Below are 57671 nucleotides of genomic sequence, written 5' to 3'. Positions count from 1 at the left end.
AGTTTTAAATTTACCAAAGTTATTTCTTGTATTATCAACAATGACACCCATGATAGGATCATTTATTGCATCCCAAATTCGCGCAACAAATAACATTACACCGACAAATGCTGGACTCAAACCAACAATATCAGTAATGTAAAACATTAAAAATACGCCAACAATATTAAATATGGCATCCTTGCCAATAGCACCGAATCCAAATGAAAATTTTTGTATACCGGTCAAATGTCTGTCCATTTTCTTCACCTCTGAATTTATACATTTTAAAGCGCTTTCATTATTGTTAATACTATTTTATCAATAGTTTATGAAAACTATGAATAGCATAATGATGACGATATATGGCAAAATGTTGCATTTTATATTTAAAATGTGTTTATATAAATTAAAGATTATTTATTTTAAGAGGTATGTTGGATGCAAATATTATGGAAAAAATTTCAAAAAAAACATATTGACGCTAATTTAATAGAATGTGGTATTGAAATTGGTGTGCCAAATGTTGGATATAAATATTCAGTAATAAGAGAAGCTGTTTTGCATATTGTAACGCATGGTGAAGGGGTATTTATATATAATGGTAAAACACATATTCTAAAAGAAGGTGACATGTTTTTATTGGAAAAAGGTATGGATGTAGAATATAAACCTTCTTTTTCTAACCCATGGACATATTATTGGATTGGCCTAAGTGGGAAACAGATTTTAGATTATTTACAACGATGCTACATCGTAGATAAACATGTTATTACAGATAAAGAGACATCTAGCATAAGACATATCGTTCAACAAATATGTGACTTTTCAAAATCAATTGAAACAAATAATTCTAAAGATATTTTAATTATGCAGCATTTATATAGCTTAGTTTATCAATTACAAAAGCAATTTCCTAAAACATTTTCAGTCAATGTTGATATTATTAATGAAGATATTCAAAAAGCAGTAGCTTACATCAATTCAAATTACCAAAAAGATATTATGATTGTAGACGTAGCAAATCATGTCAATATGACACGTAGTCATCTATTTAGACTATTTAAGAAAAACTTAAATTGTTCTCCTAAAGCATATTTAACTTATATCAGAATGTATCATGCTTCTCAGTTATTAATCCATAGTAATATTTTAATAAATGAAATAGCACTCCAAGTTGGTTATAAAGACCCGCTTCTATTTTCTAAAACTTTCACAAAACATTTTAAAGTTAGTGCTTCTGAATATCGTAACCAATTTGCTAACAAATAAATTTTAACTCAACGGGAAAGGTGATCAATTGAAAACATGCATTCCAACACAAAACAAAGCTACGTACAGTTAAATAAGTCATCACGTATAATCATCCCATTTTTCAAATTTTAACAATCTCACATAAAAAAAAGCTCTAAAACGATTCATTAAAAACCGTTTTAGAGCAATGATATAACATATCTTCAAAAAATTTCTATACTGGGGTTTTAGGAAGGAATTTCTGTACGTTTTGTACTGTGCTTTCTAATAATAGCTGCAATCAGTGCAGAAACAGCACCGAAAATCATAAATCCGATAAACATCCACATCGTTGTATCTAATTGAATACTTCCATGTAAATATAAAATTTCTCTTAATGAGTTTGCATAATGTGCAAATGGATTCCAATCGACAATATATTTTTGATAAAAATCAGGCAACATTTGTTTTGGCAATGTTACTAATTGCATACTGAAAAACATTAATAAGAAAAAGATTGGTACAGATTTCAAACCTAACCAAGTCATCGTACCTAGAATTAATCCGACAAATCCCATGATTGCTAATGCAATAAATGTAGCTGTTGTATTAGGCGCATTGAAATTAAAATCTAATACTATTTTCATAAAGTACACATATGTGAAAGCTCCTACAAATGCCGTAACAATGGTCATAGCAATTTGCCCTAGTGATGCAATAATGCGGTGTTGTATCGCTATGTTATTACTTGTTCTAAATGCAAAGAATAGTAATACCGAAACAATAATTGATCCCATCCAAACAGGCATAAACATTAAGAACGGACCATTTCCACCTGCTTGATGACTATTTACTTTATTTACTTTTTCATTATCTACTTTAACTGGGTGCGTTAAACTTTGAATATCTGATGGTTTCAAATCAATGTTTTGCTTTTCTAAAATATCCAAGCTTTGTTTGGTAATTTGTTGGTTCATGTTATCACCCATGCCTTTTAAAACTTGAGAAGACATTTGTGAAACTTGTGTTCCTGCACCATCATTGATAAATGTTTTAAAACTTGCTTTTTGAGGCTTTATTTGTTGATTCTCGCCAGATTGTGACATCTTTTCTTGCATCTTTTTGGCTTGTGCTGCTGGTATTTCTCCAGATTGAACTTTATCTTTCATTTCTTCTTTTTTAGCATCCATCACGACTTTTTGTGTTTTGCTTAGCGCATTTTTTGAAAAATCATTTTCTATAACAGCTGCTCCAAAATATTTTTGTTCTTTCATACCTTGTTTTAAATCTTTTTCATTATCAACTTGAATCCATTTAATCGTATTGGAATTACTATCTAGCAATTTATCTTCTAAATTTTTACCTATATTAATCTTGTTACCTTGCATATCAACACCTTTATCGTTGTTAACAATTGCAATTGGAATATCTTTGGGTTTAGGGTTAAATGCTGGATAAAAAGCGACTGAAAATATTACAAATATTAGAATAGCTGCAATCGGTGCAAGCCATAATAACTTATTTTTAAAAATATTCATTTATGATTCCCTCCTATTTAATAAACAAAGTGTTGAATATTTATCACATTGTCCATTATAATAATTACTAAATGATATACAATATGCAATGATGTTCAATACGTTCTTTAATGAACACTTTTGATATAAATGTCTATTAAATACAAAGGAGATTCAACATATGGCGGAAGACAGACGTGTTAGAAAAACACAAAATGCTATTAAACATGCTTTTATACAATTATTAAATGAAAAAGATTTAGATAAAATAACGATTAGTGATATTACACACAAAGCTGATATTAATCGCGGCACTTTTTATCTCCATTACGAAGATAAATATATGTTATTAAATAAAATGGAGAATCATTACATTGAAGAATTGTCTAAAACATTAAACACGAAAGATAAATTTTATGTAGGTATGGATGCAGAAGCGTTTGCACGTATTTTTACTGAAGAAAAGTTAAAAAGAATTATCCTTCATATCAATACAAATTTTGAATTCTATAAAACCATATTTATGTTAGAAAGAAGAAGTCAGTTAGAAACAAAAATAAGCCAGGTAATGTATGAAAATATGAAAAAACATTTAGTCACAAAAGATACAGTTGATGGCATTCCATTAGACTATTTTCATAGTTATGTAGCAGGTGCATCTATTTCTTTCATTAAATATTGGGTGAAAGATAATCGGAAAATTGATCCACAAACTTTAGTAGATAGCCTATTTAAAATTGTTTTTTATGGCCCGTTACGGTTAATAGCAAAAGAACAATACAATATAAGTGAACAATAATAGATATAATCTTGCAGCGTGGATAAGAATAACATTTATCAAACAGTTTAATGTCCACTACTTCAAAATGAGTTGAATGCCTATATTTCATAATATCAAACAAAACGCAGCCGCTTAAAAATAAGAAATATATTCGATTCAACTCTTTTTTTACATATTTCTTTTTTGGTCATAGTATATTAGCACATGAATATTGAACCCTCTTCAAAAAATAGCTGTAATTTAATTCATTTTTATCTAACACCTACAATTATTTATACCTTTCACTTGCCCCCCTCTAAAATCCAACAAATTTATATCATTTTTTTATTTTTAACGATAGTCTCTTCCATAACATATTAGGTAATGCTAATATGTTATATATTAAGTTTTACTAATATGAGGTGTTCAAAATGAATAGTAATGATTTTACATTACAGGCACGTTTTTTACATGGACTTTCTAATAAAGTGAGATTAACTATTTTAGAATTATTAAAGGTATCCGAAATGACTGTTAATGAAATTGTTTCAAGCTCAAAAATGAGCCAATCTAGCATTTCTCAACACTTAGCTTGTTTAAAAGAATGTGGTTTAGTAACCGCTAGACAAGATGGTAAATATATTTATTACCAAATTAAAAATCCATATATTTTAGAATTATTGAGCCTGGTAGATCATATCGTAGAAGAAACAAAAGATGATATTATCACTTGCAAATACCATAATAACTTAAGAATGGATGATGCTAATGAATAAATCGTCTGATGTTTGTTGCACTAACACTTGTCAAAATACGAACAATGAAAAAGTGTCGGAAAATATAACAAACGAATCCGATACATTACAGAAATTTACTTTTCAAGTTAATGGTATCGATTGTAGTTCTTGTGCCACAACGATAGAAAAAGCACTCTTACCATTAGATGATGTTTATAATCCAAAAGTTAACTTCTCTACTGGCAAATTAACAGCAGAAGTGAGTACTACAGATACGACTAACCAAATTGTAAAAACAGTCGAAAAACTAGGTTATGGGATTCAAAACACTCAATCACAATCAACACAAACCACTTTTATTATCAAAGGCATGGACTGTGGGAACTGTGCTAAAACCGTTGAAAAGCATGTGTTGAACCTCCCGTATGTTAAAGATGCACAAGTTAACTTTTCTACAGGAAAACTACAAGCCAGTATGGATGGACAAAATGAAAAAAATATAATAAAAGAAGTAGCGAAAATTGGTTATACTGCAATTTTACAAAATAATAAAAAAGATAATGATCAGAAGTTAAGATTATTTATCAAACCCATCATTTCTGCCGCATTCATTTTACTTGGACTATTAATGTCAATAACATCACTACCAATTGAAATTTCTAATATTTTATATACAGTTGCCATATTGGTTAGCGGACTTAAACCATTTAAAAGTGCATTTTATTCACTAAAATCTAAAAGTTTGGATATGAACGTTTTAATGACTGTCGCAGTTATTGGTGCTATGCTGATAGGTGAATTTTTCGAAGGTGCTATTGTTATTTTCCTATTCACAATTGGTACTTTATTACAAACAATTTCGATAGATAAAACAAGAAACTCCATTCAATCACTCATGGAATTAACACCTAATACTGCCAACTTATATACCCAAAAAGGTATTATCTCTAAAGACTTACATGAGATTCACGTTGGCGATATTATTCTTGTGAAACCTGGAGAACGCATACCATTAGACGGCACCATTACTGAAGGAACGTCTAGCTTAAATCAATCACCTATTACCGGAGAATCTATACCTGTTGATAAAACGACGAATGATGATGTTTATGCTGGTTCTATTAATGAAAATGGTACATTAAAAATTAAAGTTGCTACATTAGTAGAAGATACAACACTTTCAAAAATCATTGAGATGGTAGAAGCAGCACAAGAAAATAAAGCACCTGCACAAGCGTTTATAGACAAGTTTTCAGAAATTTACACACCTGTTGCTTTTGTATTAGCACTATTAGTAATGCTCATACCACCTATGCTTACATTAGGCTCCTGGGGTGAATGGTTCTATAAAGGACTAGAGTTACTCGTCATCGCTTGTCCATGTGCGTTAGTCATTTCAACGCCTGTTGCTATAGTGACGGCAATCGGTAACGCGGCAAAAAATGGTGTACTTATTAAAGGTGGTAATTATTTAGAAGCATTAGGTTCTTTAAATGCAATAGCATTTGATAAAACAGGAACACTCACTGAAGGAAAACCTAAGGTAACAGCTGTTAAACATATGGAAAGTGATGTACAAACATTATTACAGCTTGCACTTAGCTTGGAAGCTTATTCAACACATCCTATCAGTAAAGCTATTGTTGACTACACCTCTAAATTAAATATTACACCAAAACATGTTAGTGATTTTGAAAATATGACTGGCAAAGGTATAAAAGGTAAAATAGATAATCAAACCGTTTACGCCGGAAATCAAAGCTTAATTGAGACTATCAATCCTAAAATCAAAACGCATGCATCAATGTTTAGTGATTATGAAAAACAAGGTTACACCATCATTATCATATCCTCTACGACGACCTTTTATGGTTTGATCACTATAGAAGATCCATTAAGAGAAAACATAAAAGCAACTATTCATCAGTTGCAAAAATACAACATTAAAAATACCGTTATGTTAACTGGTGATAATCAAGAGACCGCAAACAAAATTGCAGCTCTTGCAGGCATTCGCGAAACTTATGCAAAATTAATGCCTAAAGATAAATTATCAGCAATTGAAGATTTACAAAAACGTGGTTATCGAGTTGGTATGGTTGGCGATGGTATCAATGATGCACCTGCACTTGCTCAAAGTGATGTAGGAATTGCTATGGGAGGCGTTGGTTCTGATACCGCAATGCAAACAGCAAATATTGTTTTAATGTCAGATAACTTACAACAACTTCCAAAATCTATCTCAATTAGTAAAAAAGCTAAAACAATTATTAAGCAAAATATTTACTTTTCAGTAATTATCAAATTGATTGCTTTTATATTGGTATTTCCTGGGTTATTAACTTTATGGTTAGCTGTTCTAAGTGACACTGGAGCTGCTATCCTAGTTATTTTAAATTCATTGAGATTATTAAAATTTAAAAAAGATAAGCAAAAAGCGAGCACTTAAACTGTGCTCGCTTTTTATAATTTTTATATTAATACAAACTTTTTTCCTACTAAAATAAAATTTCATAATAAGATTAAAGAATAAATTTTGACTATTGAACACCTTCTCAACTATATTTAATATGTAAGCATTCGAAATCATATAACTAAGGGAATGTTTTATTATGAAAATTACTAAAATATTAAATAATAACGTTGTGCTATCTAAAATTAATGGGAATGAGCGCATCGTCATGGGAAACGGCTTAGCATTTGGTAAGAAAAACGGCCAACAATTAGAACGTGATAAAATTGAAAAAGTGTTTCGCTTAACAAGTCAAGATCAAGAACGCATGTTAACTTTATTAGATGAAATCAATCAAGATGTCCTTTTAGTCAGCGAACAAATCATTAAAGAAGCTAATAAACTTTATGATTCACCTATTTCAGAATCGATATATATCGCATTAACTGACCATATAAATTATGCCATCGAACGCACACATGAAGGTTTTGATATCAAAAATCCATTACTTTATGAAATACGCACGCTTTACCCCAAAGAATATGACGTAGCCCGTGATGGATTACACAAAATCAATCAATATTTCAATGTAACGTTGCCAAAAGATGAAATTGGATTTATTGCTATGCATATTGTGAATGCTAGTTTAGATGAAAATATTGCAAATATTTATGAAATTACTAAAATCACTAAAAGTATTGTTGATATTGTTCGTTATCATTTCAATCTCTCTATCAACGAAGATGAACTCAATTATTCTAGATTTATGACACACCTTAAGTTTTTTAGCCAAAGGCTAATTAATCAACAGTCTTTAAGTGAAGTTACAGATGAAAACTTACTTGATGTTTTAAAACAAAAGTATGCTAAATCCGATGTTTGTGTCGATAAAATAGCAGATTTTTTATTCAAACATTATAACCACAAAATATCTAAAGATGAACGTGTTTATTTAATCTTGCATATCGCAAGACTGTTAAAATAGTAAATGTAAGCGTTGACATTTATTTTTATAGAGACTATACTGTGTTTAAACTTATATATTGTTACTTTTGACGTTGCTATCAACGTTTGGGGTTGTAACTTTAAGTAGGCAAAACCCAGAGTAATGCATTACGAACCTTTTGTGTAGGGACGTATGTGTATTATTCTGGGTTTTTTTATTTTTTAGCTTATTACTTGTTTTCAAACTGCTTTAATTTCATTGAGTGGCCACTCAAAATAACATTCAAAAACATGATGTAGCTAGGAAACTAATTAAAAATTGAGGTGAATGAACCAATGAAATATGAAAATTTAGCACAAGAAATTGTTGGAAAAGTTGGTGGTGAAGAAAACATCAACTCGCTTACACATTGTATTACACGCTTACGCTTCAAACTAAAAGATGAGAGCAAAGCCGATACAGAATTTTTAAAAAATCATGATGAAATTGTAACAGTTATGCAATCTAGCGGACAATACCAGGTTGTGATTGGTAATCATGTTCCTGATGTTTACGATGCAATTACTAAAGTGACTCATCTTGATTCAGCTAGTGATGATCAATCACAAGAGAAAGGATCAGGTAACATATTAAATCGATTTATTGATTTAATCTCAGGTATCTTCCAACCGATTCTTGGTATTCTTGCAGCTGCTGGGATGATTAAAGGTTTTGCTGCATTATTCTTAGCACTTGGCTGGTTAACAGAATCATCTGGAACATATCAAATATTATTTGCATTAGGTGGCGCGTTATTCTATTTCTTCCCAGTATTTTTAGGTTTTACTGCTGCCAAAAAGTTTGGTTCCAATCATTTTATTGGCATGGCTATCGGTGCAGCAATTGTGTATCCAACCTTAGTTTCTGCAATGGAGTTTGGAGCAAAAGGCGCACATACACTTTTCGGTGGAACAATTTTTGAAGTCGAATCAAATTTATCTTTTTTAGGAATTCCAGTAATTTCTATGAATTATACATCTAGTGTTATTCCTATTATAGTAGCTATCTATTTTGCGAGTATTTTGGAAAGAAAATTAAAACGTATTATTCCTGATGTTGTCAAAACATTCTTTGTCCCATTTTTCACCTTGCTAATCATTGTTCCGATAACATTTATCGTAATCGGAACAATATCTTCATGGGTTGCTAATTGGATTGGTTCAGGAGCAATAAACATCTATGGCTTAAGTCCTATATTAGCCGGTTTGCTATTAGGTGCATTTTGGCAAGTCTTTGTCATATTTGGTATTCATTGGGGTCTGGTTGCAATTATGATCAATAATGTTTCTACGTCTGGTTACGATATCATTAACCCCTTAATATTCGCCGCTTCATTTGCTCAAACTGGAATCGTTATTGGGCTTTTCTTAAAAACTAAAAATACTAAACTAAAATCGATATCTTTACCAGCAGCTATATCTGGCATTTTTGGTGTAACAGAGCCTGCAATTTACGGTGTTACTTTACCAAGAAAAAAACTCTTTATTTATAGCTGTATCATTAGTGGATTATTTAGTGGGTTCATAGGTTTCGCAGGTACCAAAATGTATTTTATGGGAGGCCTTGGTATCTTTGGTTATACTACGTTTATTGGAGAAAGTGGATTGAACTTTGCATTCTGGGCAACTATTATCGCTTCATTGTTAGCCGTATTAGTGGGTAGTATCGTTGGGTATCTTGTGCACTCTGATAAAAATGAACAAGAAGTCCAAGCTACTGCACCAGAATCAGAACAACAAAAGGATGATGCCAAAAATAATGCATCAAGCGCTTCAGTTGATGAAGCTATTACTGAACCAAAAGATGATTTTATTGTATCTCCTGTCTCTGGTGAAATGAAAAACCTTGAACTTGTAGATGACCCTGTATTCTCATCTCTTGCAATGGGCAAAGGGATTGCTATTAAACCATCATCTGATACGATTATTGCACCATTTGAGGCAACAGTAGAAAGTTTATTCCCTACTGGTCATGCAATCGGCTTAAAATCCAAAAATGGTACAGAATTGCTTATCCATATCGGCATCGATACCGTGAAACTAGACGGCTTAGGTTTTAAGCCACTCGTAAGCCAAGGAGATACAGTTACAGTCAACCAGCCACTTATACAGTTTGACTCACAAAAAATACAAGAAAATGCATATGATGACACTGTAATGATAGTAGTAACAAACACAAACGCAACCAAAGACGTTGTGATAGAAGAACAACAAACAGTTAAAGAAAGAGATTCATTAATTTCTGTCATTTATTAAATATAAGGAGGCAATATCATGTCAGTATTAGGCAAAGATTTTTTATGGGGTGGCGCTATCGCCGCGAACCAAGTTGAAGGTGCGTACGATAAAAATGGTAAAGGGCTTAGTTTGGTAGACCTACTACCAGCAGGAGAAGCGCGTAAAGAACCACTATTCAACCCAGCTAAAGGACTGAATAACACTTTTGATTTTTATCCTAGTCATCAATCGATCGACTTTTATCACCATTATGAAGAAGATATCAAATTATTCGCCGAAATGGGTTTTAAAGCATTACGCTTTTCAATCTCTTGGCCAAGAATTTTTCCAAATGGTGATGAAACAGAACCAAACCAAAAAGGCTTGGCTTTTTATGATAAAATCTTCGAAACTTTAGAAAAATATGGTATTGAGCCCATTGTTACAATCAATCATTTTGATACACCATATTATTTAGCTAAAAATTATGGTGGATGGTATAACCGTAAAACCGTAGATTTCTTTTTAAATTACGCAACTGTCCTATTTAAGCGATATAGTAACCAAGTTAAGTATTGGATTACGCATAATGAAATTAACATGATTTTACACATTCCTTATATTGGTGGTGGCTTAATTATTCCAGATAATGAAAATAAAAACCAGGTTATGTACCAAGCCGCACATCATCAACTTATCGCATCAAGCTTAGCCACGAAAATCGCTAAAGAAATTGACGATACAAATCAAATAGGTTGTATGTTGGCTGCTGGTGATGTATATCCAAATACGTCTCATCCAAATGATGTGATGGCTGCACTTTCTAAAAATCGAGAACAATATATCTTTATAGATGTTCAAACTCGTGGTGAATACCCTAACTATAGTAAACGTATGTTTGAAGATTTAGATGTTTCCATCGATAAACAAACTGGTGATGATGAAATTTTAAAACAATACACAGTGGACTATATTTCATTTTCTTATTATTCAAGCCGACTTGAAAGCGGTGATGATGAAATCAACCAAAACAAAGAAGCTGGTAATGCTTTTGCTTCTCTTAAAAATCCATACTTAGAAGCATCAAATTGGGGCTGGCAAATTGATCCCGTAGGATTACGCGTGACAATGAATCAAATATATGACCGCTATCAAAAACCTTTATTCATCGTAGAAAATGGCTTAGGTGAAATTGATAGACTTGAAGATGATGGCAGTATTCATGATACTTATAGAATTAAATATTTAAGTGACCACTTAAATCAAATGATCGAAGCGGTAAAAGATGGCGTCCCACTCCTTGGATATACTTCATGGGGTTGTATAGATTTAGTTTCAGCAGGTAGTGGAGAAATGAAAAAACGTTATGGTTTTATTTATGTTGATAGAGACAATCAAGGAAATGGTTCATTAAATAGATACCGTAAAGATTCATTCTATTGGTATCAAAAGGTTATTCAAAGTAATGGCGAAAATTTATCATACTAATTCAAAAAAAGTGAGTGAGGTATTTAACATGGAAAATATTAAAGGTTTTAAAAAGAATTTTTTATGGGGTGGCGCAACCGCAGCTAACCAAATAGAAGGCGCATTTAACATTGATGGTAAAGGTTTGTCGAGTGCTGACTTTTCAGAATATGTTCCTAAAAGTCAACGCACAGGTGATAATCATATGGAAGTAACATCAGATTTCATTGATAAAGTTAAATCAGGTCAGTACCAAGGCCACTTCCCTAAACGTGTTGGTATAGATTTTTATCATAACTATAAAGAAGATATTAAGTTATTTGCTGAAATGGGATTTAAAGCATTTAGAATGTCTATCAATTGGTCACGTATTTTTCCAAAGGGATACGAAAATGAGCCAAACGAAGCGGGGCTTGCATTTTATGATGATGTGTTTAAAACATTAAAATCATATAATATTGAACCTGTTGTAACTTTAAGCCATTATGAGACACCTTTTGGTTTAACTGAAAAATATAATGGTTGGATTAATCGTAAGGTCGTTGATCATTTTGTTCACTATGCCGAAACGGTCTTCAATCGTTATAAAAATGATGTAAAATATTGGATAACATTTAACGAAATCAATGTGATTAATATCTCACCTTTTACAGGAGCCGGTATCATTTCAGATAAATTAGATCATCCTATTGCAGCTTCGTATCAAGCACTTCATCATCAGTTTGTAGCATCAGCGTTAGCTACTCAAAAATTAAAAGAGATTGACCCAAGTGCACAAATGGGTTGTATGATCGCAAGGATGAAACATTATCCATATACTTGTAATCCACAAGATGTATTAAAAGCACAACAAGAAGACCAAATGAATTTAATGTATACTGACGTACAGGTTAGAGGGGAATATCCTAATTTTTACAAACAATTTTTAACAGATAACGGCATTGAATTAGATATTCAAGATAATGATTTAGATATCATTAAACAACATACAGTTGACTATCTATCATTTAGCTATTATATGTCGATGTTGTCATCTGTGGCTCCAGAAGGACAAACAACTCAGGGCAACTTGATGAACAGTTTAAAAAACCCTTACTTAGAAGCTTCTGATTGGGGTTGGCAAATTGATCCAATCGACTTAAGAATTGTTTTAAATGAATTGTGGGATCGCTATAGAGTGCCATTATTTATAGTTGAAAACGGCTTAGGTGCAGTTGATGAAGTTGTTGATAGAAAAATTCACGATGACTATCGCATAGACTATCTAAGTAAACATATGGCTGAAGCAAAAAAAGCTGTCGAAGATGGTGTGGACTTAATAGGCTATCTCTCTTGGGCGCCTATCGATCTGATTTCAATGTCTACAAGCGAGATGTCAAAACGTTATGGCTACATTTATGTTGATCAAGATAACTATGGTAACGGAAGTATGAAACGTATGAAAAAAGATTCTTTTGAATGGTACAAAAATATTATCTCAACGAATGGAGCGTCATTATAGTTTCATAGAATACGCATTTCAATGCAATCAATATGAATACAGATAAAAATGCTGAGACTTCCTATCGTCTCAGCATTTTATCGTATATGATGCAATTACAAGTATTGTTTTGTTTGGCGATCAATATCTAATGCAGTTGTATATTTCGGCTTTTCTTTTCTAAATAGATATTCACCATTACGTATCGAAGCAAGACAGTCAACACGTCGACGTTGCGCTTCAAATACATTTGGTGCATCCAACACGATAAAGTTTGCTGGCTTGCCTTCTGATAAACCGTAAACTTCATCTAAATGCATTAATTTTGCACCGTTATAAGTAATTAAATCGAAATTACGTGGAAAATCTTCTTCTCGCATTAATTGTGTGGCATGCAAGCCATTGTCTAAAATATTCATTAAATTACCTGATCCCGATGGGTACCATAAATCAACAATTGAATCTTGACCAAAAGCCACATTAATAGCATTATCTACAAACTCTTTGACACGTGTTAATCCTCTTCTTTTAGGATAACTATCTTGTCTGCCTTGTAAATATAAATTTTCAGTTGGGCAAGAGACAAAGTTTAAACCTGATTGGCGAAATAGCCCCATCATTCGAAATGCATAAGCATCATCAGCTGAACCAAATGAACAAGTATGTGAAGCTGTCGTAGCATTTCCATAACCTTGTTTCATCACTTCTGCATTTAATATTTCTAAGAAACGCGCTTGTACGTCATCTGTTTCATCACAGTGTACATCAATTAATTTATCATATTGGATAGCGAGTCTAACGATTTCTTTAATTGATTTCGCTCCTGCTTCTGGACTCCATTCATTGTGTGGAATACCACCGACACAATCTGCACCTAATTTTAAGGCTTCTTCAATTAAATCACGGCCTGTTTTACCTTGCTCTTCAAAAGCATACATACCATTTTGAGGAAATGCCACAACCTGAATCGTAATATTATCTTTCAATTCATCCCTTACTTCAAGCGCTGCTTTGATACCTGTTAAATCAGGATCTGTACAATCCGTTTGAGCACGAATATATTGTGTTCCGTAGCTCGCTACGTCGTTGACTGCTTGACGCATACGCGATTTCATTTCTTCTTTTGTAGTGCCTTTTTTATAATCATTCCATAAATCAATAGCCTCAAACAATGTTCCAGATGTGTTTTTAATTTGAGGATTTTGTCCTGTAAAATAATAATCTAGATGAAGATGAGCATCAACATATGGTGGCAAAACTAAAGCACCTTCTAAATCAATCACTTCATCCGCTTCATCAAGATTCTTGCCAAATGCTTTAAACTTACCGTTTTCAACTAAAATTTCTGAAGCTTCATCATACTTATAAATTGATGCATTAATGAATTTTTTACGCATTCATAAAACCTCCTATACCCTTCTACCATAAGTCTTAATACGTTTTTAAGCAATTATTACCCAGTGAATATGGTTGAAATGAACACCAATTTATTAGATTTAGCGGACTTTATGACAAAAAATCTGCTGACACATGCCACAATTAAGTCGTGGTATCAGCAGATAAATTGAATGATTTGTTTATAATTCATAGATTATATTGGGAAATTTTATGCGCATCTTTACTGAACAAATTTTTGAAAAATGCAGTAAATTTATTGTCGTCTTTTTTAACTGTGGCATCTACTTGAGGCGCATGTGTACCTTTAATAAATTGACGCTTATAGGCTACATATACTTTGCCTTCTTTATTCACATTAAACTTTAACTGATCCATTTTTTTAGGAACTACATCATATAAATCTTGCTTAACTTGGTACTTTTTTCCGTTAATTTCGTGTTCTCCTTCACTTAACACTTTTCGATATTCATATTTGTTAAATTGTTTATTCATAATGGCATTAGCAATTTTATGGCGTGCATTTTTAGCTTTCATACTTGGAAATGGTTTCACATTGAGTATCGCTTCATTGAGACGTAAACCATTACGTTTACTTGTTAACGCTAAACTATAACCTTCATCGCTTGTTCCTGTTTTCAATCCATCTGCACCTTTTAATTCAAATCGTTGTCCCTTTAAAGAAATATTTTTTGTTTTTAATTCTGTTCCAAATTGTTTATCTGTTGTTTTAGAACTATATTTTAAAATCTTAGGATGCTCTTTTAATATATTTTGCATTAGAATGGTCATATCATCTGCAGTAGTTTGTGTTTTGCGCTCTTTTTGATATTGCTTTGGAGCATATTGCTGTAAAAGATGATTATCTGCACCTGTAGGATTCACAAAATGCGTATGGTCCATACCGAGTTTTTTCGCTTTATGGTTCATTTCATCTGTGAATTTTGATGTTGAACCACTCACCTTCTCACCCAAAATAAGTGTAGCTGCATTGCTTGATTCTAAAGTGATTTGTCTAAGAAATTGATTAATAGAGTAAGACTTTCCTCTCTCTAAAGGTACACTAGCTAAATCAGGTAATACAGACATATTTGCATAATCTGAAGTGATTTTTATTTTGTCTGTACCTTTTATATCACCGTTTTCTATCGCATCTAATGTCAAATACATCGTCATCATTTTAGTCAAAGAAGCTGGATCAGTTACTTTTCCCGCTTTATCTTGATATAAAATTTGACCTGTTTGAGCTGTCACGCTAACACTTTCTGGTTTGTATTTAACACTTTGCTTAGGACTCGCTGATTTTTCTGTTTCAGCAGTTATTGTAGCTATTGGTGCAATAGCAGTTAACGTAAGCAACCAACTTAGCATCACCACACCTAATTTCTTAAACAATGATGACCATTCCTCTCTAAAAATTTATATTAAATAATCAAGCACACTTCAAGTTTAATCTTATTTTTTTGGATATAGGTTTAAGTACTCTTCTAATGTTTCATTACTTTTATATAATTTTTTAGCTGTATCTTTCCCAACATATCTGATATGCCACGGTTCATATTGGTAACCTGTAATATGCGTTTTATTCTTCGGATATCTGATGATAAAACCGTACTTGTAAGCATTATCTTTGAGCCACTGCCCTTCCTTAGTCTTACCAAAAGAAGTTTTAAAGTTGGTATCTGTGTTCTCAGAAACGATATCGTATGTCAGTCCAGTTTGATGTTCTGAATGGCCTGGCTTCGCACTGTATTTATTGGCTGCTTCTTCTCCATCTCTTTGAACATATTGATCAAATAACTGTTCTTGGCTTTGATAACTTCTGAAACCACTGGCATTTGATAATTGAAATCCTCGATTATTACCATCATTTAAAAGTTTCTGTAATGCATCACGCGCTTCTTTATTTTCTCCAGGATCAAAATGTTCTGGTAACGAAATATCTTTGTTCACAATTAAAATATCATCAATATACGTTACACCATGCTTCACTTCTTTATGATGCTTATTTTCACTATTGTTACTTTGCTGTTTTTCATGATTTTTACTGTCTTTATGCTCAGATTCATTGTCTTGAGCAGAACATCCAACTAAGACTAAACACAACATGATAATCAATAATTTAAATTTATTCATTGTTACTCCTTTTTAAAAAGTATAATCAAAACAAATATTGACGAACAATGAAATAGTTTTAAAAACAATTGCAATTAACATTAATATAACACGCTGTATATAAGAGACAAGTATTTTATTGAATTTATTAATATTTCAAAACACAACTATCAACCTTCAAAATGAAAAACAACATTATAAAAACAGTTACCCTGCTGTGGTTAAGCAATGACAACTGTTTTATCGTACATTCTGTATTTTATAAAATATGCAAGCAGATACGCACTGATTACTAAATATGTTAGAGAGCCACGGGTAAAAATTATATTATTTAGTATGCCCGATGTCTTGAAATAACTTTTTATAATTTTCTACGGCTTTATCATGACTAAGCTCTGATCTCGTCTGTACGCAATTAAATGGTTCATCTATTATTTTAGCCATACAATCAGCAAATGCTTTAATATTATCCGGCTCAACGAGATATCCATTCGTACCATGATTTATAATCTCTGACGGACCATACCTAACATCATAAGCAATGACTGGACAACCGACTTCGATACTCTCCATTACTGTTAAGCCAAATCCTTCAAATTTACTTGTTAAAAGTGAAGCTTTTGATTGTTGAAATTCTTTCAAAGGATTATTCGTAAAATCATTGATGTCTACTTTATCTTGAATACCAAATTGATCAATTAAATCCAACAACACCTTTTTCTGTCCATCTTCATCCATACCAAAAATGGATAATTTCGTATCATACCCATAATCTAAAAATTGTTTATACGCTTTAATTAAATGGTCTACTTTTTTTTGAAGACCTAATCTACCTATAAAAATAAATCGGTCTAATTTATTTTCGTTTGCATGTGATTTATATGTTTTAATCGAATGTGGGATTACTGATAATTGTCTTTCATCTAATGTAACTTGGCTAATAATATCTTCTTTTTGCTTTTCAGTTAATATTAAATATTTTTCTACTTTTTCAGAATGATTTAACGCAAATTTATATGAACCTTTCATTTGTTGTCCATTCAAATGACTATTATGAAAAACCAAAATATTTTTAGTTGCATGTGTTTGATTTAATAATGGTTCATCTAAAAGTCTGGCATCATTAAATACCACATCACCATCACTGAAGCGATGGTCAAAATAATATTTAAATAAGGCTTTTTCACTACTGAAGGATAAATAAGGTCTATCATTTTTATAAAGTTGGATATAATCTAAACTTTCTTGTTCTGTATTAAAAAACTTTTTACAATATATAACGCCTTGTGTATCAAAGTAGAGCTCACATAATTTTGAAAAAGGGTTATGTGTGTAAAAAATCTTTCTATGCAATTGACCAATTTTATTGTATTCCCAACGTTCTAATCGTTTTTTACTAATAGATGACATAAAATCTTCAAATTGAACTATATTACTATTGTTATAATATTTTCTGTACAATACGTAATCACCATTTTTATAATATCTCATGACATTGCCACCATTAAAACTTTTACTTTCCAATCCTTTGAGTTCACGGTTCATCGTTTGATATTTAGGTTGTTTTTTAAATTTAGTCTTCGGTATTTCTAATAGTTTGAAGCCACTTAACCAATCGTATATATTTTCAAATTCTGTATGCTCTGTCACTTTTTCCTCGTTTATAAACTTTTCATAAACAGATGGGTAATTGGCATTATAATTCGTTGTTACAATTTTACTTTTGATCCCTAATTCACTATCTATTAATTTTATTCGACTTAGCAATGCCTTAGTTCTACCTCCATGTACTGGTGGTAATGTGCTTGTTATTGTATATATCATGATTTCCCCTCATTTTCATACCTATAGTGTAGTATTTATATCGTTTGCCTTAATAAATTTAAAAACTAATCATTTATATTGTACATTTCATTTATTATTTACTAGTTATTATAAACTAATATGTATTACACACCTAATATTATTTGTAATTGTAACCTCTTTTTTCTCGTATGAAACTTTTTAATTTATTTATCTAGTATAAAAAGATGTATTAAATTACTAAATTAATTTTATTTTTCGAATACATTCGTTACTATATGATTAAATATAAAAATATTTAGACAACGGAGTTGAGTATAATTGTTAACATTAAAGCATTTAATAGATATGAAACAGCATGCTAATAAAATTTCAATGGTTACAGCTTATGATTACCCTAGTGCAAAACAAGCAGAAACTGCACAAATCGATACTCTTTTAGTTGGAGATTCTTTGGGTATGACGGTGTTAGGTTATGAAAGTACGGTTCAAGTAACGATGTCAGATATGATCCATCATGCGAAAGCAGTGCGTCGCGGTGCCCCTAATACCTTTATGATTGTTGATGTTCCTTTTGGTGCTGTTGGTATTAGTGAACACTTTGATTTAGAAAATGCTATAAATTTATACAAGCAAACAAATGCAAATGCAATTAAAGTCGAGGGCGCACATTTAATTGATTTTATAAACAATTGCCAGAACATCGGTATACCAGTCGTTTCACATTTAGGACTTACCCCACAAAGTGTTGGTATCACTGGATATAAGATGCAAGCCAATACAAAAGAAACCGCACAACAACTCATAAACGATGCTTACGCTGTACAACAAGCTGGCGCTATCATGCTCGTTTTAGAAGCTGTTCCGAGTGATTTAGCTGCACAAATCACCAAAAATTTAGACATCCCAGTGATTGGTATAGGTGCAGGTAAAGATACTGATGGACAAGTATTGGTCTATCATGATGTACTCAATTATGAAGTTCCACATCAAGCCAAATTCGTAAAGCAATATGGAGATTTTTCCAGTGGCATAACTGCTTTAATGCAATATCATAAAGAAGTCAAAAACGAAATATTTCCTGATGTTTCACACACTTATAAAAAACAAATTATGGATGAGGTATCAGAATGACAACATTAATTACATCTATCAAAGAAATGAGTAAAATAAGTACAAATTTAATAAAAAACAATCAGTCCCTCGGCTTTGTTCCAACGATGGGGGCTTTACACGAAGGTCATTTAGAAATGATGTCACAATCAGTAAAGGAAAATGACATTACAATCATCAGTATTTTTGTAAATCCATTACAATTTGGACCAAATGAAGATTTTGATGCGTACCCTAGAAATATAGACCAAGATAAAATTAAGGCAGCGTCTGTTGGTGTAGACTATATCTTTTATCCTACAGTAGAAGAGATGTACCCAGAAAAACCCACGATAACGTTAAATGCTGGTAGACTCGCCACTGTTTTAGAAGGTGCACAACGCCCTGGCCATTTCAATGGTGTCATCACAGTTGTTAACAAATTATTTAATATTATTCGACCACATCGTGCGTATTTCGGCAAAAAAGATGCGCAGCAACTAGCTATCGTTGAAAAAATGGCCGTAGATTTTAATCACCCAATAGATATCATTGGTGTTAATACAGTACGTGAATCAGACGGTCTCGCTAAAAGTTCACGCAATGTTTATTTGGCGCCTACAGAACGACAAGAAGCGCCAGCACTATATAAAAGTTTACAGTTAGCCAATGAACAATACCTTCAAGGAGAACGTAATTGTGCCAAATTAATAGACATAGCCAAAACTTATATTAAACAGCATACATCCGGTAATATAGAAACAGTAGCTATATATAGTTATCCAGAATTAGAAGCAATCACTCACATTAATGGAAAAATTTTCATTTCCCTTGCAGTAAAATTCAGCAAAGCACGTTTAATAGATAATATGATTATCGGAGATTAATTAACTGGATAATAAAACTAATACTCGTATATACACACAAAAACCTCTTAATTGCACTATATTGTGAATTAAGAGGTTTTATATATATTATAATTTAATTAACACTTCTCCTATGTCAACTGCACCGTCATGTGTTGTTTTAATCTCGTGTTCTCCTGAATTAGTTACGATAATAGGCGTAATGTCACTTTTCGCATGCGTTTTAATATAGTCTAAATCTACAGTCATAAGTGATTGACCTTTTACAATCGTCTCTCCAGAATCTACATGTACTGTAAAACCTTCCCCTTGCAATCCAACAGTCTCTAAACCAAAGTGAATTAACACTTCTACACCTGATTCAGATTTTAAACCTATCGCATGTTTGGTAGGGAAGACTAACTCCACTGTGCCATCAAATGGTGCCACAACCTCTCCATTATCTGGATAAATCGCAAGACCATCACCCATTAATTTATCACTAAATACTTGGTCTGGCACTTCATTTAACGGTACTGTACGACCTTTAAGTGGTGCATAAATCGTTTCACTTTCGACTGTAACTGATTCATTCATAGCTTCACTTTCAATCGTTGTCTCCTCTGGTTTTGTAATATTACCAGCGATAATTTGTGCCATATCATGTTTAATTTGATCTGATTTTGGTCCAAAAATTGCCTGCATATTATTCCCTACTTCTAGTACGCCTGAAGCACCTAGCTGTTTCAAACCCTCAACATCTACTTGAGCTTTTTCATTAACTTCTACTCTCAAACGTGTAATACATGCATCAAGGTGTTTAATATTGTCTTTCCCACCCATCGCATCTAAAACTTTAAACGGTAGCTCACTCACTGATACAGAATTATTTTGCATTTCTTTATCTTCTCTACCAGGCGTTTTATAATTTAATTTTTTGATAATAAATCTAAATATAAAGTAATAAAGCACTGCATAAACTAAGCCTACTGGAATAACAAGCCACCAAGCTGTCTTATTAGGTAAGATGTTCAACAGTAAGAAATCAATAAATCCACCTGAGAAGGTATAGCCTAAATGTACATTCAATAAGTACATAATTAAGAAGCCAAATCCATCTAGCACCGCATGAATAAAGAACAAGAGCGGCGCTACAAATAAGAATGAAAATTCCAACGGTTCTGTAATACCCGTAAGGAATGATGTTAAGGCACCTGATAACATCAGACCACCAACCACTTTACGATTTTCTTTCTTCGCTGAATGATAAATTGCTAGAGCAGCAGCAGGTAGTCCAAACATCATTACTGGGAACTCTCCACCCATGAATTTACCAGCTGTCAGTGGTACATTTTCAGTGATTTGAGCAATAAAAATTCGCTGATCTCCATGAATAATTTGTCCAGCCGCATTTTTAAAACTCCCAAACTCAAACCAGAAAGGTGCATGAAAAATATGATGTAAACCAAATGGTATTAACAAACGTTTAATAAAACCAAATAAAAATACTGCTATTCCTGTATTTGATTCTAAGAGACCTTCACTGAATGCATTTAAACCATATTGAATGGTTGGCCAAATCCATGCCATTGGAAATGCAAGAATGAAAGAACACGTTGCCATCATAATCGGCACAAAACGTTTACCAGCAAAAAACCCTAAATAACTTGGCAATGAAATATTATAGAATTTGTTATAACACCATGCAGCAAGTGCACCAATGATAATCCCACCAAACACACCTGTCTGTAAGGTAGGAATGCCTAATACATTTGCATAACCACTAGCAGCATCACTGACATTATCTGCTGTAATACCTAAAAATGCTCCCATGGTTTTATTCATAATCATAAATCCTACAAATGCAGCAATCGCAGCTACACCATCTCCGCCAGCTAAACCAATAGCCACACCTAATGCAAAAATCATTGGTAAATTATCGAAAATGACAACCCCTGCACCTTCCATCATTTGTGCAACATGTTGAAACCCATCTGCTTTAATAAATGGAAGGTAAGATTGTAAAACTTCTCCTTGCAAAACTGTTCCAAAAGCCAACAATAAACCCGCTGCTGGTAAGATGGCCACAGGTAACATTAAAGCCTTACCAATACGTTGAAGCTGACCAAAAAATTTCTTCCACATCATTTAGTATCCTCCATTTTCAAGAAACTATATAACGTTTATGTACAAAAGCATAATACATTATAAGTTCCTATATATTGCGTCAAAACAAGGTTAAAGACACAAAAAAGGGCATGAGTAAATAAACTGAGCTTTTGCTCTGTCTAAGTACTCATGCCTGATCGAATCAGTTACACGTGCTTATTTATTGTTGTGTTAAGTGGCTGATATGTAACGTTAAATAAATAACTTCTGCTTCATATACTGTGACACCTAACTGTTTTTGCATCATTTTCATTATCTTGACAGCAACATTATAGCACAGCGGATAATGCGCTTTCAACATCTTTTCAAATTCGGTTTGCGACTTGATCGTTTCGCCTATGCTCAGTCTTCTAATTAAAAATTGAATATGTCTAATAAATCTCTGATATTGTACAGATGTCGTATCAATAGGTTGATGTAAATCATGCTCCACAATTTGAATACATTTACTGATTAAATCATTAATTTTAGTCATTTCGCTCATTGTTAGTTTTTCCATATTAGATGCAATATGTAGTGCTATAAAACCAACCTCATCTTCTGGAAATTGGAGTGACAATACCGAATTGAGTTTATAGATAACCGAAGCAGCTATTTTATAAGCTTCAGGGTATAGATGTCTCGTTTCGATTGCAAAAGGGTTATTAATGTATTGATTTTGCTTTAATCGTTTATATGCAAATATAATGTGGTCGGTTAATGCTACAATTAAACGATTATCATCAATTTCTAAATCTGTGCTAGTAATCATATTAATTGCCTCAATAATCGCTTGAATGACAGAATCATCAGCTTGTTCAATAAGTGCTTTATAATGTTCTTGTTGCTTTTTCTGTTCTAACGCATAAACTTTTTCTATCATTGTCTCATCATCAACAACCATCCCTGGTTTCTTATTGAACCCAATCCCTTTGCCGATAAGGACCACTTCACGTTTTTGATGCATACAAATAATAACATTATTGTTTAATGGTTTCGTAATTTGATATTGACCCATCATATACACCTTTCTTAGTTATTGCTTAAAATTATATAGTGTATTTTAACAAATTAAAACTAAGAAGATGTATGGGCCTTCAAAATAATCATATTTTATAAAAAGACTTAGTACGTTTCTATAGCGCGATACGAAAGCTTGTTTAAACGTTGTACTTTTTTCTGTCTATATAAACAAACATTCAATAAATTAAGTTTCTGCAAACACTCAATATTTATGATTTCAAATTTTCATAATACGTCTTAGAGTGACTATTGATACTAAGGTTTTCAATTTGTAATGTTGTGTGCTTGATATTGTGTTTATTTTCCAATAATTTAGAAACATTATTTATTACTTCATACGATTCAATCTCTGATTGACTACTCAGTACAACATGGGCACTCAAGGAAAAATGTTCTGTGGTTATGCTCCACAAATGAAATTCATGAACATCATCAATCCCTTTTATACTTTTCATGTCAGCAATCACTTTATCTGTATCGAACTTTTCAGGTACAGCTTCCATTAATACAAGCCAAGCATTTCTAGCAATTTTCCATCCACCGCGTAATATAATTAAGGAAATAACGATACTGATGAGTGGGTCTATCATCTGCCATCCTGTTATGTGAATTAACACAACGGCAACGATAACACCGATTGAGTTTAATAAATCTCCCATGAAATGCCATAATGCGCTTTGAACATTAATATTGTCTTCCTGTTTTAAAGAACGTACAAGAACGATTGTCAAAACGATATTAACGAATAAACCAATCGTGGCTATGATAACCATAACACCACTTTCAATTGGTTGCTGATAAATCATACGTTTAACTGCTTCATACAGGATCCATAATGAAATAATCATTAACGCTAAACCATTTAAAAAAGCAGCTAATATTTCTAGCCTCAGATAGCCAAATGTAAAACGTGACGTAGGTTTTTTCGTTGCAAAATATATCGCAACCATTGACAAACTTAATGCGATAACATCACTTAACATATGAAACGAATCAGATAACAATGCTAAAGAATTTGAAAGTACGCCACCAACAAACTCTACTATGGTAAATATCAGTGTAATAAAGAAAGTTATCCACAGTGTTAACTTAGAGTTTTGTTGCTTTTTCCGATGATCAACATGATGAAAATATTCTCTTCTACTCAATAACTTTAGCCCCCCATTTACTTTAGCTACTCTAAATTATACCCTCTCCCCCAAATAATTTATACTATTATTTTTAATTAAAATATATTTATTATTGAATTGTCTTGGTTTTATATAACCAAATTTTCCATAAACAATAGCTATAGCGCAATTAAACCATTCATTTTACTTATCCATTGAACAAATGTAAGCTAATTATGATATGTAAAAGGGAGGCAAATATATGTTAAAAGACAAAATTACAATCATTTCAGGTGCAGCGAGTGGCATTGGGTTGGAAATTGCTAAGGTGTTTTTAAATGAAGGTGCAAAAGTTGTATTTACCGATATTAATCAAGAAGCATTAAATCATGCAGTTGAATCATTTAAAGCAAATGGCTTTGATTGTATGGGTTTTACTGCTGATGTTTCTAATGAAAAAGATGTAGAAGCATTAGTAGATGAAACCGTAAAACAGTATGGCCAGATTGATATTTTAATTAACAACGCAGGTTTGCAAAACGTGGCAAATATTGAAGACTTTCCAACTGATAAATTCAAACAAATGATAGATATTATGCTAGTTGGTACATTTATTATGACAAAGCATGTACTTCCAATAATGAAGAAACAACAGTATGGACGAATTTTAAATATGTCTTCGATCAACGGCCTCGTTGGTTTTTCTGGCAAATCTGCCTATAACAGTGCCAAACATGGCATCATTGGTCTAACAAAAGTTACAGCTTTAGAGGCAGCTGAAGATGGTGTGACAGTCAATGCAATCTGTCCTGGATATATCGATACACCACTTGTTCGAGGCCAAATGAACGACCTTGCCAAAACAAGAAATGTGAGTGTTGAACAAGTATTAGAAGAAGTATTATTCCCACTCATTCCACAAAAACAACTTGTGAATATTCAAGAAGTTGCTGACTATGCTGTGTTCATCGCTAGTGATAAAGCTCAAAGTGTCACTGGACAATCAATCGTAATTGATGGCGGCTATACAGCACAATAATTTTTAACAATAACAAAGACGATGACTTTACAAATTTTAAGTAAAGTAATCGTCTTTTTATACTATAAATCCAAATCAGTTTTGCAACGGTACAACTATATATTAGAGCATGCGCGCACATTACGCGCAGACAAACCGAAGACTCACCGTATGTGTTAAAGCTTGTGTTATCTATCTCGCCACTGTCAATTTTTATATAGGTTCATGAATTGAATACTGTTTTAACTAATCTAAGGTTACTTGACTCATTTAATTGTCAAAATGAGTCCCAACCATGTCATTATTTATAACCTTGTTACCTATTATATTTGAATCATTAATTAAGACATTTTAATAATAATTCTACCGGCATCGCCATTTGCTAATTGATCAAAACCTTTATTAATCTGATCTAATGAGATGACATCACTGATTAATGGATCAATATTAAGCCTGTTTTGACGATATAAGCTCACAAATCTTGGTATATCACGATCAGGAACACAACTTCCCACATATGAACCTTTAACCGTTCTCTCTTCAGCAGCTAAAGTTACTTGTGGAAATGAAAATTCTGCTTTTGGATCAGGTAAACCTGTGGTCACTGTTGAACCACCACGTTTTGTTATCGCATATGCTACTTGCATCGCAGGTACCACACCTGCTGTTTCAAAAACGTATTCAGCACCACCTGTTACATATGCTTTAACATCATCAATCACATTTTCATCACTTGAGTTAAACACTGCTGTTGCACCTAAAGTTTTAGCAATTTCAAATTTGTCCTCGTTAATGTCTAAAGCAATAATTTCATTAGCACCAGCCAGTCTTGCACCTATTATGGCATTTAGTCCAATGCCTCCAAGCCCCACTACCGCGACGTTACTACCCGGTCTAATCTGAGCTGTATTTATAACAGCACCTATACCTGTAATGACAGCACAACCAAACACTGCTGCTCTTTCATAAGGAATTTCTGGATCTATTTTCACAATTGAATTTTCTGAGACCACAGCATATTCTGAAAATCCAGAAACACCTAAATGATGGTGTATGACATCTTTTTCTTTAGATAAGCGGAATCCACCTTCTATCATTTCACCTTTCTCATTAGAAGCTGCACCATTTTCACATAATGCAGGTCTCCCTTCACGACATGGTATACATTTACCACAGCTAGGGATAAAAGTACAGACAACGTGGTCTCCAATTTCAAAATCACTAACGCCTTCACCTAATTCTATAATTTCACCTGCAGCTTCATGGCCAAGCGCCATAGGCATTGGTCTTGGACGACTCCCATTAATCACTGACAAATCAGAGTGACATAAACCCGCGGCATGAATTTTAATTAGCACTTCATTTTGTTTTGGAGCATCAAGGTTTAAAGTTTCTATTTTTAAAGGCTCCGTTTTTTCATAAGGGCCTTCAACACCCATTTCATATAATACTGCTGCTTTTGTCTTCATTGCTTCACACATCCTTTATTCATAATAGCCATCCGTAGACTTTCTAAAAGATTCAAATTGGTTACCATCATGTCCAAACCAAATTTCAGCATTCTTTTCTTGAGCAAGACGTTTAATATATTCCACAGAATTTGCCCATCCAACTGAATCATAAAGAATACCAGGTGGTTGTAATTTAGGTTCCATACTTTCTTGTGTGTAAATGGCATCAGAAGCTAAGATGAGTGTCCCTAATTCTTCAGTTTCAATTTCCAGACCAATCATTCCCCAGGCATGTCCACTACCAAAGTTGAGTACTTTCACACCATCTACAAGGTTTAGATGTGCTTGATCTCGCGCTATAGTTTGCCAAGTCAAATCACTTTTAATCCAAGCGTCGATATCACTCCAAATGTACGCACCTTCTTGTTGGTTACGCGCATAGCACTTCATCGCACCACTGAATTCATCGTCGTGAACAATAACAGTTGCGTTTGTAAAATATTCTAAACAACCAGCATGATCAAGATGTAAATGGGAAGCTACTACTATATCCACATCTTTAGGATCAACACCTAATTGTTCTAGTCTGTTTGGTAAGTGACATGATTCATCAGAAAAATAAGGGAAAGCTTTTTGTGTTGCATTAATCCATCGTCCTTCCTCTCCCATTGAATTCGGATTACAAGCAGTATCAAATAATATCTTAGCATCAGGATGATCTATAAAAACGGTATAAATCGGAAATTCATGTAGTTCATTTTCTTTATTTGGATTATCTAATGTCGCTTGGTTTGAATTTGCGATCATTAAATTTTTATCCATTTTCATTCGCCCATTATCCAACACATAAATTTTCATACGTTCTTTTTTTATATTCACCATACTAATCACCTCTTAGTATAATATTACACTAAAATGTAAGGGTTTTCCATAAATATACTAATACTTGCACTCAACACTTATATAAAAATGAATTATTACATTTTCACTTGAAATTCAATCAACTTTTAACACTTTTCTACGTATAAATGCGATTTGTCCATATCACACAAAACTAATATCATACTTTGGCACTTTTTACATACCCAAAACACTAAATAATGCTAAACTTAAATTAAATATTGTGAATATTTTCACATAATAGGAGGAGACGATTTTTATGAAGAATATTTTTATCGCAGGTGCTATCCCAGAAGCTGGGCTTAAACAACTTGAACAACATTTTGATGTAGATATGTACACTGGTGAAACCCTAATTTCCGAAGAATTATTAATAGAAAAAATTAAAGACGTTGATGCATTAATCACTTTATTATCTACTAACGTGAGCCGAAAAGTTATTGAAACTGCACCAAAATTAAAAATCATAGCTAACTATGGTGCTGGTTTTAATAATATTGATATTGAAGCTGCGCGTGAACACGATATCAATGTGACAAACACACCCATTGCTTCAACCAATTCAACTGCAGAGTTAACAATGGGTATTTTACTTGCTGTAGCTCGACGTATTCCTGAAGGAGATCAACTTTGCCGTAATGAAGGATTTAACGGTTGGTCACCGTTATTCTTTAGAGGACGTGAAGTATCTGGTAAAACAATTGGTATTATAGGATTAGGTGAAATTGGTACTGCCGTTGCAAGACGTGCTAAAGGTTTTGATATGAATGTCCTTTATTCAGGCCCTAAACGTTATGAAGATAAAGAAGCTGAATTAAATGCAGAATATGTTACACAAGACGAACTTTTAAAACGTTCAGACTTTGTAACTTTAAACTGCGCATATAATGAAAAGTTAAAACACATGATTGACTATAATGCGATCAAAAAAATGAAACCAACTTCATATTTAATCAACGCATCAAGAGGACCAATTGTTTATGAAGAAGAATTAGTAAAAGCACTAGAAGAAGGTATTATTGAAGGTGCAGCACTTGATGTGTTTGAGTTTGAACCACAAATTACTGAAGCACTGAAATCAATGAAAAACGTAGTTATCACACCACATATTGGCAATGCGACATTCGAGGCAAGAGACATGATGGCTGACATTGCAGCATCTAACGTAGTGAAACAACTTAGCGGTGAACAACCAAACTATATTGTAAACTAACAGGAGTGAAAAATATGCCACAAACATCCAATCGTTTTTTTAAAATAAATGAGTTACAACATTTTTCTGACGACGCAGCGAAAAAAACTATATTTTATGAAACACGACATTCAGCTGGTGCGGTTTGGTGTCTTAAACCAGGACAATCATTACCTTGTCACACACATAAAGATGCGGATGATGTTTGGATTGTACTACAAGGCGAAGGTACTTTTTTCACAAATGATAATGAACAAAAACCCATTAAAGCCGGAGATATATTCGTTTCATTCCCAGGAGATGCGCACGGCATGACCAACACTGGTGATGAAGATTTTGTCATGTTAGGTTTTGCTACACCAATGCCATTGGACTTCAATCCTTATGAATGTGCACAATAAGTGCGACATATTTTAATTGTTATACAATCAAAACCACCTGTTTTACGGGTGGTTTTCTTTTGGGCTATAAGTCTGCTTTAGTGGCTAGGACTCTCAAGTGGTATTTAACTTACTTTAATAACCCTTATATGCGCCCTCATATTCTTTAACATGCTTTTTAATCTTATATATTTTTTGTTGTTTCATTTATCCCCTATTTTACTAACATCATTCAACTTGTGGGAAGTAGATGTGCTTACATATTTACCAATGATATAATAATGAAGTCGTCGTTCTACTTCTGTGTTTTAACTAACATGGAAGGAGGTGACACCATGTTAAACACTCTATTTGTAGTACTTATAGCGCCTATTATAGTAGGCACTATAGTCACGTTGTTTTCACATTGGTTAAATAAGCGTGATAAATAATACGACGGCGACATAACCAAATACACCAAAAAGAGCCCGATAACTATGTCCGTAGTTATCGGGCTCGATGTTTACCATGTAAACACTCTATTTGTTAATTACATTATAACATCACAGTGAGTAGGAATGCAAAATGCTTTAAGTGCGATACACTAATTAGGAAACATCAAATTTTTTTATGCCTTTTGGAAATGTTTCTTCAAATTTCCCTTTTTCTTTGTATAAATCATACCAGGCCTCTGCGATAGAATCTGGATCTCCTATTGTTCCATGTTCTATCACTGTTCCTATTGCAAGATGTCTTACGATTATCTCTTTATCTTCCAGCTCATTGTAAAGATTTTCAGCATAGTTACGCAATCCAGCTCCTATAATGCCAGCATTTCCAGCAAAAGGTAAGGGGAATATTGTAGATACACCTGTTGTAAATAGGATTGATCCACTTCCTTTATCTATCATATCTGGTAAAACTTCGTTAACTAACTGAATTGATGGGAATAGATAAGTTTTTGACATTTCTGATATGCTCTCTGGTGTAGTTTCTAATATATTTGTAAAGCTATCTTCTTTTGCATAAGGGCTAAACTCTATGACATCTATAGAACCGAATTCAACTTTAATTGCTTGAATAGCTTGTTTTAATGCTTCCAAGTCTGTGATGTCAGCTGTAAAAGTTTTCGCCTCAATGTTTAAGTTACTCAGGTTTTCTTGAATAACTTCTAATTTTTCAGTATTTCGAGAGATAGCTGCTACTCTAAATCCATCAGAACCAAACTTTTTAGCTAGTGATAGTCCTAAACCAGTACCTGCGCCTACAATAACAAACGTCTTCATTTAAGCAGCTCCTTGTTTGTGATATATTAAAGCAACAAAATGTTGCTATAAATAAAATATACAGTTAGTAAAATAGTTTAACAATCAACAAACTATACTTAATTGTTGCTATAACAACAAAACTTTTAAATCGTTGAGGAAGTGGTTCAAATGGCAGAAAAAGTAAAAAATTTGAGAATGACACATACGAAACAGTCATTAATTAATGCCTTTTTTAGTTTGGTTAATAAAAAAGATTTTGAGAAAATAACAATAGCAGATATCACAAAAGGTGCTCAAGTAAACAGAGCTACGTTTTATGCGCACTTTGAAGATAAATATGATCTAATAGACTATATTATGGAGGATTTTGCTACAGTTTCTATTAAAAACTATATCTCATTTGATATGACTTTTAATCAAGAAAATATAAGCCAACTCATTTTAGCAGTTCATGATTTTTATCAAGAACCTAATATTGAATGCAGAAGCAGCTATGCTGGGTTAGCATTACCTCAAATGAGAGAAAAAATATTAAGAGAATTGAAACTTGTTTTATCAAAGAGCCTGAACGACAATTATGCAGATAGAGAAAAAGCCATATTTGTTCCTATTTTTGCACAAATGATTCATGAAGGTGCATTACAGTTAGTTGATAGTAATAATACGGCAGAGAAGGAAACATTAGCTAAGAAAATTGCATTATTTATAATTGGGAAAGCTTAATCATTTTTAGTTATTGAAAATAAAAAGTCGACAAGCATAAGTGATTCAAGTTGCGAAAAAAGGTATGCATTAAGGACATCCTTTGATTTAACAAATGTTAAAAAAATTATCTTGATTTAATATCTATGAATGCAAATAAATGCTTCTCATAGCGTCTAAACTTTCATAAAATGTAATTGAATTAAAATTTTATCAATTGCACAAGAAAAGAGTGTGGAAATTCACACTCTTTTTATAAAAGGTTTTCTTCTTAGTTTTTCCGTCCATTTTCTTCAACCTTTGTGGTTGCTTGTTTAAAAAACATATCATAAATAAAAGATAAACCAGCTAATATGAAACCTAATGATAACAAGCCATTTAAATTCTTATTTTCATAGATATTTACTAAACCTAAATTTCCAATCTTATTACCGAATTGATTAAGATTAATATTTAAATTCGTATAGTCCAATAATGTTGTTATTAAAAAAATAATTAAAATAATAATAATGGCATCTTTAAGTGCTTTAAAAAGTTTAGTTTTAATCTTTATCACCCTATAATCTCAATTTAACAAAATTGATTTATTCCAATACCTATCACTAACAAATAGATTTTCTCAGAATAAATACCTGCCCTACTTTTTGTTGTAGGAAGGTTTCCAAAATAAAATCACAACCATAAGTTGTAAAATAAATGACTCATATTTTTTCTATAAAGTTAAAGAACTATAACAAGAAAAGTATAAAGGATAATTTATGCTTTCTGCTTATGAAAGCCAATATTTGTTAATATACTGGCTATAAATAAAACTAAGAATAATATGAATCCATATATTTCAGATATATTCAGTTGTTCATTAGATAACTGTTTATTCATTATTAAAAACATCATATCTAATGAAAATATTAATAATAAATGTACATAAATTGTTGTAAATCCTGTTTTGTTTGTTGTGTTTTTATCTGTTGATTTATAGTGATGAACATATATAACAAATAAGCACGTAATAAAGGCGAAACATAATACATATAAAATATTTAAATGGGCTAATTCAATATTTTGTATTAATAAAACTAGACCTTCACCAAATAATAAAATCACTAATAAGCTTAATCGTTCAGTCAAATGGTTAAAAAATATAGGGTTACGATATGAAGTTTTATAAAAGAGTAATGGAAAGACTGCTACGATAAAAATCCCTATAAAATACACGACAAAATTAATCGGTGCCGGCAACATTATAGATATTATAGAAAGAATAATTGTTAATAATAAACCAATCGTATACACTTTAACCAATTTCATATCTATTCGCGTATTGGTAAATTTATAATTAATAAAGTATTGTATAAAAACACTTAGATATACCAAGGCTGACATTAAAACAAATGGAAGAAATGTTTGTTGAAAATCGCTATTTATAACTTTAGACAATATAACGATTAAATACATATCTATAAATACAAAGATGTATTGATACCATTTTTGATTGAAAAACCTATTAACTAAAAGAGTACGGTAAACCCATATAGAGAAAAAGACGAGAAAAAGCATGAAGCTTTTTCCTAGTTCTTCTAAAGACATTAAATTATGTGAAATGCCTTCTGCAGTCTGATTAATCGTAGATAAAATATAAACAAATATTAAATCAAAAAATAATTCTGTCATGCTGACTTCTTTTTTCCACTCCTAAACCTGTTCTTTTAATTATTCAAAAAGAGTTTCCCTCAGTTTATCTGTTTGATTATCTATAATTTATAATTCATTGCCAGTTAATAATTTCTTTTTTTATCATATACAACAAACGATTTTATAAAGTTCTTTGTTATTTTAACATTGAAATTAAAAAAAATTAACTTCTTATTTACGTAATATTGTAACTGTGTATTTTTATTTTAAGGTGTCAGAAATTAACATGAGCAACTCACCTATTTTAGGTACTGTAGTTATATGCCACCTTCATATAATGATTTATCATAATTATAGAATTTACCTCTATCATCAATACTAAGTCTAGCAAACGTTAAAGCAATGGGTACATGACATATTAAAGAAGTGAGGACTTTTTGTTTTGACGAATTGATTTAACAATTCTCCGATTCACTTAATCGTTTTCCAGCAATTTAACTTTTTCTTCTAATGTTTGAAGTCCGTGATCTATAATCTTTTTGTTCAATTAAATTTTTTGATGTTCTAAAAATTAATTTTTCTGCTTCATTTTTGTGCCACTTCCTTGATGATATAACTCCGCAATTTCTTTTAATCAATATTCTCAAGGAGCGTCCTTTTTAGATATTCATCTTGCCAAACACGAAATACAAGTATGCTCACATCATTTTTTGATTATCATCATAAATTCTTTAAATCTAAATAACTATCATATTCACTCTTTCTCATTTTCCATTACTTTATTAATATGTATATCATGTATTATAGAAATAATAGGACGTATCAACATTTGAATACTACCTATTACAAATAATATTGTGCCGTAAAAAGTTGTGCTCTCGTTAAAAAAGAAAAAACTACCAATCAAAAATATGATGCCTAATAAAAGATCATTTAATTGATAGAATAATTTATATATAGCACTGATTTTAATAGTCACATGTCTCATTTGTAAATCTACTTCATGTTGATTGTTAGAGCCTAGTTTTGATATCCGTTTCATAATTCATTACCACCTCATTAATAATTTTCAAAATTTAATTAATAATGTATTTTACATTATTATGACAGTTGTTTGAAACAAGATAAAATAGTTTTACTTAACTACCATGCTTTCGAGAAAAAACTAAAAGAAATTAAAGAAAGTTCGAAACAAGAAGAATCACACATACATTTACGTGCTGAAAACGGTGATATTGAAGGGTATGATTAGTAATTCAGATGATATAATAATGACGTCGCCTATCTCTCAGGCGTCTAATTGACGTAGAGAGGAGGTGTTAATCTATGCTAGAAATCCTTGTTCAGATCACGGTCACAGTCATCAGTGGTTGTATTATCGCGTTATTTACGCGTTGGCTACGCAAGCGCGATGATAAATAGGCGACTAGCCACACCAAAAAATCCCCTCACTATTGCGAGTAGTGAGGGGATTGGTGTATCCATGCTAGTTTCCTTGTTAAGTGTATTATAACATCATAGCGTGGAGGAATGCAAAAGAATGCAAAATGTTAGTTTCATCTAAAAAGAAAGTATTTAACTACTAAATAGCAGTTAAATACTAATATTTTAATTTTTATCAATAACAATATTTATTGATTGAATAATAATACCTAAAACAACTACAGTAAATGCACTATAAATTAATATATAAGTAGAAACCCCTTGCGCAAGTAATAAACCGCCTAATGCAGCACCAATCGCACTACCTAAATAATTTAAAGAACTATTTAAAGCCACAGATGCACTACCATGTTCAGAATGTTTTTTAAATTTTTAATTGTTCAGGTTCCTCTATAAAATCAATAGGTATGTCTATAAATTCATCAAATATATATAATCATCTTAAATAACTTAATGATTCTCTCTTTACTTTCGATAATATAACCTAGTTTTATAAAGAGTAATAATATTTTAATCTGTGTATTAATTAATAATGATAAGATAAAAAAATAAATTAATTAATGTATACTTACATTAATTAGTACCGTATAATATTTTATGAAACTATATATTATATAATGGGAAGAGGTAGCGAATGAAAAGGGATAGAAAACAAAGATTTTCAATTAGAAAATTTTCAATGGGAACAGGTTCAATATTATTAGGTTTCACAATTTTTACAGCAATAACTACTCATGAAGCAAAAGCTAGTGAATTAATAAGTAATAAAAGTACAGAAAAAGATGATGTAGATCACACATCAACCAACTCTCAAGAAGATTTATCAGAAACTACAACACCACAAAAAAAGGACGAGGAAACACAGAAAGATGATGTAGATTACGCATCAACCAACTCTCAAGAAGACTTATCAGAAACTACAGCACCACAGAAAAAGGACGAGGAAATACAGAAAGATGATGTAGATTACGCATCAACCAACTCTCAAGAAGACTTATCAGAAACTACAGCACCACAAAAAAAGGGCGAGGAAATACAGAAAGATGATGTAAATCACACATCAATCACCCCTCAAGAAGATTTATCAGAAACTACAGCACCACAAAAAAAGGACGAGGAAACACAGAAAGATGATGTAGATCACACATCAATCACCCCTCAAGAAGATTTATCAGAAACTACAACACCACAGAAAAAAGACGAGGAAACACAGAAAGATGATGTAGAACACACATCAATCACCCCCCAAGAAGATTTATCAGAAACTACAACACCACAGAAAAAAGACGAGGAAACACAGAAAGATGATGTAGAACACACATCAATCACTCCCCAAGAAGATTTATCAGAAACTACAACACCACAGAAAAAAGACGAGGAAACACAGAAAGATGATGTAAAACACACATCAATCACCCCCCAAGAAGATTTATCAGAAACTACAGCACCACAAAAAAAGGACGAGGAAACACAGAAAGATGATGTAGAACACACATCAATCACCCCCCAAGAAGACTTATCAGAAACTAAATATTCTAAATTAAAAGAGAATCAAACTATTAAAGCCGCACAAGCGGTACCTCCAAATCCTTATCACGGAGTATCTGATAAGTATTATGGTGGTTTTTTGGGTCTATTTGGAAGACCTGGTTTAACAACTGATATTAATCCAGAAAGAAAAACAATTATTAATGGTGAAAAAGCCAAAGCACATGCCGATTTTAGAATACCTGGACTTATAAATTTAGACAATACAAGTTATCAGTGGTATATGTATCGAAATAATCAATGGACTTCAATTAGTGGACAAACTAAAAAAGATTTAGATTATACTTTAACTAATGTAGGAGATTATTATTTCCAACTAGTAGTTAGAAATAAGCCCTTTTTAGGTTCAGCAAAAACATATGGTTCAAATGTTTTCGCAGTGAGTGTGGTTCAGCAACAAGTACAAGCTAATAAAATAACAATTACTAATAACCCTAATACTTTAGTTAATGATTCTTATTGGGGTTTAGGTTATGAAACAAATCCTAAAAACGCTACAGGTACAGTAAATTGGTCAGTAAATGATAATAGTTTAGCAACAATTAACCAATCAGGACTAATAACCATAAATAATAATAATTTGAAAGGAACAGTTATTGTAAAAGCAGTTTTAACAAATTCAGACGGTTCTACTGTAGAAAATTCTATATCAATTAAAGTTGGAGATATAATTTCTGATCAAACTGTTGAAGTAGGTGAAGATGCTACTTTTACTATTTCTCCAAGCTTAATACCAGATAATAATGAACAAAAAGTGACTTACCAATGGTACCGTTGGAATGAAGGTAAACGCCAAGAACTTATTTCGACTAATAAAGATTTAATAATAAATAATGTTGGTGTAAATTTAAATAATAGTCAGTATCAAGTTCTTGTAAATATAGGAGGAAAAGTCCAAGAATCTAATGTAGCTTCTTTAACTGTTAGTACAGCTGCTTCTGAGTCAGCATCACTAAGCGAGAGCGAATCACTAAGCACTTCTGAGTCCATTAGCGAGAGTGAATCGTTAAGTACATCTGAATCCATCAGCGAGAGTGAATCATTAAGTACGTCAGAATCCATCAGCGAAAATGAATCACTAAGCACTTCTGAATCAATTAGTGAAAGTGAATCATTAAGTACTTCAGAATCACTAAGCACATCCGAGTCTATCAGTGAAAGTGAATCGTTAAGTACGTCCGAATCAATCAGTGAGAGCGAGTCATTGAGCGAATCAGAATCAATCAGTGAAAGTGAATCGTTGAGCACGTCTGAATCGATCAGTGAAAGCGAATCAGAATCACTTAGTGAGAGCGAATCATTGAGCACTTCCGAATCTATTAGCGAGAGCGAGTCATTAAGTGAGTCCGTATCACTAAGCGAGAGCGAGTCATTGAGTACATCCGAGTCCATCAGTGAGAGTGAATCATTAAGCACGTCTGAATCCATTAGCGAAAGTGAATCACTAAGCACTTCTGAATCCATTAGCGAAAGCGAGTCGTTGAGTACATCAGAGTCGATCAGTGAGAGCGAATCATTAAGTACTTCCGAGTCAATCAGTGAGAGCGAATCATTAAGTACTTCCGAGTCAATCAGTGAGAGTGAGTCATTAAGCACATCAGAGTCACTAAGCGAGAGCGAGTCATTAAGTGAATCAGAGTCACTAAGCGAAAGTGAATCATTGAGCGAGTCAGAATCAATCAGCGAAAGCGAATCTTTAAGTACGTCCGAATCGATCAGTGAGAGCGAGTCGTTGAGCACATCAGAGTCACTAAGCGAGAGTGAGTCATTAAGCGAATCAGAATCAATCAGTGAAAGTGAGTCATTGAGCACATCCGAATCAATTAGCGAAAGCGAGTCGTTGAGTACGTCCGAATCACTAAGTGAAAGTGAATCGTTAAGCACGTCTGAATCAATCAGTGAGAGCGAATCATTGAGTACATCCGAGTCACTAAGCGAAAGCGAGTCATTAAGTACGTCTGAATCACTAAGTGAAAGTGAATCATTACGCACATCCGAGTCACTAAGTGAAAGTGAATCATTACGCACATCCGAGTCACTAAGTGAAAGTGAATCATTACGCACATCCGAGTCACTAAGTGAAAGTGAGTCATTGAGCGAAGTAGAAAGCGAATCAATGATTTCATCTGATTCAAATAATTCATTTGATTCTACAAACACATTAGAATCATCAAATGATTCAGATTCTGAGAATGAAGCGAACCAAAATGAAAAAGATAAAGATTCAGAGTTACCAAATACAGGGGAGGATAAAACGAAAAACGGATTGTTAGCGGGTATTCTTGGACTAGGTGGTTTGTCACTACTGAGAAGACGTCGTAAAAAAGGAACTGAAAATAATTAATAACATTTGATTTGAATATCAATACAAAATACAGCTGAGGATATTCTCCTTGGCTTATTTTGTTATAATAAGTTAATAAATATTTCTATAGTTATAGGAAGTGTAATAATATGAGTGAAAATATAAATGAAAAAGAAGAATTAGATCAAATAAACAAACAAATTGAAGAAGAATTAAATGAATATGATGCTGAAAAAGATCAACAAAAAGTAAAAAAAGAATTTCTGACACTTAAGTTTTTGGGCACGTTTATTATATTGACCTTTATGATTTTTAGCATAGTGAAATTGTTTGTTTGATAAGTAAAATTATGATTTTAACTTTAGTTATTGAGGTGTAATACATGACGATATATAACATGAACTATGGCATTGGCTGGGCGAGTAGTGGTGTAGAGTATGCGCAACTATACAGAGCTCAAGCTTTAAGAGGAAGAGCAGAAACATTAAAGTTCGTGTTTTTAGAATTTATAAAAACTGAAAACATACAAACCTTAACAAAAAATTTAGGATTTAATGATGATGAAGTGGTATGGTTATACCAATTTTTCACAGATATAAAAATAGCACCTTCAAGTGTTAAATTAGATGAGATTATTCAATCACTCAATGACGACATCACTAAAACAGAAGATGAAGGAAAAATCAAAAAATATTTCTTTAATAAAAACAGTAATTATATCGTGTGTCATTTGAAAAACGAAGATAGCGATATTGTTGATAGAGTAGAATATGTATCAAGAGGGAAGCTACTACGCAAAGATTATTATTCCTATGTACGTGTCTTTTCGGAGTATTACGCCCCTGAAGATAATATAGCTAAATTATATATGAGAGTCTTTTACAATGAAGACGGTTCTACAGCATACAACGAATATGTAAATGGTGATAATAGTATGTTTGTCTTTAAAGATAGAATACTATATTCGAAGCAAAGTTTTATTGCATATTTCATGGAAAAACTTCAGTTGTCACAGGAAGATATGATTTTATTAGATCGCTCAAAAGATATTGGTCAAGTTATGATAGAAAATAAAAATCAAGCTAAATTAGGTGTAGTGATTCATGCAGAACACTATAATGCATCAACAACGAACGACGATTATATACTTTGGAATAATCATTATGAATATGTATTCACTAATGCGCAGGAAATTGATTTCTTTGTCACAGCAACAGAAATCCAAAATAAACTGCTGACAGAGCAATTTGAAAAATATAATAATATCAAGCCTAATATATATACAATTCCTGTAGGCAATTTAAAAAATTTAACACAACCTTCTTTAAACAGAAAGCCGTATTCTATTATTACTGCTTCAAGATTAGCAGCTGAAAAACGTGTGGATTGGTTAGTTAAAGCAGTCGCAATTGCGAAACAACAAAGACCTGAAACAACATTTGATATATATGGAGAAGGAGCTCAAAAACAGGCATTGCTTAATCTTATTCGTGAAAACAACGCAGAAAGTTATATTACATTGCATGGTCATGTAAATTTAAATCAAGTATATAAAAATTATGAATTGTTTCTATCAGGATCAACGAGCGAAGGTTTTGGATTAACATTGATGGAAGCGATTGGCTCAGGATTAGGACTTATTGGTTTTGATGTTAATTATGGAAATCCGACTTTTATTAAGGACAAAGAAAATGGCTATCTCATACCTATTACATTAAAAGAAGAATCAGAGTCTGAAATAGTAGGAAAAATTGCTGAAGCTATAATTCGTTTTTTTGAAAATGATACAAATGATCTCCATGAGGCATCTTATAAAGTTGCTGAACAATTTACACAAGATGCTGTAAAAATCCAATGGAATCATTTAATTGAAGAGGTGCTTTATGATTAATTTATTTGAAGCTTTCGATAAACAAACAATAGTCCTTTATAATTCATTTAAATTTTCTGGTATGAATAGACAAACGATCGTTATTGAAACTGATGGCTTTCTTCCTGCAGATATTAAAACACCATATGAATTCTTTGCGGAAAATGAAAATTTGCCAGTTAAACCATTATTTTTTAACCAAGTTAAAACGCCGAGATTTTGGTTGATTGAAGGCAATAATAACGATGCTGTAATTAAAGATACAGGAGATATTAAAGCGAGAATTATTTATAAAAAGAATTATAAACATAGAATTGTAGAACGTATTGAGTGGTTAAATATACAAGGACATACGCATTACATTGATTATTATAATAAATATGGATACAGTTATGCACAAGTAGTATTGGATCCTAATACCCATAAAAGAATATTAAAACGCTACTTTAACGCTAAAGGCCAAGTATTTATGGTTGAGAACTTCATCACAAATGATGTTATTTTGAATTGGCAAGGCAAAGAATACTTCTTCCATTCGAAAATACAATTTGTTAATTTCTATATTCAAGTTGCAGGGTTAGAATCCGAACAATTTTTAATCAACTCATTTTCAGTGCCTGCTGCAGTGATGAATGGTTTAAGTGAGTCTAGCAATGATTATTTTTATTGGCAAGGTGATATAACGAGCGATATTATTCGTCATATCGAAAATATATTATCTAAAGAACATAGATCATTCAGTATTATTGTGCCGAGCGATGAAGCCTACGAACAACTTAAATCATCCATTAGTGATAAATGGAAAGACAGAATATATAAATCTGGATATGTATATAAATTCCTGAAGTCTAATAATTATTCTAACCAAGTGCTAACACTAACTAATTCAGATCAAATACCTCATTTAGAACAAATTGTACAAGCTCATCCACAATTAGATTTTCATATTGCAGCTATGACTGAAATGTCTAAGGTGTTAATGAACTTAAATAAATATGCCAATGTTAAATTATATCCAAACGCCAAGAAGTCTGAATTTAAAGCACTTTATAAAAAATGCGATATCTATTTAGATGTTAATAAAGGTAACGAAATATTAGATGCAGTTAGGGCAGCCTTTGACTACAAATTATTAATTTTAGGTTATGATGCCACTGCGCACAATAAAGTAATAACAGCACCAACTCATTTATTCGATGTAGCGCATCCTGATACGCTAATCAGTACCTTAGAGGAAATTACGCAACACAAAGATACATTCGATAATTACTTAGAATTACAATTACAACAAGCCAATGCAATTGATAAAACAACGTTTATTGAATCAGTAAATTAATTATTTTTCCTTATATCTCTGATTAACATAACCCATGTTATCAGAAGTTTTAATGATATAAATCAAAACCACTCTTAAAACGAGTGGTTTTCTTTTGAGATATAAAACTGATTTATCGGCTAGATTCTAAAGTGGAAATTGAATAATTTTAATATCCCACAAAAGTTTCTTATATGCTTTAGTCTAATTTGTTTGGTACATTTATTTTTATTGGATTAGAAACGCTGTGCATAGAAAAACACTTTCGTATGATCCATTTAAAATGAATTCAACGAAAGTGCCTTTACTTTAGCCACACTTCTTTGATAATCTTTCTACTAATACTTAAAATATCAAGAAGTCACGCACTATAAAACAAAGATTATGATATCACTTTTAATTCAAATGACTGCCATGGTTTTAATAAATTTAATAAGAAATGTTCTTCTTTTTTGACATGTCCGATAACATTTTTATAACCTTGATTTTCCATATCTTGTAATGCGATTTGCAGCTCCCCTTTGTAGTGACCATATTGTTCATTACAAATCACAATATCACCCTTTTTAATTTGTACTGTATTATTGGGTGGGAATGACTCATTTTTATAGTGGACACGACTCATCGTTGACCTTATAACATAATCTGAAATATCACCCCGATTGAAATGAAATTCCTCTGTCACAATGGTTTCATCTAATTCAGTAATATCGTTATTTAAATAAACATCAAAACTAGGCATTGCTAAATTAATTTCTGAAAGTGATTGTAGCTCAGATTCAGAAGCAAATGCGTTACCAATAATAAAATCATCTACTAAATTCGTCATTAATAAATGCTTAACTTGTACTGCTATAGGTAAATTTCTATGACTTTCTAATGTAGGTAACCCTTCCATAATCATCCAAGGTCCAACTGTTGCCTCTTGTGAAGTAACAAAAGCTGCAGTGTGAACATTATTTCTTTTATAAGCTTCACTCGTATTTACAAAATGTTGATATGATAAACCAGTATAGGTTTGAGGATAAAAATTATGACAACCTACAAGTTTGTCTAAATTAGGTTGATAACTTAACACATCTTCAATAAATGTATCACTTACACTGATGTTTAACTCTACATACATATTCTGTTTGTTATAACTCAGTTGTGCTATTTCTTGAGCTGAAAATCCTGCATCAACGCGTATTCCTGATACACCTAGCGTTTTAAAAAAGGACAAATCATCACGCTTTAAATTCAATGCTTCAAAAACTTTATGGTTAATATCCGCAATCACTGTCATATCATTCTCTTTAGCAACTTTCACCACTGACTTAAATTTATTAAAAACCGCTTCTTCGTCACTTTTAACTGAAAGTAAATTTGTGAAGATGCGCTTAAATCCGAATTTTGCACTCATTTCAATATAGCCACACATTTCTACTAAATCAGATTGTGTCGGATAAACTGAAATTCCTAAATTATGCATATATCTTTACTCCTTATTTGAATGATATATAATGCCACGCATTTGACGATGTTCAATCAATACACGAGATTTTTCAAAAAAGAGGATACTCGTAAATATTAATAAAAGTAATATTATACCCCAGCCAAACAAGTTAATATTTTCAAATATGAATACAGGTATAACAACTATAAATGGTATAGCTATAAGCAACAACCATCTATTAAATTGAAACTTATTGACTATAAAATGGGCTATTTTATAAAAGCAAAATATGAGTAAAAATAATACTATTAAATAAATCAATCGCATCATATTAACACTTCTCTTCTAATTTTTGATATAACTCAATCATTTTTTCAATTAAATTTTTTTCGCTAATCGCTGTCATTAAATGATCTTGTGCATGTATCATCAATAACGAGGTTTGTACTTTGTCACCATTTATTTCAGACTGTATTAACTCTGTTTGTATATTATGTGCCTTACTCATTTCTTGCTTCGACAGTGCCATCAGTTCATTCGCTTCTTCAAAATTAAATGCTGTAGCTGCATCCAAAGCTTCATATGCTAAACTTTTCGCATTACCGCCATGTGAAATAATTTCAAAAATAATTTGCTCGTTTTGTTCAGTCATCAAATCTCCCCATCTCAATTAATCGTCGTTTAAAGCATCATTTGTAGTGCCTTGTTCTTGCTCTAACATTTTACGTTCATACATTTTAAAGAACGGATAGTATATGATTACTGCTACTAAAAGATTAAATACGACTAACACTAGTGCTCTCCAGTCACCATTTGTTGCAAATAATGCCCCCAAAGGCCCCGGTAATGTCCATGGCGCCAGTATCGTAATTTTAGCTATCAAACCTAACTTAAATACAAAATAAGTAATCGTAGTCAGAATTAATGGAATGCCTATAAATGGTAAAGCAAGAATCGGATTCATAACTAATGGCGCACCAAATATAAGTGGTTCATTGATGTTAAATATGCTCGGTATAATGGAAAAACGTCCTACCTTCTTCAAATATTCAGACTTAGAAAATATCATCAATATACACAAACTCAGCGTCGCCCCTGCACCGCCTATCCATACAAACCACTGGAAAAATGGTTCAACAATAATATGTGGTAATGGTTCCCCAGCAGCCTTAGCATCAATATTTTGGTCTAATAAAGAAAACCAAATAGGTTGGAATACTGCACCCATTACTGCCACACCATGTATACCTGCTGACCATAAAAGTACAATGAAAAACACAGGGATTAAAGCGCCTAATAAACTGTCACCAGCAAAATTGCCTAAAGGTTCAAAGATTTTATTAATAATGGCGTTTAAATCTATGTTTAATATCACTCTTACAAACCAAGAAATAACGATAATGACGATTGCAGGTACCAAAGATTCAAACGAACGCGCAACAGAACCCGGAACTTGATCCGGCATTTTAATCGTAAATCCTGACTTCACTACGAGCCGCATCATCTCAACAGCAAATATCATGGAAATGATTGCTACAAACAAGCCGGAACCACCTAAATCCGCCATAGGCAACACATAACCAACAGCGTCACTTTTAGGTAATTTATCATCTAAGTTGAGCGGTAACGTCATCATTAAGAATGTGGCTAGTGAAAGTAACCCTCCTGCTTGGCCATCCATTTTATATGATTTTGCTAAGCTGTAGCCCATTGAAAATGCAGCGTAAACTGCCATCAAGCCCAACGTCATTCTATTAGCGACCATTATCTTCTCAGCATGTGGTTCTACCAATTTTTCTAAAGCTGGTATGGGTGGAGACGCAAATAAAGTAAAGAACGATCCAACAATGATAAGTGGTAGTGTTGCGATAATACCATCACGAATAGAAGTCAAATGTCGTTGTTCAGAAGCTTTGGCCATGGGTGGCATCAATACCTTTTCAATCCATTTCAAAAATTTCTGCATAACATACACCCTCTGTTTACTTATTTAATTTAGTAATTATACATACGTTTTTATTTGCTTTAAAATTTTAGGTGCGCCAATGGGTGTATAGCCCATTGGATCTATGACATCTACAGGTTTATTAACTGCTTCACCGACTTTTTTAAATTTATCTAATCGATGTCTAACTTGAGGCGCTACTAAACCTAAGTCGTAATCAGCAATTTCATTTTCAAATGCTTCGGTTCCAACTGCTACAATTTCCAAATCAAAATTTTCTTTTGCCGCTTCTTTCTTCACAGCATCCACAATCATAGAACTAGACATACCACCTGAACAAACCATTATTACTTTCATAAAACAACACCCTTTCAGTATTTTCTTTTTTTAACTTTAACTGCTTGCCGTGTACGTTCTAATAATTTCGTATGTCTTTCATAATCCCTACTGGCTAATGATACAAATAAAATATCTATGACATTGAGCATGGCTATACGTGAACTCATAGCTGCACTTCTCACTGGCTTTTCTGAAGAGCTATAAAATAAGTTAATATTGGCTAAGTCTGCCACATCATTATTGCTATATTTAGTTATGGAAATAATTTGAGCACCCGCTTTATGCGCTAACGCTAATGACTGCAAAATATCTTCTGTTTGGCCAGTGTTAGAAATAGCAATAACAATATCATCCTTTGTTACATTGGCACTCAATGTTGCTTGTTCATCATAGCTCTTACCAATCTCACACCACTTATCGATGCGTGTAAGCTTTTGCTTTAAATCTTCTGCAATAATTGACGAAGCACCAATACCAAACACACAAATTTTTCTAGCCTGATGTATCATTAAAGCCGCTTGTTCTAACGCTACTGGTGATAAAATTTGAGCTGTATTTCTTATAGATTTAGCATTACTTTGAGAAATACTGTTTATCACGCTTTCATTGGAATCATTAATATTGAGTTCTTCATAATCATATTCAATTTCATTGTTGCTATTTAACGCCATAGCAATTTCCATCTTCAAATCTTGAAAGCCCTTACATTTAATTTTTTTAGATAACCTAACAATCGTCGCTTCGCTGACATTTGTTAGGTGTGCTAAATGTTGTATTGAACTGTTGATCGTTTCATGCGGATAATCGATGATATACTGTGCCACTCTATATTCCGATGGATTCAAAGTCGCTAATGATGATTCCAATAATATTAAAATATTGCGAATAGCTATCACCTCTTTTCAAAATATTGTTTCATCTTAGCTAAAATTTACAAAATATTATTTCGTGTGTCAAATTATATTTTGTTTGTAAAATGACACTTACTGAAATATTGCTTACTGCGCTCTGAAGATTTAATCATTTATTATCACCTTTCTTTTTTCAATATATCGAAAGTTCCAAGAAACCTTGCAAGTTAGATATACTCACTATGCTGAATTTGCTAAAATCAATACTTCATTTTAAAATTGATTTGAATATAATATTGGAAATTTCAACATTTCTTTAAGTGTTAAATATTTTAACGGAGTGATTTCATGAAACGTAACATTGAATTATTAAAAAATATCATTGATACTTCTAATAGCATTACATTTTTCACAGGAGCAGGTATATCTGTTGCAAGTGGTATTCCTGACTTTCGTTCTATTGGTGGTTTATATGAGGAAATTTCAAAAAATGGTTACTCACCTGAGTATTTATTAAGTGAAGCGTATTTCCAAAATGATCCAGAGGGCTTTATTAATTTTTGTCATGATTATTTACTCTTTGCTGACAAAAAGCCAAATATCGTTCATCAGTGGATTGCTCAACTTGAACAGCATCAACAATCATTGGGTGTCATCACTCAAAACATTGACGGCCTACATTCAGATGCCGGGAGTTCACACACAGATGAACTACATGGTACACTAAACCGATTTTATTGTATTAACTGTGAGCAAAAATATTCTAAACAATACGTTATTCATCATAACCTACGCTATTGTGAAACTTGTGGTAGTGCAATCAGACCAGACATCGTACTTTATGGAGAAATGCTAAATCAAGACACGATATTTGATGCTCTACATAAAATCAAATCAGCTGACACCCTAGTTGTTTTAGGTTCTTCACTGGTCGTTCAGCCTGCCGCCGGTCTTATATCAAACTTTGAGGGTCAAAACTTAGTTATTATTAACAGGGACCCTACACCTTATGATAGTGATGCAAATTTAGTAATACACGATGACATGGTTTCAGTCATTAATGAACTGTGTGCAACATCGTAAATTTCCAAATAAATGAGTATGCGCGTATCATTTAAAAAATAAAAAGCGTATCTACATGTATTATGCATGTAGATACGCTTTCTCTTTTTATAATTTCAATATTATTCAATTACTGGTTCTTCAAATTTAGCCAGCGTTGGTTTTGGCATAGAAATACCTTCTTTATTAAGGTAATGTAAAACTTCTTTACGCAATAATCTCTGACCTGGAAAATGCATACCTGGCTTTACATGTACTAATAATTTAATAATCATTTGATTGCCGTCGATACTGTCTAACCCTAATAAATCAGGTGCTGCAACGAACATGTCATATTTATCTTTGAGTGTTGGTAAAAAGTCTAATAATTTTTTCTCAATCATTTCATAATCTTCTGATGGTGAAACGGGTATCATCACAAGTGGTGATACATCTGTTGCAGAGTAGTTTACAATTTCACTTATTGTTCCATTGGGTAAAGTATATATTTCACCTGTATCTGATTGTATGCGTGTTGATCTTAAACCAATTGTTTTAACTGTACCCTCTGCAATCGTCACACCAGACGCATTAATTTGCACATAATCACTCACGTCAAATTGTCCTTCAAATATAATAAAGAAACCGGTTATGATATCTTTGACAATTGTTTGTGCACCGAAGCCGACCGCTAGACCGACCACACCAGCACCGGCTAAAATTGCCGATACGCTTATCCCAAAGCGTGAAAGTATAGATGTGAGTACGATAAACCATACAACATAACTAATTAGATTTTGAACAAGTGTAGATAACGTCTCACTTCGTTTAATTTTATAATGTGTTTTTTTCTTTGCATTTGCTTTGAAAAATTTAGTCACTAATTTCTTCGCAATGGTAATCACAATAATACCTATCAAAATATATGCCACAATAATTAATATATTAACTAAAAGTGATTGATAAAATTCAACCTGTGTTAGTGGTTCAATCAACTTCATAAAAAATTGCTTCAATTGATTCATATTGTATTTCCCCCATTCTTAGCTCGCTATACGATTGCGTTACAATACATCAAATAGTAGTGATTTATTAAGAAATTGCTTTTCCCATTACAAAAGTTATCATACTTTAAATGTTATCTAAACCCTTAAAGGTTTTGAACAACTCACTTTAACTTAAAGTGACACTTTTATTTCAATATGCAGTCTAAAAGCAGGATAGACATCCGCTATCCTGCTTTATTTTGTGTGTATATAAATTATAGAAAACCTTTATTTTTAACATAGTTATAATTTCCATGAAACTTTTCAAAATTTTTATTTTTCAACAAATAAGTGACGCTAAATAGCTTATTAAGAAAGTATCTATCATGTGACACAGTAATGATGGTACCTTCATAATCCAATAAAGCTTCTTCAATTGTTTCTTTTGCATCTATATCTAAATGGTTCGTTGGTTCATCTAAAACTAGTAAATTATAATCACTATTTACTAGTTGCGCCCATCTAAGCCTGATTCTTTCTCCACCACTTAAATCATTAACTTTTTTAAAAACGTCTTTGCCATAAAACATAAAGTTAGCTAACATATGTCTAGCCTGACCTTCTGTTACATCCACCTTTTCTCGAAAAATATTTAATATAGTATCATTTTCAACTTCCTCAAACTCATGCTGAGAAAGATATCCAATTTTTAAATTGTTTGCAGTTTTAATTGAACCTTCATCTACAGAAACTTGTCCTAAAATCATTTTTAAAAGGGTTGATTTACCTGTTCCATTGTCACCAATAATAGCAACATGCTCACCTCTTCTAATCAACATATCCACATTTTCAAATAATAAAGAATCATATGCTTTAGCCACATTTTCCATTTCAATGACTTTGTTTGAAACACGTTTACCTTCTTCGAGCACTATGTTCATTTTTTGTGAATCTATCGTTGGCTTTTCCAAACGCTTGATACGATTTAAGGCTTTTTCCATACTTTTAGCCCGACGGTACATTGCAGCGTTGGGTGGTTTTGCTTGGCTCGCCCATAATTTTAATTGCTTAATGGATTCTTTCATTTTTTTAATTTTCTTTTGTTGTGTTTTATAAGCTTCAAATTCAACTAGTAACCTTTTTTCTCTCTCTTCAACAAAATATGAATAATTGCCATTATAACTATAAAGTTGCTTCTGATCTATTTCTATAATTTGCTGTACTGTTTCATCTAAAAAATATCGATCATGCGAAACAATTACTGTAGCGCCTTCGTAATTCTCAATATAGTTAGCTAACCATTCGATAGAACTAAAATCAAGGTGATTCGTCGGCTCATCTAAAAGTAATAAATCTGTGGGTTTAATCAATATTTGCGCAATACCTACTTTTGTACGTTCTCCACCAGATAAATCTCCCCATTTTGATTCGAGCAAATGTTCTATATTTAAACCATTAGCTACTCTACGTATTTTAGCATCTATTTCATAACCATCATGCGCTTCATAATATGACTGTAATTCGCCATACCGAGACATTAAATTATCTATATTTTCCGTTTCATGACTCATTTTTTCTTCAATCACTTCAAGTTGGTCTGATATACGATTTAAAGTTTGAAACACAGATTGCAAACATTGATAAATGTTTTGATGTGATTCGTATTCAGGTATTTGGTTTAAATAACCAATCTTTAAATTTTTCTTCCAACTGATTACGCCTGATGATGGTTTTTCTATACCAGATAATAAATTCAATAAGGTAGTCTTACCTTCTCCATTTCTACCTACTAAACCAATAGTATCTCCAGCGTTAAGAGTAATTTTAATATCATCGAATAAAGTTTCTTCAATAAATCTTTTAGAAATGTTAGATGCGTTTAATATATTCATTTTACTTCCTCCATATCGTCTATAAGGAAGCAAAATTCAGGTGTCAGTTCCTTATAGACTGTTGATTAATTTCAAAAAAGACAGACTTCACCAATTTTGAAGTTAATCCTGAAAATTTGTTGCGAACGATTTGTAAAAATCTGCAACTTTGCGCTATAAGAAACATTACGACACCTCCTTTTATATAATCAATAAACATTTTACAATATTTTGTTTATTTTTTAAAGATTCATTTATATCACTTATTAATATGAATACTCAATCGTAATAGAAATATCATTAATATTAATCATTTAATTTTAAATTTTCACTATTTTTACTTCTAGATTAAACAAACAGTATGCTATATAATAAATGGATGTGTGTAATTTCAATCTTTTGGGGGGAGTATTTTGAAGTATATTGAAGAAATACCTATTATTAGGTCTATTGCAACGCTATTTATTGTATGTGTTCATCTATCTGTTTCATACATAAATAACGAAAACAGTCTTAGTATGACAATTATTGCAGGGTATCTTAGCCAGATTGGTCGGCTCGGCACTCCTGTTTTTGCAGTTATTAGTGCCTTTTTATTAACACATTCTGTCTTGAAACGCGGTTTTGATTTAAACTATTTTGTAAAATCACGATTTACTAAAATATTTGTACCATACATAATTTGGACAACTGTCTATTTATACTACTTAGGCGTTGTTGAGGTAAACCTAGATAGTAATAAAAACTTTATAGGATATTATTTATTTGGAACTGGAAATTACCATTTATATTTTATATTAACCGTTCTTCAGTTTTATATTTTATTTCCAGTCTTACAAAAAATTAAAAAAGGCTTACCATTACTGCTAACATACGTTTTCTCTACAATACTCACTATATTCTGGCAATTGAACTACGAACAATTTTCAATTGATATACCGGTCATAGGTACTTTTGTTATGAGTAGAGCGTTTATTTTCAATTGGATTTCTTATTTTATTTTAGGGATTGTATTCGCAAGATATTACGAGGAGATAAACATGGGTATTAGAAAATATAAAACCTTATTATTACCTTCTATTGTAGTCGTTTTTATTTCATTTTTAATATTTATTGATTTAGATCATTTCGTAACATCATCCCATCCAATGTTTTTACTATATACACCGTTTTTCTTAGCATTTTTAATTTATTTTTACCTTCTTATCAGAAAAAGTAAATCAATCATGAAAATACTAACTTTAATCGGTAATTACTCTATGGGAATTTATTTAGTACATCCTTTAGTAAAATGGATTGTAATGAAAATACCAATTTTTGATAATAGGGATAGCTTTTTATTATACGGTATTTTATTTATTATTATAGTTACTATATCTGTAATAATCATTAATTTGCTTATTAAAATACCGAATGGAAACTATATCGTTCCAGTGCCTAAAAAGTCCAAAATCGTAAGTAATCAAACTAAATATTTTATTCGTGAGGCAACGCATTAACTTAACTAATTCCAATAATTTTTTATAACAAAGAGGCTACTATAAACCAATACTTTCGGTTATTTAGTAGCCTCTTAAATATATTCATTACTTCAATATTACGATATTACTTCAATAAAATCTTTGTTTGCTGTTAAGTAATTTCCTTCTTGTGTGACTAATCGTGGTGTTGATTTATTAGTATAGGCAATATTAGCTATGTTAATCGTATCTCCAACTTTAAGTGTTTCTAGTGGTTCATTTTTAAATGTTCTAGAGTTATACAACTTACAAACTTTTTTAATTTTAACCTCACTAGGAACCTCTGTAATATATTTGTGATGGTCATCCATGTTAATCTGTGTTACAAAATCTTTATTAGCAGTGATCACACTACCGTCTTCAAGAATTAATCTAGGTGTACCATTCGATGTGAACTGAACGTCTGTCGGCACCACTTTCGTACCTGGATTTAAGCTCACGATTTGTTCTTTAAATTCAATGTCACGATATACATTTGTTTTTTTAAGCGTCATCAATGGTTCTGAAGCCGTTAAGAAATATTTCCCTTTGTATTTTTCTCTCAATTTATTGACGAACTCTAACTTAAAGCTTTGTCGTTTCATTTTATAAATTTCATTATTACTTGGGTAAGAAGCGTAAACCAAGGCGATATCATTCATTTCACCAAATTCGACACCGAGGTTAACATCTATCTCTTTCGCTTGTTTAAATTGTTGCTGATGAATATAAATGTTTTTATCTTTATACATATAATCAACATGATACGCGTTCGCTGAGTTATTAATTTCAACTAATTTTACACCATTGATTTGTATATTTTCCGGTTTCAATACTTTAATCACTTCATATAATTCACCATTTAGCATTTGCGTCCCTTCATACACTGGATAACAACGCACAGGTGTGGGTTCTAAAACATCATAATTACCATCAATTTCCATGTAAATCGCATCTTTATTTATATAATAATGCCAATAACCATAAACAAGTGCTTCTGTAAGGTTTAAAAAGGGTTCTTTATCTTCTTGATGGTATAAAGTATACATAGCTATGAATTTTTTATTATTAATAAATTCCTTCATATGATAACCAGATTCATTTAGTATATGTTCTACTTCGTCAAAAATAGCATAGAAAGTTTGCTTATCATCAGATTTTAAAAACGTTTTTGTATGTAACAACCTTCTAAAAAAGTCTACTTCCACCATTCTAGATAACATCATCTTTTTCAGAGATTCAGATATATCCATATTACAAATGCGCTTGGTTATATTCACATTCAAATAAGCTTTATCTACCACTGAAGTCTCTTTCACAAGTGATTGATTCTCATCGTATCTATTCACATGATAAGCAGGTATCGTAGACATTGTAATATTTTGAATCTTAGAAATAAGATCAATGAAAAATAATTTGTCCTCACCAAATTTCATATGTTCAAATTGAATCTGATTATTAATTACAATATCGCGTTTGAATACTTTGCCCGGTGGCCCTACTGCTCGAAAAATTTTTTCAATATCTTGTGGCATCAGATTTGATGCATCTTTATATGCTGTGAATCTAGCATGATACGTAATGCTTTTATTTGTATGTTTGAAAGTTTGTCCTAAGCCTAACTCTGCATCATCTGCATTTACTTTCTCCATAAACCTAGGAAATCCTTCTGTATCTAACCAGTCATCTGCATCCAATAAGGCGATATATTTACCCTTCGCCTCTTTAATACCTATATTTCTTGGTTCTGAAGGACTACCTGTATTCGTTGGTAGCTGAATTAATTTTATAAAATCATACTGACTAGCATAACTTTCAATCATTGCTACCGAGCGATCTGTAGAACAATCATCGACAAAAATCGCCTCTAATTTTGAGTGTTCCATATTTAAATTGATTAAAGATTCAATGCATTTTTTTAAGAATGGTTCCTTATTATAGACCGATATAATAACCGAGACTAATTTATTCATTCAATTCTCCCCTTTTTAATCTACTAGGTTGTTTTTATAACTTTGATAAAACTTGTCATACTTAACATTCCCGATGCCTCCCACTACATATTTACCTAGTTTGAACTGGTTAAACACATAAGCAATACACATTGAGAACGTAATTGTCAGCGTAAATGTGAATAGTATATTGAATATAGGATGATCGTGCAATGTCCCTAACCTATGAACAATAAAGTAATGAATTAAGTATATTGAAAAAGAATAATTGCTTATTAAGATGAAAAATTTCGGTACATATTTAACGTAAGATGATATTAAAAAGAAGATTAAAATCATCATAGTTACATAAATTGGTGTGTCAATACGCTTAGAATCCACTAGTGTTAGCCAGCCCGATAAATAATTGATTAACGTTATAACTATCACAATTGTAGTTCCTAACACAATGTATTTCGTATATTTTTGTATATTGGACATCAGTGCTTCGTAATAATAACCCATATAAAAACCTAGCAAGAAATAACTAAGCCAACCTATGAAAATCATCCAACCTTCTCGTTGCCATAACCAATTTAAATACCAAACTTCAGGTGCATCGACAAACGTTCTCATAGCCCAAAATAAAGTCGTAACGATTAACGAATATGCGATTAATTTTAATGGGTTAAGTTTTACTAAGTGTTTCGCGAATAGCATATGTAAAGCATAAAATTGAAAAATAATAACAATGAAATACGTTAGCGTGCCACCATGAAACATCATAAATTGAACAGAATCTAGGTATTCCGTTAAATTACTAGGCTGCCCGTAGACATAAGCTAAACCTAGGTTAATGATGATATATGGAATTCCTAATGTCAGCACTTTCTGTTTCACGAAACCTTCTTTAACCTGCGTCTTATACTGTTTGGCTAATAAAAACTCAGAAATAAAAACAAACATTGGTGTTGCGTATAATAATAGTAATTGAAAAGTCCTTAATAAATAGCCATCATTAGGCATTTCAAATTTATAAAATGTTGTAGTAATTGTATGAATCATCACAATACTTAGACAAGCAATTGCTCTCATCCAAAAAATAATTGATGTATATACTTTCATAATTGCGCTCCTCTTTAGATTATCTATGTATATGTAAATTTTCGCAAACTTAAAATACGTTTTTAACATGAAATAACGTGAATTATATTACAATGTTTTTTTGAATTCAAACATTTCTTTGTTTTTGAAATCTATAATAACGCTACATTCTATATCCTTATACAATTTTATAAATATATATTTGATTACAATTAGTGTTTTTCTGCAGAATATCAAAAGATTTAGACTTCCCTTAGACTACTCATCAATGAATCTTACTAAATATACAAAAAACCCCAATACGTATACATACGCATTGAGGTCCTTACCTTATTAAAAGAAATATACTTATTAAAATTAAAAACTTGAAACGTGCTACTTTATCAATTTATTCACTTTCGTATACTTAATTTTCTGGATAGACTTGCTTGATTGCATCATTGAGTGCTTCGGCAAAGTCATACATTGTGGTAGTCCAATTTTCTATTTTTTTACGTGACGCTGTGCTAGCGTCTCCATCTTTGAAAAATGCTTTTCTTAAAGCAGTCGTTAACTCTAATTGAACACCTGTGCTTTCCTCTACTTTATTGATAAAATTGGCATTACTCAGTCCACCAAGGTATTCTGGCGGTATCTTCACTACAAACCCTTTATGTTCAAGTTGACTTTGAATAGCATCTCTAAGGGGTGATTGATAACCACCTAAGTATACGAGCTGTTCTTCTCCTTGAGCACCATGAATTGAAATTGTAGCCGTTCGGTCTTGAATCATGTCATGCAAAGTTGCATCATCATAATTTGTAGATGTGACATGCAATTGTGTATTATTAGATGGACGTATCGCTTCAAATGAAAAATAATCAAAATCACCATTGTTCGCCACTAATTTTGTTAATTCTGAAGTACCTTGTTCAATATTTCCGCCATGTGGTGCCACGATCAACACTGATTTCCCAACATCTCGCGTATCTTTCTTCCAGTCTATACCTTCTTTCGTATCATTATATAATTCTGTCATAGATTTATAGTAATCCTGTTTACGCGTTGCATTTTGTGTATTTGTCCCTGTTTCTGTAGTTGGTTTTACTGTTTCTTGAGACTGCAATGTCATATCTTGAACGTTGGTATTTTCGAGTTTCGGAGTTACTATGCTTTGGAGTTCTTCATTTGTTTTGACTGGTGCTTTGATTATTGTACCCGGTTGCACTGGTGCAGATGTTGTAGGCACTGTCGATGATGCGTTTGGTTTTGTAGACGGCGACATCGATGTACTTGGAGTCTTAATTGGTGTCTGGGTCATCGTTGATTTACTCGGTATCTTTACTGGAGTTGTTTGTGTCTTTGTCGCTGTTTTTGTTGATATTGCCGAGGTCTTTATTGTTGAGCTTGGTTTCTTCACCATTGTTGAGGTAGGTGCTTTTGTTGTTGTGTTGGATTTTTTCACCGCCGTTGAAGTCTGTGCCTTTGTTGTTTTGTTGGATTTCTTTATCGTTGTTGGTGTCGATACCTTTGTCACTGTGCTTGGTTTCTTCATTGTTGGCGTCGCTGGTTTGGACGCAACAGGCGCTTTAATCGTCGTTGTTGAAATAGCTTTGCTGACTGGTTTTTTTACAGGTATTGACTTCTTCGTCACTGGTGCTTTTTGAGCTGTGGGTTTTACTATTGCTTGTGGTTTTTTAGTCGTTACATTTGTAGTAGCTTTAGTCGTCGATGTTTTTACCATTACAGGTTTTACTGTTTTCACCGTTGTAGATGGTTTAGTTGTCGCAGGCACAGGTTTTGTTGTTTTCGTTACCTTTTGTGATTTTACTGTTGAAGTACTTGCATGTGCATTTTCACTCACTAAAGCAATCGTGCTAATCCCAATAGCAGTCGTTACAATCCCTAACACTAACTTCTTACTAGAAAAAGTACGTATATTCGTTTTCATTTTCATTCTTTTCCCCTTAATGTTTTCTATAATTTCAATAATACACAATATTTTTTCAAATACAATAATTAAATTAATGTTTAACTGTTATTTTACAAAGCAAAATAAATACTTGCATATATTTCATTTGTTGTACTATGACATTAAGTTATTAAAATTTAAGAAATTAGAACATTTAATACTGCTCATTAATAAATTGTTAATCTATGTATAATATCAATAATACTAATGTTTCATTAACTCGAAGAAAAAGTTAATATATCTGTACCTTTTATAAAGAAAAAAGCTAGGCAAATTGCCTAGCTTTCATAATACCTCTTAATTTTCTTCTTTTTTATTGCGTCTTCTGAATAATAATAATGATCCTAATCCTGCAAACAATGCTCCAAAGATAGTAGTTTGTTTATTATCAGTTTCCCCAGTTTCAGGTAAAGCTTTATCTTCACTATTACCTTGATTGTTATTATTTTTTGAAGTACTATTATCTCCATTTAATTTTGAAATTTGACTGTTTGATTCTGTTTGATCATTTTTATTATTAGATTCAATATTATTTGAACCAGCAGCTACATTATTATCAGTTAAACCATTTTTATCTTCTTCAACTGAATTATCGCCATCTGATGGATTATTTCCTTCTCCATCTCCTGCATTATTGTCATTTGATGGATTATTTCCTTCTCCATCTCCTGCATTATTGTCATCTGATGGATCATTTCCTTCTCCATCTCCTGCATTATTATCATCTGATGGATTATTTCCTTCTCCATCTCCTGCATTATTATCATCTGATGGATTATCGCAATTTTCTCCTATAACAACATTTGTTGGAGTAGATACTTTACCATCTTTATCTTTTTCAACAGCAGTAATTACATCGCCTTTATTTAAATCTACTTCTTTCGGAATATCAACAGTCCAATTACCATTTTCATCCACTTTTCCTTCTGAAGTGCTACCATCTGGGAATGTAACCACAATTGTATTTCCAGGTGTACCATTTGATCCAGTTACCACAGTATCATTATCATCTACTGGATTAACTGTTGGTGCTGGAATATCAATAACGTCACCTACCGTAACTGTTGTTGACACTTCTTCTGTAGAACCATCAGGATATGTTACTGTTACCGGGATAATTACAGATGTTCCTGGCACTGCATCTTTAGACGGTTTCACAGTCAATTCACCAGTATTATGATCTACAGTTACTTCCCATCCTGAAGGAATCTTTGTAGTATCAATTTCATATTTAGAACCGTCCGGCATTGTATTATCACCTGTTTGTGAAACTTTGATTGTCTCTCCAGGTTTTACCGTAACATTATCATAACCAGGGTTATTTGTATTTGCTTGTGTTTCTTCTCCTACTGTTACAGG

Annotated in this window: 49 protein-coding genes (1 of these 49 only partly in view); 22 read left to right on the top strand and 27 right to left on the bottom strand. The window is 32.2% G+C overall.

Annotation, left to right across the window (positions count from 1 at the left end):
- On the bottom strand, window positions 1–240 hold the start of the coding sequence (melB, locus tag KA873_RS00580) for a melibiose:sodium transporter MelB (protein WP_107383490.1). 1152 nt of this gene lie to the left of the window's left edge; 240 of the gene's 1392 nt are visible here — the first part of the coding sequence; it begins with the start codon at window positions 238–240; the stop codon falls past the left edge of the window.
- Window positions 241–420: 180 nt separating this feature from the next.
- On the opposite strand from melB, the gene KA873_RS00575 reads away from it, so the two are divergent.
- On the top strand, window positions 421–1251 hold the full coding sequence (locus tag KA873_RS00575) for an AraC family transcriptional regulator (RefSeq protein ID WP_107383491.1): 831 nt from the start codon (window positions 421–423) through the stop codon (window positions 1249–1251).
- A 209-nt stretch (window positions 1252–1460) separates the two neighbouring features.
- On the opposite strand, the gene KA873_RS00570 is transcribed toward KA873_RS00575, so the two are convergent.
- A complete protein-coding gene (locus KA873_RS00570; RefSeq protein ID WP_107504717.1) occupies window positions 1461–2750 on the bottom strand; it encodes a YhgE/Pip domain-containing protein in 1290 nt (429 codons plus the stop codon).
- Window positions 2751–2910: 160 nt separating this feature from the next.
- Here KA873_RS00570 and KA873_RS00565 point away from each other — a divergent pair, with 160 nt between their 5' ends.
- The 7 genes from KA873_RS00565 to KA873_RS00535 all read left to right on the top strand — a co-directional run bounded on the left by KA873_RS00565 (window position 2911) and on the right by KA873_RS00535 (window position 12847).
- Window positions 2911–3528, top strand: coding sequence for a TetR/AcrR family transcriptional regulator (locus KA873_RS00565; RefSeq protein WP_210140122.1), 618 nt, complete (start codon window positions 2911–2913; stop codon window positions 3526–3528).
- A gap of 392 nt (window positions 3529–3920) precedes the next feature.
- Window positions 3921–4265, top strand: a complete 345-nt coding sequence (locus KA873_RS00560; protein WP_040030586.1) for an ArsR/SmtB family transcription factor — start codon at window positions 3921–3923, stop codon at window positions 4263–4265.
- Window positions 4258–6675, top strand: a complete 2418-nt coding sequence (locus KA873_RS00555) for a heavy metal translocating P-type ATPase (protein ID WP_210140121.1) — start codon at window positions 4258–4260, stop codon at window positions 6673–6675. Before KA873_RS00560 ends, KA873_RS00555 begins: the two co-directional genes overlap by 8 nt.
- Window positions 6676–6838: 163 nt before the next feature.
- The gene (gene licT, locus KA873_RS00550; protein WP_210140120.1) at window positions 6839–7663 is read left to right on the top strand and encodes a BglG family transcription antiterminator LicT; all 825 of its coding nucleotides are present in this window, start codon (window positions 6839–6841) and stop codon (window positions 7661–7663) included.
- Window positions 7664–7959: 296 nt separating this feature from the next.
- On the top strand, window positions 7960–9918 hold the full coding sequence (locus KA873_RS00545; protein WP_210140119.1) for a beta-glucoside-specific PTS transporter subunit IIABC: 1959 nt from the start codon (window positions 7960–7962) through the stop codon (window positions 9916–9918).
- An 18-nt stretch (window positions 9919–9936) separates the two neighbouring features.
- Entirely contained in the window at window positions 9937–11367 is a 1431-nt protein-coding gene (locus KA873_RS00540; RefSeq protein WP_107523404.1) for a 6-phospho-beta-glucosidase, read from the top strand.
- Window positions 11368–11395: 28 nt separating this feature from the next.
- Entirely contained in the window at window positions 11396–12847 is a 1452-nt protein-coding gene (locus KA873_RS00535) for a glycoside hydrolase family 1 protein (protein ID WP_210140118.1), read from the top strand.
- Window positions 12848–12942: 95 nt separating this feature from the next.
- On the opposite strand, the gene KA873_RS00530 is transcribed toward KA873_RS00535, so the two are convergent.
- The 4 genes from KA873_RS00530 to KA873_RS00515 all read right to left on the bottom strand — a co-directional run bounded on the left by KA873_RS00530 (window position 12943) and on the right by KA873_RS00515 (window position 18160).
- Window positions 12943–14223: an amidohydrolase family protein gene (locus tag KA873_RS00530; protein WP_210140117.1), complete on the bottom strand. Its 1281-nt coding sequence runs from the start codon at window positions 14221–14223 to the stop codon at window positions 12943–12945.
- 187 nt (window positions 14224–14410) lie between these two features.
- Window positions 14411–15616, bottom strand: coding sequence for a penicillin-binding protein PBP4 (pbp4, locus tag KA873_RS00525; RefSeq protein WP_210140116.1), 1206 nt, complete (start codon window positions 15614–15616; stop codon window positions 14411–14413).
- Between the two features lie 60 nt (window positions 15617–15676).
- A complete protein-coding gene (locus KA873_RS00520) occupies window positions 15677–16357 on the bottom strand; it encodes a M15 family metallopeptidase (RefSeq protein ID WP_107383500.1) in 681 nt (226 codons plus the stop codon).
- A gap of 306 nt (window positions 16358–16663) precedes the next feature.
- Window positions 16664–18160, bottom strand: a complete 1497-nt coding sequence (locus KA873_RS00515) for a glycosyltransferase (RefSeq protein WP_210140115.1) — start codon at window positions 18158–18160, stop codon at window positions 16664–16666.
- Between the two features lie 300 nt (window positions 18161–18460).
- On the opposite strand from KA873_RS00515, the gene panB reads away from it, so the two are divergent.
- Together panB and panC are read left to right on the top strand one after the other, a co-directional pair.
- Entirely contained in the window at window positions 18461–19273 is an 813-nt protein-coding gene (panB, locus tag KA873_RS00510; protein WP_107385888.1) for a 3-methyl-2-oxobutanoate hydroxymethyltransferase, read from the top strand.
- Window positions 19270–20118, top strand: a complete 849-nt coding sequence (gene panC / locus KA873_RS00505; RefSeq protein ID WP_210140114.1) for a pantoate--beta-alanine ligase — start codon at window positions 19270–19272, stop codon at window positions 20116–20118. Before panB ends, panC begins: the two co-directional genes overlap by 4 nt.
- An 87-nt stretch (window positions 20119–20205) precedes the next feature.
- On the opposite strand, the gene ptsG is transcribed toward panC, so the two are convergent.
- The 3 genes from ptsG to KA873_RS00490 all read right to left on the bottom strand — a co-directional run bounded on the left by ptsG (window position 20206) and on the right by KA873_RS00490 (window position 24395).
- Complete coding sequence (ptsG, locus tag KA873_RS00500; protein WP_107385900.1) at window positions 20206–22221, bottom strand: glucose-specific PTS transporter subunit IIBC; 2016 nt, start codon at window positions 22219–22221, stop codon at window positions 20206–20208.
- Window positions 22222–22405: 184 nt separating this feature from the next.
- Window positions 22406–23242 carry a glucose PTS transporter transcription antiterminator GlcT gene (gene glcT / locus KA873_RS00495; protein WP_107385890.1) on the bottom strand — a complete coding sequence of 279 codons (837 nt, stop codon included), beginning with the start codon at window positions 23240–23242 and terminating at the stop codon, window positions 22406–22408.
- A gap of 214 nt (window positions 23243–23456) precedes the next feature.
- Window positions 23457–24395: a cation diffusion facilitator family transporter gene (locus tag KA873_RS00490; RefSeq protein ID WP_107504721.1), complete on the bottom strand. Its 939-nt coding sequence runs from the start codon at window positions 24393–24395 to the stop codon at window positions 23457–23459.
- A 223-nt stretch (window positions 24396–24618) separates the two neighbouring features.
- Between KA873_RS00490 and KA873_RS00485 the strand changes: the two genes are divergently transcribed.
- Complete coding sequence (locus tag KA873_RS00485) at window positions 24619–25395, top strand: 3-hydroxybutyrate dehydrogenase (protein WP_107383502.1); 777 nt, start codon at window positions 24619–24621, stop codon at window positions 25393–25395.
- 320 nt (window positions 25396–25715) lie between these two features.
- Here the strand turns inward: KA873_RS00485 and KA873_RS00480 are convergent, their stop codons facing one another.
- Entirely contained in the window at window positions 25716–26843 is a 1128-nt protein-coding gene (locus KA873_RS00480; protein WP_107385893.1) for a zinc-dependent alcohol dehydrogenase family protein, read from the bottom strand.
- A 15-nt stretch (window positions 26844–26858) separates the two neighbouring features.
- Window positions 26859–27707, bottom strand: coding sequence for an AhlS family quorum-quenching N-acyl homoserine lactonase (gene ahlS, locus KA873_RS00475; protein ID WP_019469224.1), 849 nt, complete (start codon window positions 27705–27707; stop codon window positions 26859–26861).
- A 277-nt stretch (window positions 27708–27984) separates the two neighbouring features.
- On the opposite strand from ahlS, the gene KA873_RS00470 reads away from it, so the two are divergent.
- The 3 genes from KA873_RS00470 (at window position 27985) to KA873_RS00460 (ending at window position 29728) form a co-directional block, all read left to right on the top strand.
- A complete protein-coding gene (locus tag KA873_RS00470) occupies window positions 27985–28938 on the top strand; it encodes an NAD(P)-dependent oxidoreductase (protein ID WP_210140113.1) in 954 nt (317 codons plus the stop codon).
- Window positions 28939–28952: 14 nt separating this feature from the next.
- Window positions 28953–29318, top strand: a complete 366-nt coding sequence (locus KA873_RS00465) for a cupin domain-containing protein (RefSeq protein ID WP_070038787.1) — start codon at window positions 28953–28955, stop codon at window positions 29316–29318.
- A 314-nt stretch (window positions 29319–29632) separates the two neighbouring features.
- Complete coding sequence (locus KA873_RS00460) at window positions 29633–29728, top strand: type I toxin-antitoxin system Fst family toxin (RefSeq protein WP_107523449.1); 96 nt, start codon at window positions 29633–29635, stop codon at window positions 29726–29728.
- Between the two features lie 156 nt (window positions 29729–29884).
- On the opposite strand, the gene KA873_RS00455 is transcribed toward KA873_RS00460, so the two are convergent.
- Window positions 29885–30562 (bottom strand): SDR family NAD(P)-dependent oxidoreductase, encoded by a 678-nt coding sequence (locus KA873_RS00455; protein WP_210140112.1) that lies wholly within the window; start codon window positions 30560–30562, stop codon window positions 29885–29887.
- Between the two features lie 150 nt (window positions 30563–30712).
- Here KA873_RS00455 and KA873_RS00450 point away from each other — a divergent pair, with 150 nt between their 5' ends.
- A complete protein-coding gene (locus KA873_RS00450; protein ID WP_192945706.1) occupies window positions 30713–31267 on the top strand; it encodes a TetR/AcrR family transcriptional regulator in 555 nt (184 codons plus the stop codon).
- A 250-nt stretch (window positions 31268–31517) separates the two neighbouring features.
- Here the strand turns inward: KA873_RS00450 and KA873_RS00445 are convergent, their stop codons facing one another.
- The 3 genes from KA873_RS00445 to KA873_RS00435 all read right to left on the bottom strand — a co-directional run bounded on the left by KA873_RS00445 (window position 31518) and on the right by KA873_RS00435 (window position 33866).
- Window positions 31518–31802, bottom strand: a complete 285-nt coding sequence (locus KA873_RS00445) for a hypothetical protein (RefSeq protein ID WP_233422640.1) — start codon at window positions 31800–31802, stop codon at window positions 31518–31520.
- Between the two features lie 200 nt (window positions 31803–32002).
- On the bottom strand, window positions 32003–32917 hold the full coding sequence (locus KA873_RS00440) for a low temperature requirement protein A (protein ID WP_210140111.1): 915 nt from the start codon (window positions 32915–32917) through the stop codon (window positions 32003–32005).
- Window positions 32918–33632: 715 nt separating this feature from the next.
- Window positions 33633–33866, bottom strand: coding sequence for a YrhK family protein (locus KA873_RS00435; RefSeq protein ID WP_187345541.1), 234 nt, complete (start codon window positions 33864–33866; stop codon window positions 33633–33635).
- 338 nt (window positions 33867–34204) lie between these two features.
- Between KA873_RS00435 and KA873_RS00430 the strand changes: the two genes are divergently transcribed.
- Window positions 34205–34300 carry a type I toxin-antitoxin system Fst family toxin gene (locus tag KA873_RS00430; RefSeq protein WP_108902200.1) on the top strand — a complete coding sequence of 32 codons (96 nt, stop codon included), beginning with the start codon at window positions 34205–34207 and terminating at the stop codon, window positions 34298–34300.
- 186 nt (window positions 34301–34486) lie between these two features.
- Here KA873_RS00430 and KA873_RS00425 read toward each other — a convergent pair whose 3' ends face one another.
- On the bottom strand, window positions 34487–34657 hold the full coding sequence (locus KA873_RS00425) for a hypothetical protein (RefSeq protein ID WP_174890063.1): 171 nt from the start codon (window positions 34655–34657) through the stop codon (window positions 34487–34489).
- A 298-nt stretch (window positions 34658–34955) separates the two neighbouring features.
- Here KA873_RS00425 and KA873_RS13680 point away from each other — a divergent pair, with 298 nt between their 5' ends.
- The 4 genes from KA873_RS13680 to gtfB all read left to right on the top strand — a co-directional run bounded on the left by KA873_RS13680 (window position 34956) and on the right by gtfB (window position 41380).
- Complete coding sequence (locus tag KA873_RS13680; RefSeq protein WP_210140110.1) at window positions 34956–38213, top strand: YSIRK-type signal peptide-containing protein; 3258 nt, start codon at window positions 34956–34958, stop codon at window positions 38211–38213.
- A gap of 110 nt (window positions 38214–38323) precedes the next feature.
- A complete protein-coding gene (locus KA873_RS00415; protein WP_071562372.1) occupies window positions 38324–38512 on the top strand; it encodes a hypothetical protein in 189 nt (62 codons plus the stop codon).
- A gap of 44 nt (window positions 38513–38556) precedes the next feature.
- Entirely contained in the window at window positions 38557–40065 is a 1509-nt protein-coding gene (gene gtfA, locus KA873_RS00410) for an accessory Sec system glycosyltransferase GtfA (RefSeq protein WP_210140109.1), read from the top strand.
- Window positions 40058–41380, top strand: coding sequence for an accessory Sec system glycosylation chaperone GtfB (gene gtfB / locus KA873_RS00405; RefSeq protein ID WP_071562373.1), 1323 nt, complete (start codon window positions 40058–40060; stop codon window positions 41378–41380). Before gtfA ends, gtfB begins: the two co-directional genes overlap by 8 nt.
- A gap of 361 nt (window positions 41381–41741) precedes the next feature.
- Here the strand turns inward: gtfB and KA873_RS00400 are convergent, their stop codons facing one another.
- The 5 genes from KA873_RS00400 to KA873_RS13715 form a co-directional block, all read right to left on the bottom strand.
- Window positions 41742–42830: a DUF871 domain-containing protein gene (locus KA873_RS00400; protein ID WP_210140108.1), complete on the bottom strand. Its 1089-nt coding sequence runs from the start codon at window positions 42828–42830 to the stop codon at window positions 41742–41744.
- A 295-nt stretch (window positions 42831–43125) separates the two neighbouring features.
- A complete protein-coding gene (locus tag KA873_RS00395) occupies window positions 43126–43446 on the bottom strand; it encodes a PTS lactose/cellobiose transporter subunit IIA (RefSeq protein WP_107523595.1) in 321 nt (106 codons plus the stop codon).
- 18 nt (window positions 43447–43464) lie between these two features.
- The gene (locus KA873_RS00390) at window positions 43465–44760 is read right to left on the bottom strand and encodes a PTS sugar transporter subunit IIC (protein WP_210140107.1); all 1296 of its coding nucleotides are present in this window, start codon (window positions 44758–44760) and stop codon (window positions 43465–43467) included.
- Between the two features lie 36 nt (window positions 44761–44796).
- The gene (locus tag KA873_RS00385) at window positions 44797–45096 is read right to left on the bottom strand and encodes a PTS sugar transporter subunit IIB (RefSeq protein WP_046206886.1); all 300 of its coding nucleotides are present in this window, start codon (window positions 45094–45096) and stop codon (window positions 44797–44799) included.
- Window positions 45097–45110: 14 nt separating this feature from the next.
- Window positions 45111–45974, bottom strand: a complete 864-nt coding sequence (locus tag KA873_RS13715; RefSeq protein ID WP_233644310.1) for a MurR/RpiR family transcriptional regulator — start codon at window positions 45972–45974, stop codon at window positions 45111–45113.
- A gap of 303 nt (window positions 45975–46277) precedes the next feature.
- Here KA873_RS13715 and KA873_RS00375 point away from each other — a divergent pair, with 303 nt between their 5' ends.
- Window positions 46278–47012, top strand: a complete 735-nt coding sequence (locus tag KA873_RS00375; protein ID WP_210140106.1) for an NAD-dependent protein deacylase — start codon at window positions 46278–46280, stop codon at window positions 47010–47012.
- 101 nt (window positions 47013–47113) lie between these two features.
- Here KA873_RS00375 and KA873_RS00370 read toward each other — a convergent pair whose 3' ends face one another.
- Together KA873_RS00370 and abc-f are read right to left on the bottom strand one after the other, a co-directional pair.
- A complete protein-coding gene (locus tag KA873_RS00370; RefSeq protein WP_040030475.1) occupies window positions 47114–47995 on the bottom strand; it encodes a mechanosensitive ion channel family protein in 882 nt (293 codons plus the stop codon).
- A gap of 236 nt (window positions 47996–48231) precedes the next feature.
- Window positions 48232–49848, bottom strand: coding sequence for a ribosomal protection-like ABC-F family protein (gene abc-f / locus KA873_RS00365; RefSeq protein WP_107523592.1), 1617 nt, complete (start codon window positions 49846–49848; stop codon window positions 48232–48234).
- A 392-nt stretch (window positions 49849–50240) separates the two neighbouring features.
- Here abc-f and KA873_RS00360 point away from each other — a divergent pair, with 392 nt between their 5' ends.
- On the top strand, window positions 50241–51326 hold the full coding sequence (locus tag KA873_RS00360; protein ID WP_204170783.1) for an acyltransferase: 1086 nt from the start codon (window positions 50241–50243) through the stop codon (window positions 51324–51326).
- Window positions 51327–51424: 98 nt separating this feature from the next.
- Here KA873_RS00360 and KA873_RS00355 read toward each other — a convergent pair whose 3' ends face one another.
- From KA873_RS00355 to KA873_RS00340, 4 genes are all read right to left on the bottom strand, one after another.
- Complete coding sequence (locus KA873_RS00355; protein WP_210140105.1) at window positions 51425–53299, bottom strand: glycosyltransferase family 2 protein; 1875 nt, start codon at window positions 53297–53299, stop codon at window positions 51425–51427.
- Between the two features lie 15 nt (window positions 53300–53314).
- The gene (locus KA873_RS00350; protein WP_210140104.1) at window positions 53315–54382 is read right to left on the bottom strand and encodes an acyltransferase family protein; all 1068 of its coding nucleotides are present in this window, start codon (window positions 54380–54382) and stop codon (window positions 53315–53317) included.
- A 385-nt stretch (window positions 54383–54767) separates the two neighbouring features.
- Window positions 54768–56291 (bottom strand): poly-gamma-glutamate hydrolase family protein, encoded by a 1524-nt coding sequence (locus KA873_RS00345; RefSeq protein WP_245337671.1) that lies wholly within the window; start codon window positions 56289–56291, stop codon window positions 54768–54770.
- A gap of 318 nt (window positions 56292–56609) precedes the next feature.
- Window positions 56610–57671, bottom strand: a 1062-nt coding sequence (locus KA873_RS00340; RefSeq protein WP_210140102.1) for a YPDG domain-containing protein, incomplete at its 5' end; no start/stop codon positions are given.

It is taken from the genome of Staphylococcus sp. GDY8P45P, from assembly GCF_017892745.1.
Classification (GTDB): domain Bacteria; phylum Bacillota; class Bacilli; order Staphylococcales; family Staphylococcaceae; genus Staphylococcus; species Staphylococcus cohnii.
This window is presented reverse-complemented; position numbering and strand designations above follow the sequence as displayed.

What these genes read in the sequence shown, in the direction of transcription:
- KA873_RS00575 (WP_107383491.1), top strand. Translation starts at nt 421, where the DNA reads ATGCAAATATTATGGAAAAAATTTCAAAAAAAACATATTGACGCTAAT.
- KA873_RS00570 (WP_107504717.1), bottom strand. Translation starts at nt 2,750, where the DNA reads ATGAATATTTTTAAAAATAAGTTATTATGGCTTGCACCGATTGCAGCT.
- KA873_RS00565 (WP_210140122.1), top strand. Translation starts at nt 2,911, where the DNA reads ATGGCGGAAGACAGACGTGTTAGAAAAACACAAAATGCTATTAAACAT.
- KA873_RS00560 (WP_040030586.1), top strand. Translation starts at nt 3,921, where the DNA reads ATGAATAGTAATGATTTTACATTACAGGCACGTTTTTTACATGGACTT.
- KA873_RS00555 (WP_210140121.1), top strand. Translation starts at nt 4,258, where the DNA reads ATGAATAAATCGTCTGATGTTTGTTGCACTAACACTTGTCAAAATACG.
- licT (WP_210140120.1), top strand. Translation starts at nt 6,839, where the DNA reads ATGAAAATTACTAAAATATTAAATAATAACGTTGTGCTATCTAAAATT.
- KA873_RS00545 (WP_210140119.1), top strand. Translation starts at nt 7,960, where the DNA reads ATGAAATATGAAAATTTAGCACAAGAAATTGTTGGAAAAGTTGGTGGT.
- KA873_RS00540 (WP_107523404.1), top strand. Translation starts at nt 9,937, where the DNA reads ATGTCAGTATTAGGCAAAGATTTTTTATGGGGTGGCGCTATCGCCGCG.
- KA873_RS00535 (WP_210140118.1), top strand. Translation starts at nt 11,396, where the DNA reads ATGGAAAATATTAAAGGTTTTAAAAAGAATTTTTTATGGGGTGGCGCA.
- KA873_RS00530 (WP_210140117.1), bottom strand. Translation starts at nt 14,223, where the DNA reads ATGCGTAAAAAATTCATTAATGCATCAATTTATAAGTATGATGAAGCT.
- KA873_RS00520 (WP_107383500.1), bottom strand. Translation starts at nt 16,357, where the DNA reads ATGAATAAATTTAAATTATTGATTATCATGTTGTGTTTAGTCTTAGTT.
- KA873_RS00515 (WP_210140115.1), bottom strand. Translation starts at nt 18,160, where the DNA reads ATGATATATACAATAACAAGCACATTACCACCAGTACATGGAGGTAGA.
- panC (WP_210140114.1), top strand. Translation starts at nt 19,270, where the DNA reads ATGACAACATTAATTACATCTATCAAAGAAATGAGTAAAATAAGTACA.
- ptsG (WP_107385900.1), bottom strand. Translation starts at nt 22,221, where the DNA reads ATGTGGAAGAAATTTTTTGGTCAGCTTCAACGTATTGGTAAGGCTTTA.
- glcT (WP_107385890.1), bottom strand. Translation starts at nt 23,242, where the DNA reads ATGGGTCAATATCAAATTACGAAACCATTAAACAATAATGTTATTATT.
- KA873_RS00485 (WP_107383502.1), top strand. Translation starts at nt 24,619, where the DNA reads ATGTTAAAAGACAAAATTACAATCATTTCAGGTGCAGCGAGTGGCATT.
- KA873_RS00480 (WP_107385893.1), bottom strand. Translation starts at nt 26,843, where the DNA reads ATGAAGACAAAAGCAGCAGTATTATATGAAATGGGTGTTGAAGGCCCT.
- ahlS (WP_019469224.1), bottom strand. Translation starts at nt 27,707, where the DNA reads ATGGTGAATATAAAAAAAGAACGTATGAAAATTTATGTGTTGGATAAT.
- KA873_RS00470 (WP_210140113.1), top strand. Translation starts at nt 27,985, where the DNA reads ATGAAGAATATTTTTATCGCAGGTGCTATCCCAGAAGCTGGGCTTAAA.
- KA873_RS00465 (WP_070038787.1), top strand. Translation starts at nt 28,953, where the DNA reads ATGCCACAAACATCCAATCGTTTTTTTAAAATAAATGAGTTACAACAT.
- KA873_RS00460 (WP_107523449.1), top strand. Translation starts at nt 29,633, where the DNA reads ATGTTAAACACTCTATTTGTAGTACTTATAGCGCCTATTATAGTAGGC.
- KA873_RS00455 (WP_210140112.1), bottom strand. Translation starts at nt 30,562, where the DNA reads ATGAAGACGTTTGTTATTGTAGGCGCAGGTACTGGTTTAGGACTATCA.
- KA873_RS00450 (WP_192945706.1), top strand. Translation starts at nt 30,713, where the DNA reads ATGGCAGAAAAAGTAAAAAATTTGAGAATGACACATACGAAACAGTCA.
- KA873_RS00440 (WP_210140111.1), bottom strand. Translation starts at nt 32,917, where the DNA reads ATGACAGAATTATTTTTTGATTTAATATTTGTTTATATTTTATCTACG.
- KA873_RS00435 (WP_187345541.1), bottom strand. Translation starts at nt 33,866, where the DNA reads ATGAGACATGTGACTATTAAAATCAGTGCTATATATAAATTATTCTAT.
- KA873_RS00430 (WP_108902200.1), top strand. Translation starts at nt 34,205, where the DNA reads ATGCTAGAAATCCTTGTTCAGATCACGGTCACAGTCATCAGTGGTTGT.
- KA873_RS13680 (WP_210140110.1), top strand. Translation starts at nt 34,956, where the DNA reads ATGAAAAGGGATAGAAAACAAAGATTTTCAATTAGAAAATTTTCAATG.
- KA873_RS00415 (WP_071562372.1), top strand. Translation starts at nt 38,324, where the DNA reads ATGAGTGAAAATATAAATGAAAAAGAAGAATTAGATCAAATAAACAAA.
- gtfA (WP_210140109.1), top strand. Translation starts at nt 38,557, where the DNA reads ATGACGATATATAACATGAACTATGGCATTGGCTGGGCGAGTAGTGGT.
- gtfB (WP_071562373.1), top strand. Translation starts at nt 40,058, where the DNA reads ATGATTAATTTATTTGAAGCTTTCGATAAACAAACAATAGTCCTTTAT.
- KA873_RS00400 (WP_210140108.1), bottom strand. Translation starts at nt 42,830, where the DNA reads ATGCATAATTTAGGAATTTCAGTTTATCCGACACAATCTGATTTAGTA.
- KA873_RS00395 (WP_107523595.1), bottom strand. Translation starts at nt 43,446, where the DNA reads ATGACTGAACAAAACGAGCAAATTATTTTTGAAATTATTTCACATGGC.
- KA873_RS00390 (WP_210140107.1), bottom strand. Translation starts at nt 44,760, where the DNA reads ATGCAGAAATTTTTGAAATGGATTGAAAAGGTATTGATGCCACCCATG.
- KA873_RS00385 (WP_046206886.1), bottom strand. Translation starts at nt 45,096, where the DNA reads ATGAAAGTAATAATGGTTTGTTCAGGTGGTATGTCTAGTTCTATGATT.
- KA873_RS00375 (WP_210140106.1), top strand. Translation starts at nt 46,278, where the DNA reads ATGAAACGTAACATTGAATTATTAAAAAATATCATTGATACTTCTAAT.
- KA873_RS00370 (WP_040030475.1), bottom strand. Translation starts at nt 47,995, where the DNA reads ATGAATCAATTGAAGCAATTTTTTATGAAGTTGATTGAACCACTAACA.
- abc-f (WP_107523592.1), bottom strand. Translation starts at nt 49,848, where the DNA reads ATGAATATATTAAACGCATCTAACATTTCTAAAAGATTTATTGAAGAA.
- KA873_RS00355 (WP_210140105.1), bottom strand. Translation starts at nt 53,299, where the DNA reads ATGAATAAATTAGTCTCGGTTATTATATCGGTCTATAATAAGGAACCA.
- KA873_RS00350 (WP_210140104.1), bottom strand. Translation starts at nt 54,382, where the DNA reads ATGAAAGTATATACATCAATTATTTTTTGGATGAGAGCAATTGCTTGT.
- KA873_RS00345 (WP_245337671.1), bottom strand. Translation starts at nt 56,291, where the DNA reads ATGAAAACGAATATACGTACTTTTTCTAGTAAGAAGTTAGTGTTAGGG.